48 protein-coding genes (2 of these 48 cut by a window edge) are annotated in these 57377 nt (G+C 67.6%); 13 read left to right on the forward strand and 35 right to left on the reverse strand.

What is annotated here, in order from left to right; all coding sequences use genetic code 11:
• From ACEN9Q_RS13870 to ACEN9Q_RS13900, 7 genes are all read right to left on the reverse strand, one after another.
• Positions 1–1177: the 5' portion of a multidrug effflux MFS transporter gene (locus ACEN9Q_RS13870; RefSeq protein WP_495628869.1), read on the reverse strand. The gene continues 20 nt to the left of window position 1, outside the view; the window shows 1177 of its 1197 coding nt (coding positions 1–1177); the start codon lies at positions 1175–1177; its stop codon lies beyond the left edge, outside the window.
• 184 nt (positions 1178–1361) lie between these two features.
• Entirely contained in the window at positions 1362–2048 is a 687-nt protein-coding gene (gene lepB / locus ACEN9Q_RS13875; RefSeq protein WP_495628870.1) for a signal peptidase I, read from the reverse strand.
• Between the two features lie 137 nt (positions 2049–2185).
• Positions 2186–2536, reverse strand: coding sequence for a hypothetical protein (locus tag ACEN9Q_RS13880; RefSeq protein ID WP_495628871.1), 351 nt, complete (start codon positions 2534–2536; stop codon positions 2186–2188).
• Positions 2537–2635: 99 nt separating this feature from the next.
• Entirely contained in the window at positions 2636–3559 is a 924-nt protein-coding gene (locus ACEN9Q_RS13885; RefSeq protein WP_056435518.1) for an SPFH domain-containing protein, read from the reverse strand.
• Positions 3560–3591: 32 nt separating this feature from the next.
• The gene (locus ACEN9Q_RS13890) at positions 3592–3963 is read right to left on the reverse strand and encodes a hypothetical protein (RefSeq protein WP_056435521.1); all 372 of its coding nucleotides are present in this window, start codon (positions 3961–3963) and stop codon (positions 3592–3594) included.
• Positions 3960–4382 (reverse strand): NfeD family protein, encoded by a 423-nt coding sequence (locus ACEN9Q_RS13895; RefSeq protein ID WP_056435524.1) that lies wholly within the window; start codon positions 4380–4382, stop codon positions 3960–3962. The genes ACEN9Q_RS13890 and ACEN9Q_RS13895 overlap by 4 nt, the downstream gene beginning before the upstream one ends.
• Before the next feature lie 124 nt (positions 4383–4506).
• Positions 4507–4881: a hypothetical protein gene (locus tag ACEN9Q_RS13900; RefSeq protein ID WP_495628872.1), complete on the reverse strand. Its 375-nt coding sequence runs from the start codon at positions 4879–4881 to the stop codon at positions 4507–4509.
• A 263-nt stretch (positions 4882–5144) separates the two neighbouring features.
• Between ACEN9Q_RS13900 and ACEN9Q_RS13905 the strand changes: the two genes are divergently transcribed.
• Positions 5145–6095 (forward strand): tetratricopeptide repeat protein, encoded by a 951-nt coding sequence (locus ACEN9Q_RS13905; RefSeq protein ID WP_495628873.1) that lies wholly within the window; start codon positions 5145–5147, stop codon positions 6093–6095.
• 746 nt (positions 6096–6841) lie between these two features.
• On the opposite strand, the gene ppsA is transcribed toward ACEN9Q_RS13905, so the two are convergent.
• Positions 6842–9196: a phosphoenolpyruvate synthase gene (ppsA, locus tag ACEN9Q_RS13910; protein WP_495628950.1), complete on the reverse strand. Its 2355-nt coding sequence runs from the start codon at positions 9194–9196 to the stop codon at positions 6842–6844.
• Positions 9197–9574: 378 nt separating this feature from the next.
• On the opposite strand from ppsA, the gene ppsR reads away from it, so the two are divergent.
• Positions 9575–10423, forward strand: coding sequence for a posphoenolpyruvate synthetase regulatory kinase/phosphorylase PpsR (gene ppsR / locus ACEN9Q_RS13915; protein WP_056435532.1), 849 nt, complete (start codon positions 9575–9577; stop codon positions 10421–10423).
• Between the two features lie 7 nt (positions 10424–10430).
• On the opposite strand, the gene ACEN9Q_RS13920 is transcribed toward ppsR, so the two are convergent.
• The 17 genes from ACEN9Q_RS13920 to rpsB form a co-directional block, all read right to left on the reverse strand.
• Positions 10431–11645: an EAL domain-containing response regulator gene (locus tag ACEN9Q_RS13920; protein ID WP_229412522.1), complete on the reverse strand. Its 1215-nt coding sequence runs from the start codon at positions 11643–11645 to the stop codon at positions 10431–10433.
• Between the two features lie 48 nt (positions 11646–11693).
• A complete protein-coding gene (locus ACEN9Q_RS13925) occupies positions 11694–12482 on the reverse strand; it encodes a TrmH family RNA methyltransferase (protein ID WP_495628951.1) in 789 nt (262 codons plus the stop codon).
• A gap of 8 nt (positions 12483–12490) precedes the next feature.
• Entirely contained in the window at positions 12491–13156 is a 666-nt protein-coding gene (gene rnhB / locus ACEN9Q_RS13930; protein WP_495628874.1) for a ribonuclease HII, read from the reverse strand.
• Positions 13153–14325 carry a lipid-A-disaccharide synthase gene (gene lpxB / locus ACEN9Q_RS13935; RefSeq protein ID WP_495628875.1) on the reverse strand — a complete coding sequence of 391 codons (1173 nt, stop codon included), beginning with the start codon at positions 14323–14325 and terminating at the stop codon, positions 13153–13155. Before lpxB ends, rnhB begins: the two co-directional genes overlap by 4 nt.
• Positions 14309–15097, reverse strand: coding sequence for an acyl-ACP--UDP-N-acetylglucosamine O-acyltransferase (lpxA, locus tag ACEN9Q_RS13940; protein ID WP_056435541.1), 789 nt, complete (start codon positions 15095–15097; stop codon positions 14309–14311). The genes lpxB and lpxA overlap by 17 nt, the downstream gene beginning before the upstream one ends.
• Entirely contained in the window at positions 15097–15573 is a 477-nt protein-coding gene (fabZ, locus tag ACEN9Q_RS13945) for a 3-hydroxyacyl-ACP dehydratase FabZ (protein ID WP_495628876.1), read from the reverse strand. Before fabZ ends, lpxA begins: the two co-directional genes overlap by 1 nt.
• Before the next feature lie 11 nt (positions 15574–15584).
• Positions 15585–16643 (reverse strand): UDP-3-O-(3-hydroxymyristoyl)glucosamine N-acyltransferase, encoded by a 1059-nt coding sequence (gene lpxD, locus ACEN9Q_RS13950; RefSeq protein WP_495628877.1) that lies wholly within the window; start codon positions 16641–16643, stop codon positions 15585–15587.
• Between the two features lie 77 nt (positions 16644–16720).
• Positions 16721–17248, reverse strand: a complete 528-nt coding sequence (locus ACEN9Q_RS13955; RefSeq protein WP_082547679.1) for an OmpH/Skp family outer membrane protein — start codon at positions 17246–17248, stop codon at positions 16721–16723.
• Between the two features lie 33 nt (positions 17249–17281).
• On the reverse strand, positions 17282–19642 hold the full coding sequence (gene bamA / locus ACEN9Q_RS13960) for an outer membrane protein assembly factor BamA (protein ID WP_495628878.1): 2361 nt from the start codon (positions 19640–19642) through the stop codon (positions 17282–17284).
• 123 nt (positions 19643–19765) lie between these two features.
• On the reverse strand, positions 19766–21115 hold the full coding sequence (gene rseP, locus ACEN9Q_RS13965; protein ID WP_495628879.1) for an RIP metalloprotease RseP: 1350 nt from the start codon (positions 21113–21115) through the stop codon (positions 19766–19768).
• Positions 21116–21149: 34 nt separating this feature from the next.
• Positions 21150–22319, reverse strand: a complete 1170-nt coding sequence (ispC, locus tag ACEN9Q_RS13970) for a 1-deoxy-D-xylulose-5-phosphate reductoisomerase (protein ID WP_495628880.1) — start codon at positions 22317–22319, stop codon at positions 21150–21152.
• A 130-nt stretch (positions 22320–22449) separates the two neighbouring features.
• Positions 22450–23277: a phosphatidate cytidylyltransferase gene (locus ACEN9Q_RS13975; protein ID WP_056435556.1), complete on the reverse strand. Its 828-nt coding sequence runs from the start codon at positions 23275–23277 to the stop codon at positions 22450–22452.
• Positions 23277–24035 (reverse strand): polyprenyl diphosphate synthase, encoded by a 759-nt coding sequence (gene uppS / locus ACEN9Q_RS13980; protein WP_056435560.1) that lies wholly within the window; start codon positions 24033–24035, stop codon positions 23277–23279. The genes ACEN9Q_RS13975 and uppS overlap by 1 nt, the downstream gene beginning before the upstream one ends.
• Before the next feature lie 137 nt (positions 24036–24172).
• The gene (gene frr / locus ACEN9Q_RS13985) at positions 24173–24733 is read right to left on the reverse strand and encodes a ribosome recycling factor (protein ID WP_036228560.1); all 561 of its coding nucleotides are present in this window, start codon (positions 24731–24733) and stop codon (positions 24173–24175) included.
• Positions 24734–24762: 29 nt separating this feature from the next.
• A complete protein-coding gene (gene pyrH, locus ACEN9Q_RS13990) occupies positions 24763–25479 on the reverse strand; it encodes a UMP kinase (RefSeq protein ID WP_056435563.1) in 717 nt (238 codons plus the stop codon).
• Positions 25480–25708: 229 nt separating this feature from the next.
• Positions 25709–26617 carry a translation elongation factor Ts gene (gene tsf, locus ACEN9Q_RS13995; protein WP_056435568.1) on the reverse strand — a complete coding sequence of 303 codons (909 nt, stop codon included), beginning with the start codon at positions 26615–26617 and terminating at the stop codon, positions 25709–25711.
• A gap of 143 nt (positions 26618–26760) precedes the next feature.
• Positions 26761–27507 carry a 30S ribosomal protein S2 gene (rpsB, locus tag ACEN9Q_RS14000; RefSeq protein WP_056435570.1) on the reverse strand — a complete coding sequence of 249 codons (747 nt, stop codon included), beginning with the start codon at positions 27505–27507 and terminating at the stop codon, positions 26761–26763.
• Between the two features lie 286 nt (positions 27508–27793).
• Between rpsB and map the strand changes: the two genes are divergently transcribed.
• The 3 genes from map (at position 27794) to ACEN9Q_RS14015 (ending at position 32107) form a co-directional block, all read left to right on the forward strand.
• Complete coding sequence (map, locus tag ACEN9Q_RS14005) at positions 27794–28618, forward strand: type I methionyl aminopeptidase (protein ID WP_056435573.1); 825 nt, start codon at positions 27794–27796, stop codon at positions 28616–28618.
• A gap of 25 nt (positions 28619–28643) precedes the next feature.
• A complete protein-coding gene (locus ACEN9Q_RS14010) occupies positions 28644–31235 on the forward strand; it encodes a [protein-PII] uridylyltransferase (RefSeq protein WP_495628881.1) in 2592 nt (863 codons plus the stop codon).
• 125 nt (positions 31236–31360) lie between these two features.
• Positions 31361–32107, forward strand: coding sequence for a pseudouridine synthase (locus tag ACEN9Q_RS14015; protein WP_495628882.1), 747 nt, complete (start codon positions 31361–31363; stop codon positions 32105–32107).
• Positions 32108–32110: 3 nt separating this feature from the next.
• Here ACEN9Q_RS14015 and ACEN9Q_RS14020 read toward each other — a convergent pair whose 3' ends face one another.
• The 4 genes from ACEN9Q_RS14020 to ACEN9Q_RS14035 form a co-directional block, all read right to left on the reverse strand.
• Positions 32111–32299, reverse strand: a complete 189-nt coding sequence (locus tag ACEN9Q_RS14020) for a hypothetical protein (RefSeq protein WP_495628883.1) — start codon at positions 32297–32299, stop codon at positions 32111–32113.
• Between the two features lie 282 nt (positions 32300–32581).
• On the reverse strand, positions 32582–35893 hold the full coding sequence (locus ACEN9Q_RS14025) for a PAS domain-containing hybrid sensor histidine kinase/response regulator (RefSeq protein WP_495628884.1): 3312 nt from the start codon (positions 35891–35893) through the stop codon (positions 32582–32584).
• A gap of 258 nt (positions 35894–36151) precedes the next feature.
• Complete coding sequence (locus ACEN9Q_RS14030; protein ID WP_495628952.1) at positions 36152–36466, reverse strand: response regulator; 315 nt, start codon at positions 36464–36466, stop codon at positions 36152–36154.
• Complete coding sequence (locus ACEN9Q_RS14035) at positions 36463–38304, reverse strand: sensor histidine kinase (RefSeq protein ID WP_495628885.1); 1842 nt, start codon at positions 38302–38304, stop codon at positions 36463–36465. Before ACEN9Q_RS14035 ends, ACEN9Q_RS14030 begins: the two co-directional genes overlap by 4 nt.
• Before the next feature lie 190 nt (positions 38305–38494).
• Between ACEN9Q_RS14035 and ACEN9Q_RS14040 the strand changes: the two genes are divergently transcribed.
• The 6 genes from ACEN9Q_RS14040 to ACEN9Q_RS14065 all read left to right on the forward strand — a co-directional run bounded on the left by ACEN9Q_RS14040 (position 38495) and on the right by ACEN9Q_RS14065 (position 47047).
• On the forward strand, positions 38495–39997 hold the full coding sequence (locus ACEN9Q_RS14040) for a peptide MFS transporter (protein WP_056435591.1): 1503 nt from the start codon (positions 38495–38497) through the stop codon (positions 39995–39997).
• Between the two features lie 12 nt (positions 39998–40009).
• A complete protein-coding gene (locus tag ACEN9Q_RS14045; protein WP_056435594.1) occupies positions 40010–40537 on the forward strand; it encodes a GNAT family N-acetyltransferase in 528 nt (175 codons plus the stop codon).
• Between the two features lie 120 nt (positions 40538–40657).
• On the forward strand, positions 40658–41812 hold the full coding sequence (locus tag ACEN9Q_RS14050; protein WP_056435597.1) for an HAF repeat-containing PEP-CTERM protein: 1155 nt from the start codon (positions 40658–40660) through the stop codon (positions 41810–41812).
• A 277-nt stretch (positions 41813–42089) separates the two neighbouring features.
• On the forward strand, positions 42090–42941 hold the full coding sequence (locus ACEN9Q_RS14055) for a phosphate/phosphite/phosphonate ABC transporter substrate-binding protein (protein WP_495628886.1): 852 nt from the start codon (positions 42090–42092) through the stop codon (positions 42939–42941).
• The gene (locus ACEN9Q_RS14060; protein ID WP_495628887.1) at positions 42938–45832 is read left to right on the forward strand and encodes an EAL domain-containing protein; all 2895 of its coding nucleotides are present in this window, start codon (positions 42938–42940) and stop codon (positions 45830–45832) included. Before ACEN9Q_RS14055 ends, ACEN9Q_RS14060 begins: the two co-directional genes overlap by 4 nt.
• 18 nt (positions 45833–45850) lie before the next feature.
• The gene (locus ACEN9Q_RS14065; protein ID WP_495628888.1) at positions 45851–47047 is read left to right on the forward strand and encodes a pyridoxal phosphate-dependent aminotransferase; all 1197 of its coding nucleotides are present in this window, start codon (positions 45851–45853) and stop codon (positions 47045–47047) included.
• On the opposite strand, the gene ACEN9Q_RS14070 is transcribed toward ACEN9Q_RS14065, so the two are convergent.
• From ACEN9Q_RS14070 to ACEN9Q_RS14080, 3 genes are all read right to left on the reverse strand, one after another.
• Positions 47037–48371 (reverse strand): hybrid sensor histidine kinase/response regulator, encoded by a 1335-nt coding sequence (locus ACEN9Q_RS14070; RefSeq protein ID WP_495628889.1) that lies wholly within the window; start codon positions 48369–48371, stop codon positions 47037–47039. The genes ACEN9Q_RS14065 and ACEN9Q_RS14070 overlap by 11 nt on opposite strands.
• A gap of 66 nt (positions 48372–48437) precedes the next feature.
• Positions 48438–49898, reverse strand: coding sequence for an ATPase domain-containing protein (locus ACEN9Q_RS14075; RefSeq protein ID WP_495628890.1), 1461 nt, complete (start codon positions 49896–49898; stop codon positions 48438–48440).
• Positions 49895–50329 carry a hypothetical protein gene (locus tag ACEN9Q_RS14080; protein WP_495628891.1) on the reverse strand — a complete coding sequence of 145 codons (435 nt, stop codon included), beginning with the start codon at positions 50327–50329 and terminating at the stop codon, positions 49895–49897. Before ACEN9Q_RS14080 ends, ACEN9Q_RS14075 begins: the two co-directional genes overlap by 4 nt.
• A gap of 217 nt (positions 50330–50546) precedes the next feature.
• Here ACEN9Q_RS14080 and ACEN9Q_RS14085 point away from each other — a divergent pair, with 217 nt between their 5' ends.
• Positions 50547–52187 carry a M28 family peptidase gene (locus ACEN9Q_RS14085; RefSeq protein ID WP_056435616.1) on the forward strand — a complete coding sequence of 547 codons (1641 nt, stop codon included), beginning with the start codon at positions 50547–50549 and terminating at the stop codon, positions 52185–52187.
• Positions 52188–52189: 2 nt separating this feature from the next.
• Here ACEN9Q_RS14085 and ACEN9Q_RS14090 read toward each other — a convergent pair whose 3' ends face one another.
• Positions 52190–53263, reverse strand: a complete 1074-nt coding sequence (locus tag ACEN9Q_RS14090) for a T6SS immunity protein Tli4 family protein (RefSeq protein ID WP_495628892.1) — start codon at positions 53261–53263, stop codon at positions 52190–52192.
• Complete coding sequence (locus ACEN9Q_RS14095) at positions 53260–54933, reverse strand: esterase/lipase family protein (RefSeq protein WP_495628893.1); 1674 nt, start codon at positions 54931–54933, stop codon at positions 53260–53262. Before ACEN9Q_RS14095 ends, ACEN9Q_RS14090 begins: the two co-directional genes overlap by 4 nt.
• Positions 54934–55120: 187 nt before the next feature.
• Here ACEN9Q_RS14095 and ACEN9Q_RS14100 point away from each other — a divergent pair, with 187 nt between their 5' ends.
• Positions 55121–56917, forward strand: a complete 1797-nt coding sequence (locus tag ACEN9Q_RS14100; protein WP_495628894.1) for a DUF885 domain-containing protein — start codon at positions 55121–55123, stop codon at positions 56915–56917.
• On the opposite strand, the gene ACEN9Q_RS14105 is transcribed toward ACEN9Q_RS14100, so the two are convergent.
• A protein-coding gene (locus ACEN9Q_RS14105; RefSeq protein WP_495628895.1) for a hypothetical protein crosses the window boundary here: on the reverse strand, positions 56909–57377 show its 3' portion. Its footprint extends 20 nt past the window's final position; only the last 469 of its 489 coding nucleotides appear in the window; the start codon falls outside the window, past its right edge — the gene reads right to left on this strand; its stop codon occupies positions 56909–56911. The genes ACEN9Q_RS14100 and ACEN9Q_RS14105 overlap by 9 nt on opposite strands.

A 57377-nucleotide genomic window follows, 5' to 3' on the forward strand; every position in this document is an offset into this window, starting at 1 on the left:
CCCGCGCCATCGCATTGCCCAGCTGGCATGCGACGAAGCTGGCGACGAGGCCGACCGCCACGCCGCACGCGAGCTTGAACGCGCTGCCGAACAGTTGCGGCGCCACGAGGCCGGAGACGAGTGCGAACGACATCATCTGGATGAACGCCAGCATCGACGACGCGAGGCCGCGGTTGTCCGGGAACAGGCCGAGCGCGGCCACCTGGATCGCGGGCATGGCCACCGCGAGGCCGAACGTGTAGACCATCAGCGGCAGCACCGCCCACGGCACGTCGACCGCATCGTCGGCCAGCGCCGTGTAGCCCACGTTCAGCACGCAGGCCGCCGCCATCGTCACGAAGCCGATGGCGCGCATGCGCGCGGGCGCCACGCGCGTCGCACGCTTGCCGCCCCAGGCCGAGCCGATCACCATGCCGCTGATCAGGGGGATGAACATCCACGCGAACGCCGTTTCCGGCAGGTGCAGGATCTCCATCACGAAGTTGGCGGCGGAGCCGATGTACAGCGACAGGCCGCCGAACGCGAGGCCCACGGACAGCGACAGCAGCAGGAATTGCGGATGTCCCAGCACCTTGAGGTAGTTGCGGGCGATGGCCACGCCGTGGAACGCGTGGCGCTTTTCGACCGGCAGGCTTTCCGGCAGCAGGCGCCAGGTCGCCAGCAGCATGACGGCGCCGAACAGCGCGAGGAACACGAACGTCGCACGCCATCCGAACGTCACGTGGAGCCAGCCGCCCAGCACCGGCGCGATGGCGGGCGCGAGGCCGAACACCATCATGATGTGCGACATGATGCGCTGGGCGTCCGCGCCGGTGAACCGGTCCTGCACGATGGCCTGGCCGATGACGGAGCCGGCGCCGGCCGACATGCCCTGCAGCGCGCGGAACAGCAGCAGAGCGCCGAACGTCGGCGCCAGCGCGGCACCGGCCGACGCGAGGGTGTAGACCGTCAGCGCGACCATGATCACGGGACGGCGGCCGAAGGAATCGGACAGCGTCCCGTAGAACAGCATCATGAACGCGAACATGAACAGGAACACCGACAGCGTCTGCTGCACGGCGACGGGCCCGACGTCGAACGCACGCCCGATGGCGGGGATCGACGGCAGGTAGGTATCGATCGCGAGGGCGCCCACCATGCCGAGGCAGGCCAGGATGACGGTCAGGAGTCTTTGCATATGCATGCCTTGATCAAAACATCGGCACTGCACCATGCGAGCGTCCGAGGGACGAAATTGTAGCGGGAAACGCCAACGCCGTCTCGACGTCTCGACGCCCCGCCGCGCCGCCGCGCCCGGATGGCGGCGGCGCTCGAACACCGAGGGCACGCAGGCGCAGCCAGTGCCGCCTGCGCGCACGCGATCAGTCGGGGCGGTACAGCGACATGCCGAAGCGCTCGGTGCGCGGCATCCAGTTGCCCTGGTAGTCGGCGGAGACGAGCACGCGCTCGGCGCGGCCCACGAGCAGCTTGCGCGGCACCAGGCCGATCACGCGCGAGTCGGCGCTGTTGTCGCGGTTATCGCCCAGCATCAGGTATTCGCCCTGCGGCACGGTGACGGGGCCGAAGGTGCGCGGCGCCATCACGTCCGGCATGATCTGGATGTGGCGGCGCGGCTGCGCCGTCTTGCCGTCCCACGATTCGGCCAGCTGCAGCGCCCGCATCGCCGTGCCGCCGACCGAATCGAGCGACTGTTCGACGACCCGGTAGTCGGCGCCGCGGCCGTTGATGAACAGGCGCTCGTTGCGCATCTCGACGACGTCGCCCGGCAGCGCCACGACGCGCTTGATCAACAGGGTGCGGTCGCGCGGCGAGCGGAACGTGACGATGTCGCCGCGCCGCGGCTCGCCGAGGTGCGCCAGCACGACGTCCGTGAGCGGGACCTTCAGGTCGAACGCAAGGCGGTTCACGAGCACGACGTCGCCTTCGAGCAGGTTCGGATGCATCGACGCCGACGGGATCGGATTCCAGTCCGCCACCGCCGTGCGGAACATGCCGAACAGGACGAGAAACGCCAGGAAACCCTTGTTGTTGCGCACCCAGTTCTTCATTCAGGACTCCTCGCCTGTGGTCATTCTGGCGATGTTATACGCGGCTTCGCCGGGTGCAGGCTTAACAGAGAATTAAAGCGCGGACGATGCGCCGGGACGCGATCGTCGGGGTCGGCCGGCGGATAGGCGGGTTGTGGCTAGGCCAGCCCGATGTGGATGGCCATGCCGACCCACACGGCAAACGCCGCCGCCGCGAGGTAGGCGGCGTACGTCATCAACGCAGCCCCGCGCTCGCCGTCGCGCCGGCTGCGCACGAGGTAGTACGGGATCGTCCCCACCGCGAACGCCACCACGGCCACGCTGAGCCAGCGCGACCTCCGGTAGCCGCGCGCGTCGCTGTCGCCGCGGTACCACAAGAAGCACAGGTAGCTGACGACGACGCCCACCAGCGGATGCAGCTGGGCGGCGTCGTCGGCATGGCCGGCGTCCAGCAGGCCCGTACCGGCCATCAAGGCCATGATCCACAACACGACACGCTGGTGACTCATCGCGGCTCCCGTGCGCCGCGGGGAGACCCCCTCAGCGCGGTTTGACGTCGACGAACAGCTTAAGGAACCCGCTGAAATTGCCGTTGATCATCGTCACACTCAGGTCTTCTGCGACTTCACGATCGTGAGCGCCGAGGCGATCAGGCCGCTCATATCGCCCATGTCGGCCGGGACGATGATCGAATTGTTCGTCTTGGCCAGCTTGCCGAAGGCGTCGACGTAGTGCTCGGCCACGCGCAGGTTGACGGCGTCGATGCCGCCCGGCGCGCGGATCGCCTCGCCCACCTGGCGCAGCGCGCTGGCGCTGGCGTCGGCCAGCGCGATGATCGCCGCGGCCTCGCCCTGGGCGCGGTTGATGGCGGCCTGCTTCTCGCCTTCGGAACGGGCGATGGCGGCCTCGCGCTCGCCGCTCGCGATGTTGATGGCTTCCTGGCGCCGCCCTTCCGACGCGGCGATCAGCGCGCGCTTCTCGCGCTCGGCCGTGATCTGGCGCTGCATCGAATGCAGGATCTCGGCCGGCGGCGTGAGGTCCTTGATCTCGTAGCGCAGTACCTTGACGCCCCAGTTGGCGGCCGATTCGTCGATCGCGTTGACGACGGTCGTGTTGATGTGGTCGCGCTCCTCGAAGGTCTTGTCCAGCTCCATGCGGCCGACCACGGAACGCAGCGTCGTCTGAGCCAGCTGCGTGATGGCCTGGATATAGTTGGACGAGCCGTACGACGCGCGCATCGGGTCCGTCACCTGGAAGTACAGGATGCCGTCCACCTGCAGCTGCGTGTTGTCCTTCGTGATGCAGACCTGCGGCGGCACGTCGAGCGGGATCTCCTTCAGGCTGTGCTTGTAGGCGATGCGGTCGATGAACGGCACGACGATGTTCAGGCCCGGCGCCAGCGTGGCGTGGAATTTGCCGAGCCGTTCGACCACCCACGCGTGCTGCTGCGGCACGACGTTGATGGTCTTGAAGACGAACACCAGGGCGACGATGAAGATCACCAGCGCGAGGGTTCCAAACGAGAATTCCATGGTCATCCTTTGGTTGACGGTTGAGCGATGAATCAGATGGGGGACGGGCCGAGCCATTCGTAGGCAATGCCGCCGAGCGCCCCCGCGACGCCGAGCAGCACGCAGAACGCCGCCAGCCGCAGCAGGGCGCGGCCCTTCTGCCCGGCCGGACGGCTGCGCGCGATGTAGTACGGTACGGCGACGATCGCGAGCATGACGATGCCGACGTTGAGCCAGCGCGAGCGCCGGTAGCGGCGCGCCTCGCTGTCGATGCGATACCAGCAGAAGCTCAGGAAGCTGAACAGCAGCGTGGACAGGACGGTCCAGCCGTTGGACTGGATGTGCAGCGCCATGGCGCGCGCATCGACGACGCCGGCCACCAGCGTCACCGCGACCAGCAGGACGAGGACGTGCGCCGTCTTCATGGATTCGCCACCACGAGCCGGCTGCCCTGCACCTCGACGATGCGGAACTCGCCCGCATGGGGCGCGACGCCCTGCCCGAGCTCGACGTCCCACAGCGCGCCGCGGTACATCACGCGCGCGCGGCCGTTGTCCCAGGCCGGGACGGTGACGCGCTGGCCGATGTCCAGGTTGACGTTGCGGTCGCGCCGGGCGTCCGTCTTCGCGGGGTGGCCGAAACGCGAACGATGCAGCAGCCCCGTCGCCAGCACGCCCACGACGGCGGCGCCGATCGCCTGCACGGGCGCCGCCGCGCCGGCCAGCGCGACGACGCCGCCCACCGCGAGGCCGCTGGCGATCATCAACAGGTAAAAGGTCCCGGTGAACAGCTCCAGGATCACGAGCACGCCGGCTGCCACCAGCCAGCCCATCCAGTCAGCCATGGTTTCCTCCATGTCGGAGCGAACAAACGAAAAACCCCCGCCGCCCGCTCCGGGTGACGAGGGTTGCATGGGCGATATCGCCAGTCTACTGCGTCTGCGCGCGGAGTCAACGGGCAGGCGCCGGTCAGATGCCGTCGCGCTGGCCGGACGCCGGCTTCACCACGGACGAAGCGCCCGGCGCGGCGCAGGCGCGGGTGCAGCGCAGGTAAGTCTCGTCGCACGCGCCGGCATGGCCGATCCTGCGCGCTTGCGTCCCCGCATTGTCGATCGCGCGCGACGATTCGGTAGGCACCTGCAGTTGCGCGGCGCGCGCCAGCGGGTTTTTCTCCGGCATCTCGAGCGGCGGCGAACCGTCGTCCGCGGCCAACTCGTGGGCATTCGCCCGGCATTCGCGCTTGTCGGCGTCGCACAGGGATTTGCACAGGCTGGGCTCGGCGGCCTGGCAGGCGCCCGCCCACATCGCGGTTGCCATGATCGACAACAAGGCCAAGCGTTTCATCAACGGTCTCCGTCAAAACAAGTTTGCCAAAGTGTAACGTTTTTGCGCCCCACGTCAACTATTTGTTGCTCTTGGCTCAACGACTTCCATGGCAGAGATATTTGCAGAACGTAACTGTTGTTGTACGGGCATTAAGTATTCCCGTTATCCGGCGCCGCCCCGATATTGACCCAGATCGGATCGCGATCTGGCCACCGGGGAAAATCAATTTCCAAGTGGAAATGAAATCGATAATGCGCTGTATTGCCCACCTGGAGAATGCCATGTTCCGACGCCTTGTTGCCGCTTTCCATCCCCGCAAACCCGCGCTGCCGGCCCCCGCCACGCACGACGCCATCACGGCCTACGACGAACACGGCCGCCAGGTGATGATGCCGCGGGCGGAATGGCGCGACAAGGTGCTGCACCCGCGACTCAGGCAGCACTGGAACAGCCCGGACGCGTTGTACGCCACGATCATGTCGGCCCTGTCGGACGGCTTCGCGCCCGAGTTGATGACGGCGGCGGCCCGCCTCGTCGAGATCGACGGCCTGCCGGAGCGCAGCCACGTCGCGCACGGCATCGTCCTGCTGGAAAGCGGACGGCTGGACGACGCCGAAGCCGCGCTGCGGGCCGGCATCCGGGCCGTCGGCGAAACGGCCGCGCTGCTGACCAATCTGGCGAAGGTGACGCATGACCGGGGCATTGCTGCGGCGACGTCCGACCTGCTGGGGCGCGCGGTCCGGCTCGATCCGAACTTCGACCACGCGTTGAACGGCTGGCTCGCCTTCGAGCGCGAGCGCGCGGGCGAGGCGGGCTTCCTGGCGGCCCTGCGGGATGCGTGCGGCTTGCCGGGCAGCTGGCGCGCGCAGCTCCTGCTGGCCCGGCACCACCTGGCGGCGGGCGACCTGCCGGCGGCGCGCGAACAGTACACGGCCGTGCTGGCCGCGGCCGAGGTGGACGGCGGCGCCCTGATGACGATGGCCGCCGACCTGGCCCGGCACGGCCACACGGGCCTGATCGTCACGCTCGTGGGGCCCGTCTACGAACCGGCCAAGCACGGTCCGCAGGCCGGCTTCAACCTGCTGCGCGCCTGCCTGGAGACGGAGCGCGTGGCCGAGGGCGAAGCGCTGCTCGCGCGCCTGCGCCCGCTCGCGCCGGCACCGTTCACGCGCCACCTCGACGAGTTCCAGCGGGCGTTCCGGCAACTGCACGGGACCGTGGCGCCCGTGTGATGCCGACTACGGTCCTGCCTCGGGTGCCAGGGTCGAGCTGACTGACTTCGTTCGCCAGCAGCGAGACCGTCGCCGCTGCGAAGGCAGGGGCCCAAGGCCGATGCGTCCCGCAGCATGCACGGTCCTGCCCCGGGCGCCAGGGTCGAGCTGACTGACTTCGTTCGCCAGCAGCGAGACCGTCGCCCCTGCGAAGGCAGGGGCCCAAGGCCGATGCGTCCCGCAGCATGCACGGTCCTGCCTCGGGTGCCAGGGTTGAGCTGACTGACTTCGTTCGCCAGCAGCGAGACCGTCGCCCCTGCGAAGGCAGGGGCCCAAGGCCGAGGCGTCCCGCAGCATGCACGGTCCTGCCCCGGGCGCCAGGGTCGAGCTGACCGACTTCGTTCGCCAGCAGCGAGACCGTCGCCCCTGCGAAGGCAGGGGCCCAAGGCCGATGCGTCCCGCAGCATGCACGGTCCTGCCTCGGGCGCCAGGGTCGAGCTGACTGACTTCGTTCGCCAGCAGCGAGACCGTCGCCCCTGCGAAGGCAGGGGCCCAAGGCCGATGCGTCCCGCAGCATGCACGGTCCTGCCCCGGGCGCCAGGGTCGAGCTGACTGACTTCGTTCGCCAGCAGCGAGACCGTCGCCCCTGCGAAGGCAGGGGCCCAAGGCCGAGGCGTCCCGGAGCATGCGAACGTATCGCGCGCGCATAAAAAAACCGCTGCGGGGCCATCGACCCCGCAGCGGTTTTTCATCGGGCGTTCAGCCGCTTACAGCGCCGCCAGCTTCTGCCACGTATCGATCACCGAGTCCGGATTCAGCGACATCGACTCGATGCCCTGCTCCACCAGCCACACGGCGAAGTCCGGATTGTCGGACGGCCCCTGGCCGCAGATGCCGATGTACTTGCCCTGCGCGCGGCAGGCCTTGATCGCCAGCGACAGCATCGCCTTCACGGCCGGGTCGCGCTCGTCGAAGTCCTTGGCCAGCAGCTCCATGCCGGAGTCGCGATCCAGGCCCAGCGTGAGCTGCGTGAGGTCGTTCGAACCGATCGAGAAGCCGTCGAAGTACTGCAGGAACTGCTCGGCCAGGATGGCGTTCGACGGGACCTCGCACATCATGATGACGCGCAGGCCGTTCTCGCCGCGCTTCAGGCCATACTTGCCCAGCAGCGCGATGACCTTCTCGGCCTGGCCCAGGGTGCGCACGAACGGGATCATGATCTCGACGTTCGTGAGGCCCATCTCTTCGCGCACGCGCTTCATGGCCATGCATTCCATCTCGAACGACTCGGCGAAGTCGTCGGCCAGGTAGCGCGCGGCGCCGCGGAAGCCCAGCATCGGGTTTTCCTCGTCCGGCTCGTAGCGCGAACCGCCGATCAGCTTCTTGTACTCGTTCGACTTGAAGTCGGACAGGCGCACGATGACCGGCTTCGGCCAGAACGCGGCGGCGATCGTCGCCACGCCTTCGGCCAGCTTGTCGACGTAGAACGCGCGCGGCGACGCGTGGCCGCGTGCGACCGATTCCACGGCCTTTTTCAGGTCGTTGTCGATGTTCGGGTACTCGAGGATCGCCTTCGGGTGCACGCCGATGTTGTTGTTGATGATGAACTCCAGGCGGGCCAGGCCCACGCCGTTGTTCGGGATCGCCTGGAAGTCGAACGCCAGTTGCGGGTTACCGACGTTCATCATGATCTTGGTCGGGATCTTCGGCAGCTCGCCGCGCACGGATTCCGTCACTTCCGTTTCCAGCAGGCCGTCGTAGATGCGGCCTTCGTCGCCTTCGGCGCAGGAGACCGTGACGAACGTGCCGTCCTTCAGGGTTTCGGTCGCGTCGCCGCAGCCGACGACCGCGGGCACGCCCAGTTCACGGGCGATGATCGCCGCGTGGCAGGTGCGGCCGCCGCGGTTCGTCACGATGGCGGAGGCGCGCTTCATGACCGGTTCCCAGTTCGGGTCCGTCATGTCGGCAACGAGGACGTCGCCCGGCTGCACGCGCTCCATTTCCGACGGATCGTGGATCACGCGGACCGGGCCGGCGCCGATCTTCTGGCCGATCGCTCGGCCCGACGTCAGCACGGTGCCCGTGCCCTTCAGCTTGAAGCGCTGCTGGGAGTCGGTCGCCTTCTGCTGCGACTTCACGGTTTCCGGGCGCGCCTGCAGGATGTACAGCTTGCCGTCGCGGCCGTCCTTGCCCCACTCGATGTCCATCGGACGGCCGTAGTGCTTCTCGATGATGACGGCGTACTTGGCCAGCTCGACGACTTCCTCGTCCAGCAGCGAGTAGCGGTTGCGCATTTCGATCGGCACGTCGACGGTCTGCACCGAGCGGCCCGCCTTGGCCTCGGCCGTGAATTCCATCTTGATCAGCTTCGAGCCGATGTTCTTGCGGATGACGGGCTTCTTGCCCTGCTCCAGCATCGGCTTGTGCACGTAGAACTCGTCCGGGTTCACGGCGCCCTGCACGACGGTCTCGCCCAGGCCGTAGCTCGACGTGACGAACACGACGTCCTTGAAGCCGGATTCCGTGTCGATGGTGAACATGACGCCGGCCGCGCCGGTGTCGGAACGGACCATGCGCTGCACGCCGGCCGACAGGGCCACTTCGGCGTGCGTGAAGCCCTTGTGCACGCGATAGGAGATGGCGCGGTCGTTGTACAGCGACGCGAACACGTGCTTCATCGCTTCCAGTACGTTGTCGATGCCGACCACGTTCAGGAACGTCTCCTGCTGGCCCGCGAACGAGGCGTCCGGCAGGTCTTCCGCCGTGGCGGACGAGCGCACGGCGAACGACACTTCGGTGCCGGAGTCGGCGACGAGGCGGTCGTAGAAGGCCTCGATTTCCTGCTGCAGGCGCGGCTGGAACGGGGTGTCGACGATCCACTGGCGGATCTCGGCACCGGCGGCGGCCAGCGAACGGACGTCGTCGATGTCCAGGCCTTCCAGGCGGGTCGCGATGCGGTCGCCCAGCGATGGGCCGCCGTCGATGCCGTGGTTCAGGAAGTCGCGGAAGGCTTGCGCCGTCGTGGCGAAGCCGCCCGGCACGCGCACGCCGGCTTCGGCCAGCTGGCTGATCATCTCGCCCAGGGACGCGTTCTTGCCGCCGACCGACTCGACGTCGGTCATGCGCAGGTTCTCGAACGACGCGACGTACACACTTTCCGCGGACGCTGTTGGGTCGGGCGCCTTCAGTACTGCATTCGACAGGTTAGTCATGGTAAAACACCTTTGTGATGATGGAAATCTGCACGGCGGATCGGCCGACGGCCGGATGACGGACGAGCCTGGCGAGGCAGCGGCGGCGGGCCGGGCACTGCGCATGAAACACACGCGTGCTCCTGGCCGGCTTCGCGCGGCAGGCTGGTCGGTTTCCGGGGGATTTCTTGTTATTCTTGGCGTCGTACAGCACAATCTCACAACCCGTTGCCCAACATTTTACCCCGTGCGACTGGGTTTCACAGCCCTGGGGCTGCAACTTTGTCATTATCTGTCCAAAAAAACATCATGTCCCTCCCGAGCACTCCAGCGAGTCCAGACGCCGCGCGCACCGTCTTCTTCGTGTCCGACGGCACCGGCATCACGGCGGAAACTTTCGGCCACGCGGTGCTGAGCCAGTTCGAAATGCGCTTCCGGCAGATCCGCCTGCCGTTCATCGATACGATCGAAAAAGCCTACGAGGCCGCGCGCCGCATCAACGACGTCGCCATCGCCGACAACCAGCGTCCGATCGTGTTCTCCACCCTCGTCAAGCACGACCTGTCCGCGGTGATCCGCGCCGCGCAGGGCATGCACATGGACCTGTTCCAGACCTTCGTCGCCCCGCTCGAGCAGGAATTGCGGGTGAAGTCGACGCACACGATCGGCCGCATCCACAACGTCGTCGATACCGAGGAGTACAAGAACCGCATCGAGGCCATCAACTTCTCGCTGGCGCACGACGACGGCCAGTCGCACAAGAACCTGGCGGACGCGGACGTGATCCTCGTGGGCGTGTCGCGCTCGGGCAAGACGCCCACGAGCCTGTACCTCGCCATGCAATACGGGATCAAGGCGGCGAACTACCCGCTGATCCCGGACGATTTCGAACGCAACAAGCTGCCGTCGGCGCTGCCGCCGTTCAAGCACAAGATCTTCGGCCTGACCATCACGCCGGAGCGGCTGTCCGAGATCCGCAACGAGCGGCGCGCGGGGAGCAAGTATGCGTCGCTGGAGAATTGCCGCTACGAGGTGAACGAGGCCGAGCAGCTGATGCGGCGCGAAGGAATCCGGTGGTTGTCGTCGACGACCAAGTCGATCGAGGAGATTTCGACGACGATCCTCCAGGAGATCAAGCCGGACCGGCGCGAGTATTGACCCATCCTCAAAAGAAATGCCGCCAGTCTTCCAGCCACCCCGGAAACTCGTCCGCCGCCATCGGATTGGCGATGTGGTAGCCCTGCGCATACGTGCACCCGAGGCCCTGCAGGAAATCCCAGTCCTGCCGGGTCTCCACCCCCACCGCGACTGACATGCGGTCCAGGCTGTGCGCGAGTCCCAGGCAGGATTTCAGCACGGTGCCCAGCGGGCGTTTCTTCGACGCGCCATCCACGAACGAGCGGTCGATCTTGAGTTCGGAGAACGGGATGCGGGCCAGGATCTGCAGGTTCGAGCGCCCCGTGCCGTAGTCGTCGATCGCGAGGCCGAAGCCCATCATGCGCAGGCGCACGAGGCGTTCGATGAAGTCGGCGTCGAAGCTGAGGATCGCCGATTCCGTCATCTCGAACGTCAGGTAGTCGGGCAGCACGCCGTGGCGCTTCATCGTCGACGCCACCTGGCGGATGAAGTTCGGATGCGCCAGCGTCTCGGGCGCCAGGTTCAGCGAGATCGAGATCGGGATGCCCTGGTCGTGGTAGCGGCGGCAGCGCTCCACCGACATCTCCAGCATCGTCCAGTCGAGGAAGTCGATGCGGTTGTTCTGCTCCAGCGCGCCGATGAAGGACGACGGTCCGAGCATGCCGTGCTCGGGATGGCGCCAGCGGGCGAAGGTCTCGAGGCCTTTCACCTGGCCCGTCGCGAGCTCGATCTTGGGCTGGAAGAAGGGTTCGAACTGGCGCTTCTGCAGGCCGACGCCCACCTCGGCGAACGAAAAGCTCGGCCCCGGCGTGGCGGCGCGCGCGGGCTTCGGCGGCTGGTAATTGTCCAGCAGGGCGCGCAGCTTGGTGCTCGTGACGGGCTTGGCGATCGTCCCGAGCAGGTCCACGCCGTGCGCCTGCGCGAGGCTCTCGACGGAAAACAGCACGCTGGACGGCTGGGCGCCGACGACGATCAGGCGCACGCTCGACTTCAGCGCCGCGATGGCGCGCAGCAGTTCCAGGCCGTCCATGCCGCCCAGGTCGAGGTCGATGACGGCGACGTCCACCCTGGGCGTGAAGCTGGCTTGCAGCGTGCGCAGGGCCATCGGGCCGTCCGGCACGTCGGTGACGCGCGTGGCGCCCACCTGCGCCAGCGCCTCGATCAGCGCGCGGCGCTGCACCGGGTCCGCTTCCGCCACCAGAAAGTGCAAAGACTGCAACTGCGATTGCCCCATGTCCATCATGACTCCGTCGTTACCTGCACGAAGCGTAACCGAACGGGCTTGTCGCGTCTATGCCTGGCGCTCTCGCTGTTGCTGGCGCAGCTGTTCGAAAAAGCACACGGCCGCGCAGGCGGCCACGTTCAGCGATTCCACCGCGCCCGCGTGCGGGATGGCGACGCGGTGCGTGGCCAGCTCCAGCAGCGCGGCCGACACGCCCTGCCCCTCGTGGCCCAGCAGCCAGGCGGCCGGGCGGGACAGGTCGACGTCGTAGATCCGTTCGCTCGCATAGCCGCTCGTCGCCAGCACGGGCACGCGCGCCGCGCGCACGAGTGCCGCCAGGTCGACGTTCTCGAAGATCTCCAGCACGAAATGGGCGCCCATCGCGGCGCGCAGCACCTTGGGCGACCACATCGACGCCGTGCCGGGGCTGCAATACACCTGCCGGATGCCGGCCGCGCCGGCGCTGCGCAGGATCGAGCCGGCATTGCCCGGGTCCTGCACGCCGTCCAGCAGCACGGCCGATCCGGCCAGTGCGGCGGGCCGCGCGGGCCGCGGCGTGTCGACCAGGAACAGCAGGTGGATGCCGTGTTCGACCTGGCTCAGCGCCCCGAACAGCGCATCCGGCAGCGCCGTGGCGGGCCCCTGCACGCGGTCGACGATGGCGGCCACTTCCGGGTTCGCCAGCGCGCCTTCGGACACGACGCAATGCACCGGCTGCCCCACGAGGTCGAGGTAGGCCTGGCACAGGTGGACGCCGTCCAGCAGCGAGCGCCCCGCCTTGCGCAGCGCCTGGCTGCTGCCCGCGAGGTGCTTGAGCTCCTTGTAGAACGGGTTGTCGCGCGACGTGACGCTCTTGATCGCGCTCGTCATGCGGGCTCCCCGAACAGGTCCGGCTCGATCAGCGCGCGCACGGGCGCGAAGCTGCGCCGGTGCACGGGGCTCGGACCGTGCTCGCGCAGGCGCGCGAGGTGCAGCGCCGTCGAATAGCCCTTGTGCTGGTCGAAGGCGTATTGCGGATACGTTGCGTGCAGCGCGACCAGGGCGGCGTCGCGCGCCGTCTTGGCAAGGATCGACGCGGCCGAAATCGCATGCACCTTGTCGTCGCCCTCCACCACGGCATGCGCGCGGATGTGCGGCGCGAACTGCGGGCAGCGGTTGCCGTCGATGAGCGCGATGGTCGGCACGGTCGCGAGCAGCTCGACCGCGCGGCGCATCGCCAGCATCGTCGCCTGCAGGATGTTCAGCGTGTCGATTTCCGTGTGCGAGCACTCGGCGATGGCCCAGGCCAGCGCATGTTCCTTGATGAGCGGGGCCAGCTCGTCGCGCCGCGCTTCCGTCAGTTTTTTCGAGTCGCGCAGGCCCTCGATCGGGCGCGCCGGATCGAGGATCACGGCCGCCGCGTACACCGGACCGGCCAGCGGGCCGCGCCCGGCCTCGTCCACGCCGCAGACGATGTCGTCCAGCGTGAACGGCCGGTTCTTCGGCGGCAGGCCGGGGTAGAAATCGACCGCCTTTTTTCTCGTGTTTCTCATGCTTTGCCTATCACCTGCAGCACGGCGCGGGCGCTTTCGCGCGCGCTGTCGCGCAGCAGGCTGTGATGCATTTCGGTGAAGCGCTCGCGCAGCCGCACCCGGTTGTTCTCGTCCGTCAGCTGGAACCAGACGGCATCCGCCAGCGCCTCGGGCGTCGCCGCGTGCTGCAGGAATTCCGGCACGACGGACTCGCGCGCCAGGATGTTCGGCAGCCCGATCCACGGCAGGTAGCCCATGTTCCGGATGAGCAGCCACTCGGCCTGCAAGACCTTGTACGCGATCACCATCGGCTTCTTGAACAGCGCCACTTCCAGGGTGGCCGTGCCGGATGCCGCCAGCACGGCGTCGGCCGCCGCGATGCACGCGTGCGACTCGCCGTCGACGAGCTGCAGCGGCACGTCCTGCAGACCGGCTTTCGCCATCAGCTCCATAAAATACGCCTTCTGGCGTTCTCCCGCCATCGGCGCGATGAAGCGGACGGACGGGTCGCGCGCGGCCAGCAGTTTCACCGTGCGGACGTACGGCTCCGTCAGGTATTTGATTTCCGACATCCGGCTGCCCGGCATGACGGTGACGACCCGCGCATCCTCCGGCAGCCCGAGGGTGCGCCGCGCGGCACGCACGTCCGGCACGAGCGGGATCGTCTCCGCCAGCGGATGGCCGATGTACGTGACGGGCACGCCGGCCTTTTGGTAAATCTCTTCCTCGAACGGGAAGATCACGAGCATGTGCGACACGGCGCGCTGGATCTTCTTGATGCGGCCGCCCCGCCACGCCCAGATCTGCGGGCCGACGAAGTGCACGGTCGGGATGCCGGCCGCGCGCAGCTGCTCTTCCAGGCCGAGGTTGAAGCCGGGGTAGTCGGCGCCGATGAACGCGGCCGGCTGCTGCGCCAGCAGGCGGTCGCGCAGGCGGTTCTGGATGCCCTTCAGTTCGCGGTAGCGCAGCAGCACGGGCAGCAGGCCGCGCACGGTGAGCGTGTCCATCGGCACGTCGGAAGCCAGGCCCTGCTCCAGCATGCGCGGACCGCCGATGCCGGAAAAGGCGACGCCCGGCAGGTGCGGCTTGAGGCCCGCCATCAGGCGCGCCGCCAGCAGGTCGCCCGACAGTTCGCCGGCCACGAGGGCGAGCGACACCGGGGCCGCCGTCGGATCAGCGGACGATGCCACGGCTCGTGGTGTCGAGGAAGTCGCGCATCGCGCGGATGTGCGGCGCCGCGTCGCCGGCGGCGCTTTCCTCTTCCGCCAGCTTGGCCTTGGCTTCTTCCAGCGTGAGGCCGGAGCGGTAGATGTGCTTGTACGCGGCGCGGATCGCGTTGATCTGCTCGCGCGTGAAGCCGCGGCGCTTGAGGCCCTCGATGTTCACGCCATGCGCCTCGGCCGGGTTGCCGGAGACGAGCACGAACGGCGGTACGTCCTGCGTGAGGCTCGTGTACATGCCGATGAAGGCGTGCGCGCCGATCTTGCAGAACTGGTGCACGCCGCAGTAGCCGGACAGGATCGCCCAGTCGCCCACGTGCACGTGGCCCGCGAGCTGCGCGTTGTTCGAGAAGATCGTGTTGCTGCCGACCTGGCAGTCGTGCGCCAGGTGCGTGTATGCCGACATCCAGTTGTCGCTGCCCAGGCGCGTCACGCCCGCGTCCTGCGCCGTGCCGAGGTTGAACGTGCAGAATTCGCGGATCGTGTTGCGGTCGCCGATTTCCAGGCGGGTCGGCTCGCCGGCCCACTTCTTGTCCTGCGGCGCGGCGCCCAGCGACGCGAACTGGAAGATGCGGTTGTCGCGGCCGATCGTCGTATGGCCCTCGATGACCACGTGCGGCCCCACCACGGTGCCGGCGCCGATACGCACATCGGGACCGATGATCGAATACGGGCCGACTTCGACGGTGGAGTCCAGCTCCGCCTTCGGGTCGACGATCGCGCTCGGGTGGACCTTGCTCATCACTCCCCCGCGCGCGGTTGCGTCGATTCGTTTGCCCTGATGGTGCACATCAGTTCCGCCTCGACGGCGACCTTGCCGTCGACGCTGGCGACAGCCTTGTACTTCCAGATGCCGCGCGACGTGCGCAGGATCTCGACGTCCATCTTGAGCTGGTCGCCCGGCTCGACGGGGCGCTTGAAGCGCGCGTTGTCGATGCCGACGAAGTACACGACCGAGTTCTCGTCCGGCTTGACGTTCATGGTCATGAACGACAGGATCGCGGCCGTCTGCGCCAACGCCTCGATCATCAGGACGCCCGGCATCACCGGCTTGTGCGGGAAGTGGCCGTTGAAGAATTCCTCGTTGACGGTCACGTTCTTGATGGCGGTGATGGTCTTGCCGATTTCGTAGTCGACCACGCGGTCCACCAGCAGCAGCGGATAGCGGTGCGGCAGGTATTCCTTGATCTCGTTGATCCCCAGGGTTTTATTCGTCATGGCTTCGGTCGTCATTTTTGTTCTGTAGGTCCGGTCAGTTGTTTGATCTGTTTTTCCAGGTTGCGCATCTTCTCGCGCAGCGCGGACAGGTTGCGCACGATGGCGGCGCTCTTTTCCCATTCGGCGTTCTTGGCCAGCGGATAAAAGCCCGTGTACTGCCCCGGCTCCAGCACGGAGCGCGACACCATGCTGCCGGAGGAGATATGGACGTTGTCCGCGATTTCCAGGTGCCCCAGCACCATGGCCGCGCCGCCGAACGTGCAATTCTTGCCGATCTTCGCGCTGCCGGCTACCCCCACGCAGCCGGCCATCGCCGTGTTCGCGCCGATGTGGCAGTTGTGGCCGATCTGGATCTGGTTGTCGAGCTTCACGCCGTCCTCGATCACGGTGTCGGCCAGCGCGCCGCGGTCGATGGTCGTGTTGGCGCCGACGTCGACGTCGTCGCCCAGCAGCACGCGGCCCGTCTGCGGGATCTTGATGTACACGCCGTTCTCGCGCGCGAAGCCGAATCCGTCGGTGCCGATCACGGCGCCCGAGTGCAGGATGCCGCGCTTGCCGACCTTGCAGCGCGCGTGGAACGTGACGTTCGCGAACAGGTGCGTCTCTTCCCCGATCTCGGCGTCGCGGCCGACGAAGCAGCCGGCGTCGACGCGGACGCCCCCTGCAATCACGGCGCCCGCTTCCACCGTCACGTTCGGGCCGATGTGCGCGGACGGGTCGATGCGCGCCGTCTCGTGCACGACGGCGCTGGGATGGATGCCGGCCGGCGGGACGATCTCGTCCAGCGCCACGAAATACTGGGCGGCGCGGGCGAAGTAGGCGTACGGGTTGGTGGTGATGATGCGTGCGCCGGCATACGTCGTGGCGACGGTGGCGTCGTCGAGCGGCGAGACGATGAGCGCCGCGGCGCCGCTCTGTGCGGCCAGCGCGCGCAATTTGCTGTTGCTGAGAAAGCTGATGTGCGAAGCGTCGGCGCTGTCGAGCGGTGCGATGCCCTGAACCTCGAGGTTCGGGTCACCCACCAGCTGCCCACCGAAGCGTTCGACCAAATCACCCAGTCGAGTGCCCATCGTGGTCGTTCCGTAAAAGAATTGAAAACTGCCGGCCGCTCATCAAGCCGGCCGGCATCCAGCAAGCCGTTGGCGGCTTACTTGTCGAGCAGTTTGAGGATGCGATCGGTGATGTCGATGCGCGGACTGGTCCAGATGGCTTCCTGCAGCACGACGTCGAGATGGTCCTGCTCGGCCACCTGTTCGATCAGTTTATAGGCTTTCTGCGCGATGGCGGCGCGCTCCTCGTTCTTGCGCTGGAACAGGTCCTCGTTGTACTCGCGCTGCATGCGCTGCACGTCCTTTTCCATGTCGAGCAGCTCGCGCGTGCGCTTGGTGCGGTCGACGTCGGACAGTTTCGGCGCTTCCTCGTCGAACTTCTCGCGGCTCTGCTTGTAGCGCGCCAGCATGTCGTCGACCTGTTTCTGGCGCTTGGAGAATTCCGCCTGCAGCTTCGCGTCCGCCGCCTTGGCCAGCTTGGACTCGGTCATCAGGCGTTCCGTGTAGACGAAGCCGATGCGGCTCGGCACCGCGGTCTGCGCGGACGCCTGCGCCATCGCACCGGCGCAGAGCAGCGCCAGCACCAGGCTACGCGGCAGCGAGGCTAACGATTTTTTCAACATCATTCTTCGCAATCCTTGTCTCGGCGATGGGCCGTATCAGAAACCGGTACCCATCTGGAACTGGAAGCGCTCCAGGCGATCGCCCGGCTTCGCGTTCAAGGGCTTAGCATAACTCAACTTCAGCGGCCCCACCGGGGAAATCCACGACAGGCCGATACCCGCCGAGTAGCGCAGCTGCGACGTGCGGATCGGCTCATGTTCCTGGTAGACCTGGCCGCCGTCGGCGAAGGTGAACCAGCGCAGCGAACGATCCTGGCCGCTGCCCGGGAACGGGAACTGCAGCTCGGCGTTGCCGATCACGCGCTTGGCGCCGCCCAGGGCGTCGTACGTGAACGGGTCGACGATGCCCAGCGACGAGCTCTCGTAGCCGCGCACCGAGCCGATGCCGCCGCCGTAGAAGTTCTTGAAGACCGGGTACGAGTGGCCGCCGAGGCCCGCGCCGTAGTCCAGCTCACCCTTGAGCGCCAGGGTCATCCAGCGCGTGATCGGACGATACCACTGGTGTTCGTAGATGATGCGGTAGTACTTGGCGTCGCCGACGGCATCGATCTCGAAGTTGGCGCGCTGGTAGCGGCCGCGGGTCGGGGTGATGGCGGAGTCGCGCGAATCGCGGCCCCATGCCACGGTCAGCGGGATCGCGTTGGTCGTCGCCGTGCCCACGCCGGTGCTCTTCGCGACCGCGTCCTTCGAGTTCTGCATCACGAACTGCTTGTACAGGGTCGGCGAGCTCTCGTCCGTCTCGAGCCTGGTGCGTTCCAGGCCGGCGCCGAAGTAGACGGTGTCGATTTCCGAGAACGGCACGCCGAACGTCAGGTTGCCGCCCTGCTGGCGCACGGTGTACGAACCGATGTTCAGCGCCGGCGGGCGCGACGTGCGCAAGTACAGCTGGAACGCGCGCGAGATGCCGTCGTCGGTGAAGTACGGGTTGGTCTGGGCGAACGAGATCGTGCGGTTGTAGCGGCTCGTGTTCAGTTCCACGCCGACCGTATTGCCGCTGCCGGCGAAGTTGGCCTGCGTGACCGACGCCGTGAAGGTGAATTTCTCCGCCTGCGAGAACGCGCCGCCGACCATGAAGTTGCCGGTCGGTTTTTCGACGACGGCGATGTTCACGTCCACGGCATCGTTGGTGCCCTGCGCTTCCGGCGTCTCGACCGTCACGTCCTTGAAGTAGCCGAGGCGGTCGACGCGGTCGCGCGACAGCTTGACCCGGTTCGGGTCGTACCACGAGCTTTCGAACTGGCGGAATTCGCGGCGGATCACTTCGTCGCGCGTGATCGTGTTGCCCGAGATGGTCATGTGGCGCACGTAGGCGCGCTTTCCCGGATCGACGAAGAACGTGAAGGCGACTTCGCGCTTCTCGCGGTTGATCTCGGGGTTCGCGGTAACGTTCGCGAACGCGTAGCCGAAGCTCGCGAGGCGGTCGGCGATGCGCTTGTTCGACGCTTCCTGCAGGTCGCCGGAATAGGTCTGGCCCGGCTTCAGCAGGATCAGGTTCTTGAGTTCCTGCTCGCGGCCGAACATCTCGCCGTCCATCTTGATGCCGGAGACGGTGTACTTCTCGCCTTCCGTGATGTTGATGGTGAGGTAGATGTCCTTCTTGTCCGGGGTGATCGAGACCTGCGTGGACTCGACGTTCACCTCCAGGTAGCCGTGATTCAGGTACCACGACTTGATCGATTCCAGGTCGCCCGTCAGCTTCTGCTTCGAGTACTGGTCGGCCTTCGAATACCAGGTGAACCAGCCGGACGTGTTCAGCTGCAGCAGCGCGCGCAGCTCCTTGTCCGAGAACGCCTTGTTGCCGACGATGTTGATCTGCTTGATCTTCGCGACGTCGCCCTCGTCCACGTTGAACATGATGTTCACGCGGTTACGCTCGATCGGGGTGACGGTGGTCGTGATCTTGACGCCGTACAGGCCGTGCGACAGGTACTGGCGCTTGAGCTCCTGCTCGGCGCGGTCGACGGATGCCTTGTCGAAGATCTTGGTCTCGCCGACGCCGATTTCCTTCAGCGCCTTGACGAGCATGTCCTTTTCGAATTCCTTCGTGCCGGTGAAGTCCACCGCGGCGATGGCAGGACGCTCCTCGACCAGCACCACGAGCACGCCGTTTTCCTCTTCCAGGCGGATGTCCTTGAAGAAGCCGGTGGCATACAGCGCCTTGATCGCCGCGGTGCCCTTTTCGTCGTCGAAGGTCTCGCCCACGCGCACCGGCAGGTAGCTGAACACCGTGCCTGCCTCGGTCCGCTGGATGCCTTCGACCCGGATGTCCTTCACGACGAAGGGAGTGACGGCGGCGGCGTGGCCCGCGCACAGGGCCAGCACGGCTGCGCCGATCATGCTGCGACGGGAGGGCAAGGCAAAACGCGATTGGGCAAAACGTTCGGGTTGTAGATTCATCGGTTAGATCAATGGGTCAGTCATAGGACAACGTTACGTATTCTTCGCCGGGGCTTGTACCGCTTGAGCGGGACACTCCGGCGCCCGCCGCAGGCGCAGCGTACGTATCGGAGTGCCGTGTGTTCAGAGCAGTCGCACCAGGTCGTTGAAGACGGCAAGCGCCATCAGCATGAACAGCAGGCCCACCCCGGCACGCTGCGCGATCTCGCCGATCCGCGCGGGCAAGGGTCGCCCGGTCAAAACTTCCAGCGAATAATACAGCAAATGGCCACCGTCCAGAACGGGAATTGGTAACAGATTCATTACACCCAGGCTGATCGAGATGAAGGCGATGAACTCGAGGAAGGGCTCGAGGCCCGAGCGCGCGGTCTGTCCGGCCACGTCGGCGATCGTGATCGGGCCCGTCACGTTTTTCAGCGAGACCTCGCCGACGATCATCTTGGCGATCATCTTGACGGTCAGCGCGCTCGTCTCCCACGTGCGCTGCGCGCCCTTCGCAAAGGCGGCCAGCGGGCCCGCCTGCACCGTCACCAACTCGGGCGCCTGGGCGATCATCAGCTTCACGAGGCCCCTGCCCGACTGCGGCTCGCGCTCCGGCGTGAGGGGCAGCACGAGCTGCTCCGCTCCCCGCTGCACGCCGACCTGCAGCGTCCTGCCGGCCGCGCCGCGCACGGCGTCGATGAAGGCGATGCCGTCGAGAATGGGCTTGCCGTCGATGGACGTCACGAGGTCGCCCTGGCGCAGGCCCGCGCGCGCGGCGGCGCCGCCCGGCAGGACCTTGTCGATGGTCGCCCGCGGGCGCCACATCTGCATGCCGAGCATGCCCAGCACGTCGCCGTCGACGTCCAGGCCGGCCATGCGGTCGGCCGGCAGCACGGCGCGGTAGGCGGCGCCGCTGGTCGCGCCGGGGCCGTGCAGCGTCAGCTCGGCCGCGCGCTTGTCGATGGCGGCGCGCACGATCTCCCAGCGCAGCTCCGTCCACGACTGCACCGGACGGCCGTTGACGGCCGTGACGACGTCGCCGCCGCGCACGCCGGCCACGTACACGGCGGACGTCGGCGCCATCGCGCGCAGGCGCGTGCCCGGCTCCTCTTTCCCGTGCATGAACAGGCCCGCCATCAGGACGATGGCGAGGATGAAGTTGGCGATCGGGCCGGCCGCGACGATGGCGATGCGCTTCCACACGTTCTGGCGCGTGAATTCGCGCGGCAGGTCGCGGTCGTCGGTGGGGGCCGTCGACGGATCGCGCGCGTCGAGCATCTTGACGTAGCCGCCGATGGGCAGCATGGAGATCGCCCATTCCGTCTGGTCCGGACCGAAGCGGCGCGACCACACGATGCGCCCCATGCCGATCGAGAAGCGCAGCACCTTCACGCCGCACAGGCGCGCGACGGCGTAGTGGCCCAGTTCGTGGAAGATGATCAGGGGGCCCAGCGCCAGGATGAACGCCAGCAGGGTGTGGATCAGGTTCATGACTTTCTCCCGTCAGGGCCCGCTCAAGATCGGATTACAGCGCATGCACGATGCGTTCGGCCGCGGCGCGGGCACGCGCGTCCTGGGCCATCACGGCCTCGATGCTGCTGGCCGCACCGTGCGGGTTCTCGTCCATCACGCGGCGGACAACGCGGTCGATGGCGCGGAACCCGATGCGGCGCTCCAGGAAGGCTTGGACCGCGATTTCGTTCGCCGCGTTCAGCAATGCGGGCGCCGTGCCGCCCGCGCGCAAGGCGTCGAACGCGAGCGCGAGGCACGGGAAGCGGTCGAAATCGGGCTTGTGGAATTGCAGCGCGGCCCACTGCGTCAGGTCGAGCTGCTCCACGCCGGACGCGATGCGCTCCGGGTAGGCGAGCGCGTGGGCGATGGGCGTGCGCATGTCCGGGTTCCCCAGCTGGGCCAGCACGGAGCCGTCGACGTACGACACCATCGAGTGGATCACGCTTTGCGGGTGGATCACGACTTCGATCCGGTCGGCCGGCGCGCCGAACAGCCAGTGTGCCTCGATCACTTCGAGGCCCTTGTTCATCATCGTGGCCGAGTCGACCGAGATCTTGCGGCCCATCGACCAGTTCGGATGCTTGCACGCCTCTTCCGGCGTGACGGCCTCCAGCGTCTCGACGGCGCGGTTGAGGAACGGGCCGCCCGATGCCGTCAGCAGGATCCTGGCCACGCCGGCCGCGTCGGGCGACCGGCCGTACGTGCCGGGCAGCGACTGGAAGATGGCGTTGTGTTCGCTGTCGATGGGCAGCAGGGTCGCCTTGTGCTCCTTGACGGCGTCCATGAACAGCTGGCCGGACATGACGAGCGCTTCCTTGTTGGCCAGCAGGACTTTCTTGCCCGCGCGCGCGGCCGCGAGCGTGGGCGCGAGGCCGGCGGCGCCGACGATGGCGGCCATCACCGTATCCGTCTCCGGGCTGGACGCGATCTCGCACAGCGCCGCTTCGCCGTGGGCGACGTCGATGGGCAGGCCGGCCAGCAGGTCGCGCAGGCGCGCGGCCGCTTCCGGCGTGCCGACGACGGCGCGCTGCGGCAGGAAGACGCGGCATTGCGCGGCGAGCGCGTCCACGCGTTCGTGCGCGCTCAGCGCATGGACACGGTATTGGCCGGGATGACGGGCGAGCACGTCGAGGGTCGAGACGCCGATCGAACCGGTGGCGCCCAGAATAGTGATGCGTTGCATGTTGCGTTCCATTGTCAAGGTCGTTCCAACATGGGCTGGCGCGGCGCTGGCCGCCGGCATGATGGCATTCTTGCACGGCGCGTGCCGCGACGGCGCCCGCCCGCGTCGAACGACCCGTTGTCCAGCTTTATCAGAGGCGCGAGCCGATCAGGGCCGCGAGGGGCAGCACGGGGACCAGCGCGTCGATCCGGTCCAGCACGCCGCCGTGGCCGGGCAGCAGGTTGCTGCTGTCCTTCATGCCGGCGCGGCGCTTGAGCTGGGATTCGAACAGGTCGCCGACGATGCTGGCGGCAACCATCAGCACGAGCACCACGACCAGCGCCGGCCAGCCGTAGTGGTGCTGGACGCGCGCGGCGAAGGTGTTCGCAAAGGCGTCGCCGCCGAACTGGACCGAGAGGCCGGCCAGCACGAGCACGGCGATGCCGCCGCCGATCGCGCCTTCCCACGATTTGCCCGGCGAGATGGACGGTGCCAGCTTGCGCTTGCCGAATGCCTTGCCGGAGAAATAGGCGCCGATGTCGGCCACCCAGACGATCGCGAGCACGGACAGCAGGAACAGCGGCGAGTGCGAGTACAGGTCGACGATGGCGGCAAAGCAGCCGACCACCGCGAACGCGTACACGAGCGACAGCAGCGTGTTGGCCGGCGTGCCCAGCGGCGGCAGGCCGGTCTTCAGCGACGGCGCGAACCGGGCGATCCACAGGGCCACGCTGAGCGCGGCCCAGAACGACAGGTTCGTGTGCCCCGTGAACACGGAGATGGCGAACACGCTGGCCCAGACGATGGCGATCACGTGGGCATTGTGCGTGTCCGGATTGAACAGCCGGAAGCATTCCCAGATGGCGGCGCCGAAGAACGCCGTCGCCACGACCGCGAACGCCGTGTAGTTGTTGAAGTAAAGGACTGGCAGCAACACTGCCAGCAGCACGACGGCGGTAATGACGCGGGTCTTGAGCATCAGTTTGTCTTGGCCTTGTTTGCGACCTGCTCGCCGGTGCGGCCGAAGCGGCGCTCGCGGCTCTGGTAGGACGCGATCGCCGTGTCGAGCGACTGGGGCGAAAAGTCCGGCCAGAAGGTGTCGGTGAAGTACAGCTCGGAATACGCGAGCTGCCACAGGAGGAAGTTGGAGATGCGTTCCTCGCCGCCGGTGCGGATGAACAGGTCCGGCTCGGGGGCATAGGCCATGGCCAGGTGCGGGGCCAGCATCTCTTCGGTGTAGTCGGTCGTGCCCGGGTTGGCGGCGACCATCTTGCCGGTCGCCTGCATGATGTCCCAGCGGCCGCCGTAGTTGGCGCACACGGTGACGGTCAGGCGCGTGTTGTTGGCGGTGCGGCGCTCGGCGTTGGCGATCATGTCGCGCAATTTCGCATCGAAGCGCGCCAGGTCGCCCACGACCTTCAGGCGGATGTTATTCGCGTGCATCTTCGACACTTCGCGCTCGAGCGCCGTGACGAACAGGCCCATCAGGTAGGACACTTCGTCGGCCGGACGGCGCCAGTTTTCCGACGAAAACGCGAACAGCGTCAGGTATTCAACGCCACGATCCACGCAGGCTTCGACGATCTTGCGCACGGCGTCCACGCCCTTGACGTGGCCGGCCACGCGGGGCAGCAGGCGCTTGGTCGCCCAGCGGCCATTGCCGTCCATGATGATGGCGATGTGACGCGGCACCTTGGGCGCTTCCGGGACTGCGGTGGTCGAACTTTTGAAAATCATAAATCTGGCCAAATGGCGGCGGTGGTCTAACGGACTGCAAATGAACTGCGACAAAAGGTGGAACGGACCGGTCAGGCCTTGCCTGCCGGTCCGACGTCCACAACGATACGCGGCCGCAACGGGCGCCGCAATACGGATCACACGGTCATGACTTCTTTTTCTTTTTCGGCAACCAGCTTGTCGATGTCGACGACGGCCTTGTCGGTCATCTTCTGGACATCGTCCTGGGCGCGGCGCTCGTCGTCTTCCGAGATCGCCTTGTCCTTGACCAGTTTCTTCAACTGTTCGTTGGCATCGCGGCGCACGTTACGCACGGCAATTTTCGCATCTTCCGCTTCCGACTTGCACAGCTTGACCATTTCCTTGCGGCGCTCTTCCGTCAGGGCCGGGGTCGGCACGCGGACCAGTTCGCCGAACGTCGACGGGTTCAGGCCCAGGTCGGATTCGCGGATCGCCTTTTCGATGACGTTCAGCATCTTCTTTTCGTAGGGCTGAACGCCGATGGTGCGGGCGTCGATGAGGGTCAGGTTGGCGACCATCGGCAGCGCGGTGGGCGAGCCATAGTAATCGACCATCACGTGGTCCAGGATGCCGGTGTGGGCGCGGCCGGTGCGAACCTTGGCCAGGTTGCCTCTCAGGGTTTCGATGGACTTCGCCATCTTGTCCTGGGCACTTTTTTTAACGTCAGCGACGGACATGCTGCTCTCCTGTGTTTCTGAATATTGAGTTAAACGTGTACCAGTGTACCCTCGTCCTCGCCCATGATCACGCGCATGAGCGCGCCCGGCTTGACGATCGAGAACACCTTGATCGGCAGCTTCTGGTCGCGGCACAGGGCGAACGCGGTGGCGTCCATCACCTGCAGGTGCTTGGCGATCGCTTCGTCGAACGAGATCGACTCGTAGCGGGTCGCGTGCGGGTCCTTCTTGGGATCGGCAGTATATACGCCATCGACCTTGGTTGCCTTCAACACGATCTGCGCCGAGATTTCCGAACCGCGCAGCGCGGCGGCCGTGTCGGTGGTAAAGAACGGGTTGCCCGTGCCCGCGGCGAACACGACGACCTTGCCCTCTTCCAGGTATTGCAGCGCCTTGGGACGCACGTACGGCTCGACCACCTGCTCGATGCCGATGGCCGACATCACGCGCGCGGTGATGCCCTGCTGGCGCATGGCGTCGGCCAGCGCGAGCGCATTCATCACGGTGGCCAGCATGCCCATGTAGTCGGCCGTCGCGCGGTCCATGCCCTGCGCACCAGGCGCCACGCCGCGGAAGATGTTGCCGCCGCCAATCACCACTGCCAGTTCCACACCCAGCTTCGACACCTCCGCGACGTCGGCGACCATGCGTTCGATGGTGGCGCGGTTGATGCCGAACGGATCGTCGCCCATCAGCGCTTCGCCAGACAGTTTGAGAAGGACTCGTTGGTAGGCTGGTTTTGTCATGAATGGGGCTCCTGAGGTCATTGGATGTTTCGAATTCGGTACTACGCCGAGGGGTTGCCTTCGGGTAGGGTGGGCACGCCGTGCCCACGCGGAACGTTGCGTCTCGCCTGCTCTTCGCCGGCCACCGCAACGCCGGCGTCACGCGTGGGCACAGGTGCCCACCCTACGGAACAGCAGGCCACCGGCGCGCTGTTCCTGCAAAAACGGGCCTTGCGGCCCGTTCTCTTTATTACTGCTTGACAGCAGCCATCTGTGCTGCCACTTCCGCTGCGAAGTCGTCGACCTTCTTCTCGATGCCTTCGCCGACCACGTACATCGTGAATGCCTTCACGGTGGTGTTGGCGGCCTTCAGCATCTGCTCGATGCTCTGCTTGTCGTTCTTCACGAACGCCTGGTTCAGCAGCGACACTTCTTTCAGGTACTTCTGCACCGAACCGTCGATACGCTTGGCGACGATCTCGGCCGATTGCGGCTGCTTGCCTTCGGCGACGGCCTTGTCGGCGTCTTCCTGGGCTTTCAGCTGAGCAACCGAACGCTCTTTCTCGATCAGCTCGGCCGGCACTTGCTCGGACGACAGGGCGACCGGCTTCATCGCGGCGATGTGCATGGCCACGTCTTTACCGACCTGCTCGTCGGCGCCGTCGTAGTCGACGATCACGCCGATGCGGGTGCCGTGCAGGTACGACGCCAGCTTGCCGGTGGTTTCGAAGCGCTGGAAACGACGCACGGTCATATTCTCGCCGATTTTACCGATCAGCGCCGTACGCACGTCGTCGAAGGTCTTGCCGTCGACCGGCAGGGCGGCCAGGGCGGCGACGTCGGCCGGGTTGTTCTCGGCGACCAGCTTGGCGGCCAGGTTGCACATGGCCAGGAAGTCGTCGTTCTTGGCGACGAAGTCGGTTTCGCTGTTGACTTCGACCAGCGCGCCGATGTTGCCGGCGACGTAAGCGGACACCACGCCTTCGGCGGTGATGCGCGACGCGGCTTTCGAGGCCTTGCCGCCCAGCTTGACGCGCAGGATCTCTTCGGCACGTGCCATGTCGCCTTCGGCTTCGTTCAGTGCCTTCTTGCATTCCATCATCGGGGCGTCGGTCTTGGCGCGCAGTTCGCCAACCATCGCTGCAGTAATCGCTGCCATGTCATTTCTCCTAAAAGCGGAACAAGCCGTCGGTTGCGACGTCTTGCATATTGTTAATCTATCCAGGAATTGCTTGCAAAAAGGGGCGCTCGACTTAGGCTCGGCGCCCCTTTGCTGCTCGGCGGGCCAGCGCCCGCCGGAACTTAAGCTTGCTCGGAAACTTCGACGAAGTCGTCGGCCGACTTGACCATCTCGACGATTTCGTTGGTGGCGTTCGCACGGCCTTCCAGGATCGCATCGGCGACGCCGCGTGCGTACAGGGTGATGGCTTTCGACGAGTCGTCGTTACCCGGGATGACGTGGGTCACGCCTTCCGGCGAGTGGTTGGTGTCGACCACGCCGATGACCGGGATGCCCAGCTTGCCGGCTTCGGTGATGGCGCCCTTGTGGTAGCCGACGTCGACGACGAAGATCGCGTCCGGCACGCCCTGCAGGTCCTTGATGCCGCCGATCGACTTCTGCAGCTTTTCCAGTTCGCGCGAGAACATCAGCGCTTCTTTCTTGCTCATCTTCTCGACTTCACCCGATTCGATCTGCGCTTCCATGTCCTTCAGGCGCTTGATCGAGGTCTTGATGGTCTTGAAGTTGGTCAGCATGCCGCCCAGCCAGCGCTGGTCGACGTACGGCACGCCGGCGCGCTGCGCTTCGGCGGCGATGATGTCGCGGGCCTGGCGCTTGGTGCCCACCAGCAGGATCGTGCCGCGGTTGGCGGCGATCTGCTTGATGGTCTTCATCGCATCCTGATACATCGCCATGGTCTTTTCCAGGTTGATGATGTGGATCTTGTTGCGATGACCGAAGATGAACGGGGCCATTTTCGGGTTCCAGAAACGGGTCTGGTGGCCGAAGTGAACACCGGCTTCCAGCATTTCGCGCATAGTGACAGACATTGTAATTCTCCAGGGTTGGTTCTTGAACGACGGCCAGCCACCCTTCCGGGCACCCTTGTCGGCCGCATTCGCGATTTAAAAAAAGCGTGATTTCACAAGCTTGCCCGATACGAACACGAGCAACCCGAGATTCTAGCGGGATTCGACGCGGATTTCAAGCTTGCGCACGCGTGCGCTTCGCCGGCCGCACGCCGTGGGGCGGCCACGGCCCGGCCGCCCCACGGCCCGACCGGCTTCCGAATCACATATAATGGCCGATACAGAACATATTGCAGAACGGATCACCATGACCATCTCCATCAAGACCCAGGAAGACATCGAAGGCATGCGCATCGCCGGCCGCCTCGGTGCCGAGGTGCTCGACTACATCACCCCCTTCGTCAAACCGGGCGTCACGACGGGCGAGCTGGATCGCCTTTGCCATGAATACATGGTCAACGTGCAAGGCACCGTCCCCGCCCCGCTGAACTACGCGCCGCCGGGCTACCCGCCGTTCCCGAAAGCCGTCTGCACCTCCGTCAACGACGTGATCTGCCACGGCATTCCGGGCGACAAGGTCCTCAAGAACGGCGACGTGGTCAACATCGACGTCACCGTCATCACGAAGGATGGTTATCACGGCGACAACAGCCGGATGTTCTTCATCGGCGAACCGTCGAAGCTGGCGCGCCGCCTGGCCGACATCACCTACGAATGCATGTGGCTGGGTATTTCGAAAGTGAAACCGGGCGCGCACCTGGGCGACATCGGCCACGTGATCCAGCAGCATGCGGAAAACGCGGGTTATTCGGTCGTGCGCGAATTCTGCGGCCACGGCATCGGCAAGGTCTTCCACGAAGAGCCGCAGGTCCTGCACTACGGCCGCCCCGGCACCGGCGAGGAGCTGAAGGCCGGCATGATCTTCACGATCGAGCCGATGATCAACGCCGGCCGCCGCGAGATCCGCGAAATGCCGGACGGCTGGACCATCAAGACGAAGGACCGCAGCCTGTCGGCCCAGTGGGAACACATGATCCTGGTGACGGAGACCGGCTATGAAGTGCTGACGACGTCGGCCGGGACCCCGCCGCCGCCGGCCATCGTGCGGCCGAAAGACACCGTCGCGGCCTGACCGCGAACCGCCCGCCCGCGCCGCCATGTCGACCGCCACCATCGCCCCGCCCCAGCCCCTGCAGCCGCTGCAACTCAAGCAGCGCCTGAAGGCCGAGCGCCAGCTCGTCATCGCCGAGTTCCGCGAGAACGGCAAGCCGGAAAAACTGTTGCGCGGCCTGCGCCACAGCGTGGACGGCGTGCTGACGGATGCCTGGCACGCGGCCGGGCTGCCGCAGAACGCCGCCCTCGTGGGCGTGGGCGGCTACGGCCGCGGCGAACTGTTCCCCCATTCCGACGTCGACCTGCTGATCCTGCTGGGCAGCGCGCCGGACGCGATCGTGCAGGCGAAGCTGGAAAACTTCGTGCAGCTCCTGTGGGACCTGGGCCTGGAAATCGGCCACAGCATCCGCACGGTGGACGAGTGCATGACGGAGTCCGCCGCCGACATCACGGTCCAGACGAGCCTGCTGGAAGCGCGCCTCGTGACGGGCAGCGAGGCGGCGTTCAACGCGCTGCTGCACCGCTACGACGCCGCGATGGATGCGCAGGCGTTCTTCCACGCCAAGACGGCCGAGATGCGGCTGCGCCACGCCAAGTACGAATTCACGCCGTTCTCGCTGGAGCCGAACGTCAAGGAAAGCCCGGGCGCGCTGCGCGACCTGCAGGTGATCCTGTGGGTGGCCAAGGCGGCGGGCCTCGCGAATTCGTGGAGCCAGCTCGCGATCCGCGGCCTGATCACGCGCGAGGAAGCGCGCCAGCTGATGGAAAAGGAGCGCGCCTTCAAGGACATCCGCATCCGCCTGCACCTGCAGACGAACCGGCGCGAAGACCGCCTCGTGTTCGACGTCCAGACCGCGATCGCGGAAACGTTCGGCCTCACGTCGACGGGCGAAGGCCTGGAAGCGCGCCGCGCCAGCGAATTCCTGATGCAGCGCTATTACTGGGCCGCGAAGACGGTCACCCAGCTGAACACGATCCTGCTGCAGAACATCGAGGCCCAGCTGTTCCCCACGCCGTCGCAGCCGGTCGCGATCAACCCGCGCTTCAACGAGGTGGGCGGCTTCATCGACATCGCCGCCGACGACACGTTCGAGGCTCTGCCTTCCGCCGTGCTGGAAATCTTCGTGCTGATGACGGAACGCCCCGACATCAAGGGCATGACGGCCCGCACGATGCGCGCGCTGTGGCATGCGCGCACCCTCATCGACGACGCCTTCCGCACCGACCCGCGGCACCGCGCCCTGTTCCTGCGCGTGCTGCAGGCGCCCGCCGGCCTCGTGCACGCGCTGCGCCGCATGAACGACATGGGGATCCTCGGCCGCTACCTGCCGAACTTCCGCCGCATCATCGGCCAGATGCAGCACGACCTGTTCCACGTCTACACGGTCGACCAGCACATCATGATGGTGGTGCGGAACATGCGGCGCTTCACGATGACGGAGCATGCGCACGAATACCCGTTCTGCAGCCAGCTGATCGCCAATTTCCGCGACCGCTGGCTGCTGTACGTGGCCGCGCTGTTCCACGACATCGCCAAGGGCCGCGGCGGCGACCACTCGGCACTGGGCAAGACGGACGCGCGCGAATTCTGCCGCGACCACGCCCTGTCCGAGGAAGACACGGAACTGGTCGTGTTCCTCGTCGAGCACCACCTGACGATGTCGGTGGTCGCGCAGAAGCAGGACCTGTCGGACCCGGACGTGATCCAGGCCTTCGCGCGCCTCGTGCGCGACGAGCGCCACCTGACCGCGCTGTACCTGCTGACCGTGGCCGACATCCGCGGCACGAGCCCGAAGGTATGGAACGCGTGGAAGGCGAAGCTGCTGGAAGACCTGTACAAGATGACCCTGCGCGTGCTCGGCGGCGAGCCGCCGTCGGCCGACCGCGAACTGCGCGCGCGCCAGCAGGAAGCGCTGGCGACCTTGCGCCTGTTCGGCCTCCCGGCCGATGCGCACGAGGCCTTGTGGAAGCAGCTCGACATGGCGTATTTCCTGCGCCACGACGCCTCCGACATCGCCTGGCAGACCCGCTGCCTGGTCGACAAGCTGGGGCGCGACAAACCCGTCGTGAAATCGCGCCTGGCGCCGATCGGCGAAGGCCTGCAGGTGACGGTGTACGTGAAGGACCAGCCCGACCTGTTCGCGCGCATCTGCAGCTATTTCGACCGCAAGAACTTTTCCATCCTCGACGCCAAGATCCACACGACGAAGGACGGCTATGCGCTCGACACCTTCCTCATCACGGACGAGCATTTCGCCAACAGCTACCGCGACATCATCAACCTGATCGAGCACGAGCTGTGCGAAGTGCTCGTGCACCAGGAGCCGCTGTCGCCGCCGCTGCGGGGCCGGCTGTCGCGCATGTCGCGCCACTTTCCCATCACGCCGACGGTCGACATGCGCCCGGACGAGCGCGGCCAGTTCTGGGTGCTGTCCATCGGCGCGAACGACCGCAACGGCCTGCTGTACACAATCGCGAGCGTGCTCGCGCGCTACCGCATCAACCTGCACACCGCGAAGATCATGACCCTCGGCGAGCGCGTCGAGGACGTGTTCCTCATCGACGGCCAGGCGCTGAACAACCAGCGCGTGCAGGTGCAGCTGGAGACCGAGCTGCTGGATGCCGTGAAAATCTGAGTTAGCCCGTCGTCCCCGCGAAGGCGGGGGCCCAAGTTTTTCATGCGCCGCGATAACGCTCGCAAAATTGGGTTCCCGCCTGCGCGGGAACGACGTGTCTTGTTTTCGTAATTTTTTGAATGACCATGACTGAACCAGTACGCCTCTCCAAACGCATGTCCGAACTTGGCCTCTCGTCCCGCCGCGAGGCCGACGAATGGATCGCGAAAGGCTGGGTGCGCGTCGACGGCCAGGTGGTGTCCGAACTCGGCAGCAAAGTCTTGCCGCACCAAAAGATCACGGTCGAGCGCCAGGCCGCCGCCCAGCAGGCGAAGCGCGTGACGGTGCTGCTGAACAAGCCGGTCGGCTTCGTCAGCGGCCAGGCCGAGGATGGCTACAAGCCGGCCGTGGTGCTCGTGAAGCCGGAAAACCGCTGGGCCGACGATCCGTCGCCCGAACAGTTCCACCCGACCCAGTTGAAATCGCTCGTGCCGGCCGGCCGCCTGGACATCGATTCCGTCGGCCTGCTGGTGCTGACGCAGGACGGCCGCATCGCCAAGCAGCTGATCGGCGAGGCCACGTCCATCGAGAAGGAATACCTCGTGCGCGTGCAGTACACGAAGCCGGGCCGCCTGCCGGACGCCGACCTCAGGAAACTGAACCACGGCCTGTGGATGGACGGCAAGCCGCTGCTGCCCGCGAAGGTGCGCTGGCAGAACGACGACCAGCTCAGCTTCACCCTGAAGGAAGGCCGCAAGCGCCAGATTCGCCGCATGTGCGACATGGTGGGCCTCAAGGTCATCGGCCTCAAGCGCGTGCGCATCGGGCGCGTGAAGCTCGGTGAATTGCCCCCGGGACAGTGGCGCTACCTCGGGGCGGACGAGCAGTTCTGACCGTCAATGCGCGTGCCGCATCTGCGTCCACGGATCGAGCACCCGCAACCCATCCAGCACGGCGCGCGGCCCTTCGACGGTGCCGCCGCTGTCCTGGTCCCACTCCAGCCTCAGCTTCGATCGGCCCCTGCGCAAGTCCACCCGCGCGTAGTCGACCCAGGCATCGTCCGCATCGTATTCGAACGTCTTCATCCAGCCGGTACGCAATAACGCCTCGAGTGTCTGGCGCAACGCGAATGGTGGGAGGTCCGAAATCGTTTCCGGGTGTGACTGTGGGTCGCCAAAGACGCCCAGGTATCTGACAAATTGTGAAATCCACGCCATCGCTGCCTCCCAACATCGGTTGACGTTGAGTTCAGTCTACTCAGGCGATGTTGGTATTGACGTTCGCTAACGCACAGAGCGGAACAAAATGCAGGGCGCATATGTCACAAATTTGTAACCGATTGTTTCGGCAATCTCATGCCAACAGTTTCAGACAAGAATATTGTGCAGCTCCTCGATGCTGACGGGTTTGGTGAGATGGTGCGAAAAACCCCGGTTGCGGGTCTGGCGCCGGTCCGCGTCCTGGCCCCAGCCCGTCAGCGCCGCAATGCGCAGGCCGGAAAAGCGCTCGTCCTGGCGCAGCCGGCGGGCAACCTCGTAGCCATCCATGCCCGGCATGCCGATATCGAGCAGGACACTGGTCGGCAGGAAATTTTCCGCCATCGCCAGCGCGGCGCGGCCGTCGTACACGACCCGCACCTCGGCCCCGTCCGCTTCCAGCAGCAGCCCGAGCGTATCCGCGGCATCGCGGTTATCGTCCACGACGAGGATGCGCTGGCCGTGGAACGGCGCGGCCGGGCGCGCCTGGCCCAGTTGCGGCACGTCGTTCCCGATGTCATGGTCGGACGCGAGCGGCAGCCGCACGATGAATTCGCTGCCCTGGCCCGCCCCGGCGCTGTGCGCCTCGACGGTGCCGTGATGCATCTCGACGAGGCTGCGCACCATCGTCAGGCCGATACCGAGCCCGCCCTGCCCGCGCCCGGCGGAGCGGTGCGCCTGGGTGAACATGTCGAACACGCCCGGCAGCGCGTCAGCCGGAATGCCGATGCCCGTGTCGCGCACGGTGGCCACGACCTGGCCGTCGTCGCGCCGCACGTCGAACCAGATGCGGCCGCCCGTGTCCGTGTACTTGGCGGCGTTGTTGAGCAGGTTGGAGAACACCTGCGTCAGGCGCACGCGGTCGGCGTCGAGGAACAGGGGCTGCTCCGGCAGGGCCACGGCGAGCTGGTGGCCGGCCCGGTCGATCATCGGCTGGCTCGTCTCGATGGCGCTGGCCACGATCTCGGCGAACGGCACGCGCTCCAGCTTGAGGTCGATCTTGCCCCGCGTGATGCGCGACACCTCCATCAGGTCGTCGACGAGGCGCGCCATCTGGCGCACCTGGCGCCCCACCATCTCGACGACGCGGTCGGACTGGCGCCGCCCGTCCGGACGGCGCATCAGCTGCACCGCGTTGCTGATCGGGGCCAGGGGATTGCGCAGTTCGTGGGCCAGCGTCGCAAGGAACTCGTCCTTGCGACGATCGGCCTCCTTTAGGGCCTCCTCGGCCTGCACGGCCCCCGTGATGTCGAGCGAAATGCCGACGTAGCCACGGTGTTCGCCGTCGCCCGAATGCCAGGGCGACGCATGGGATTCGAACCAGTGCCAGCTGCCGTCCCTGACCATCGTGTGGAGCCGCTGGGTAAAGGCGCCGCGCGCACGGATGCCGTCGTACACGTCGCGCAGATACGCATCCATGTCGTCCGGGCGGGCGATGTCCTTCCAGCCGCCCTTGTCTTCCCCGGCCGCCGTCTCGTGCGTCACGCAGCGCTGGTTCAGGTAGATGACGTTGCCGTCCACGTCGAACTGGTACACGAGGGCGGGCGACGCGTCGGCCAGCGCGCGGAACCGGCCTTCGCTCTCGCGCAGGGCATCCTCGGCACGCTTGCGCACGGTGATGTCGTGGAACAGGATCGCCACCCGCGGCACCTGGCGCCCGCCGACCGGGTAGACGAAGAAGTCGTACCAGCTGGCCAGCGGCTGCGAGAAGCATTGCGAGCGGCTGGACACGCCCGTGCGCACGACCTGCGCGCAGGCGTCCAGCCAGCACGGCTCGTGCTCGGGACGCATGCGCAACTGGCCCGGGCCCACGTAGGCGATGTTGGCCATGCGCACGGCGGCCGGATTCGCTTCGGCGTAATCGAGGCCGACGGGCTTGCCCGCGTCGTCGAAGCGCACCGTCGCCAGCAGGAAGCCCTCGTCCATCGCCTCGAACAGCATGCGGTAGCGCCGTTCGCTCTCGGCCAGCGCGGCCTGGGTGCGGCGGCGCTCGTCGACGTCGATGTGCATGCCGACCCATTTGCGCACGCTGCCGTCGGGGTTGAACAGCGGCGCCGCGCGCGCATTGCTCCAGCGCCAGCCGCCGGACGCCGCCTGCACGCGGAACTCGGCGTTGAATATGCGCCGCGTGCCGACGGCCGCGCGCCATTCGCGCAGCACGTAGGCGCGGTCGTCCGGGTGCACGGCGTCGATCCAGCCAACGCCCAGCGACGCCGGCTCCGACTGCCCCGTGTAGGTCGTCCAGCTGGGCGAGCCCATGTTGAGGCGGCCGTGCGCATCCGTCTCCCACACGGTCTGCGCGAAGCCCTCGACCATCGCGCGAAAGCGCTCCTCGCTCTCGGCCAGGCGCGCCTCGGTCTCCTTGTTGGCCGTGACGTCGATCACGAACAGCACGCAGCGCCCCTGCGCGCCCTCGCCCGAGATGCGCGCGGGCGCGAACAGGCCCCACCAGCGGCTGCCGTCCTTGCGCGTCATCTGCTTGGTGTACGGCAGCGTGACGCCGTGCTCGATGAGGTCGCGCAGCGCACGCGCCGACGCGTCCCGGAATTCGGGCGGCGTCATGTCGCGCCAGTTCGGCATCGTGCGCAGCTCGGCGCAGGTGTAGCCGGTCATCCGTTCGAACGCGGCGTTGACGTCGCGGACGGTGCCGTCGATGTCGAAGTACAGCACGCCGACGGTGCTGATGCTGAGGGTGGCGTCGATGAGGGCCTTGTGCTCGCGCAGCAGCCGCTCGGCCGCGCGGTGCTCCTCGACCTCGCGCTCCAGGTGTTCCTTGCTTTCGAGGACGGGGCGCAGGCGCTCCTCCACCTTGCGTTCGATCTCGACGCCGTCGACGGCCTTGCTGCCGCCGGCCTGGTGGGCGGCCGCGGCGAAGGCGGCGCAGGCCCGCAGCAGGCGCAGGTCGTCGGCGTCGAAATGCGCGCCGCCGTCCTCGCCCAGCACGACGCCCAGCGCGCCCACGACGTCCCCGTGGACGCGCCACGGCACGCCGAGGAATTCGCCCGGCACCGGGCCGGCGGCGCGCAGCGAGGGGAACCGGTCGGCCGGGTGCGCGAACAGGACGGCGCCGTCGGCCAGGATGGCCGCGCCGCAGGCGCAGACATCCAGCGGCCAGCGTTCGCCCTGGCGCCCGGCGAGCGCGCCGGACACGACGCACCAGCGCACCGTGTCCGCCCCGTCCGGCGCCGCATCGCGCACCGCGACGACGACGGCATCGGCGCCGCACAGCGCGCGCACGGCATCGGCCAGGCGCTGCATGGCGTGCGCGGGGTCGTCGGCCAGCGCCTGGGCCAACCCGGCCAGCGCACCGGCTTCCTCCGCCCCGTCGTGCGCGGGCAGGTGTGCGGTGCGTTCGCGCAGGACGGCGTCCACGATCCCGTCGTCGCGGGCTCCGGTCGGTGCGTCGGGTGTCGAGTCGGCCATGGTTGTCGATTATTGGTTGCCTGCGCTCTGCAACCCCAGATTACTTGACAATCCGATCACCGCCAATCGAATTTCAATCGTGTTCGCCATGTTTAACAAAATTTAAAGAATTCGGCGCCGGCGCCCGCCGGAATTGTGGCGAAGCCGCCAAATAGCCCTGGCCGCGTGACCAGCATTCCATTTCACCGTTACAAAACAGATAGCGATAACAACCACGTCGCGCGATCACATGGCGGTCATAATCAAAAGAGCCGGCGTTCAGCGCACGGGATCGGCCTCGCCCAGCGCGCGCTCCAGCTCGTCCAGGCGCACGGGTTTTTTCAGGTGCAGGTCGAACCCGGCGTCCAGCGCGCGCCGCACGTCGTCGGGCTGGCCGTAGCCGGTCACGGCCACGAGCCGGATGCCGCCCTGGCGCGCCAGCGTGCGCGCGACGTCATAGCCGGAGATGTCCGGCAGGTCGATGTCGACGAACGCCACGTCGGGCCGGTGGCGCGCGGCCAGAGCGAGCGCGGCCTTGCCGCCGGCCGCCGTCAGCACCGTGCAGCCGCGCGCCTGCAGCAGGGCGCAGGTCATGTCGCGCAAGTCGTCGTTGTCCTCCACCAGCAGCACGCGCCGGCCCGGCGGCGGCGCGGGAACGGCCGTGCGGCGCCGGCCAGCGGCAGGCGGATCGTGAACGTGCTGCCCTGCTGCGCCCCGCCGCTGGCGACGGCCACGCTGCCGTCGTGCTGCTCGACGAGCGACTTGACGACGGCCAGGCCGATCCCGAGGCCGCCCTTCGCGCGGCTGAGCACCTTGCCCTGCACGAACACGTCCCAGATGCGCGGCAGCAGGTCGGCGTCGATGCCCTTGCCGTCGTCGGCCACCGCCAGCTCCGCCATGCCGCCCGCGCCGCGGACCGACACGCGGATCCGGCCGCCGGCCTGCGTGTACTTGGCCGCGTTCTCGATCAGGTTGCCGATCACCTGCTGCAGCCGCGTCGGATCGCAGTGGACCCACACCGGCTCCAGGTCCAGTTCGACCGTGTGCTCGGCCGTCGTGCCCTGCGTCTGCAACGTCGAGGCCACGTCGCGCACCGCCGCGGCCAGGTCGAGCGGCACCGGCGCCAGGGTCACCCGGCCGCTCAGCACGCGGTTCGCGTCCAGCAGTTCGTCGACGAGGTGGCCCAGGTGCCGGCTCTGGCGCCCGATGATCTGATGCGCCCGCTCGGCCGCCTGGCCGCTGGCGCCCATCTGGATCAGCGCGATCGCGGAACTGATCGCGCCCAGCGGATTGCGCAGCTCGTGGCCCAGCATGGCGAGGAATTCGTCCTTCGCGCGGTTCTGCGCCTCGGCGAGGCTGCGCGCCGCCTGCGCCTCCGCCAGGTGGCGCTGGCGCGCGCTCTCGAGCCGGATCAGGCGGGTGGACACGGCGTGCAATACCTTCTGCAGGGCGTTCAGCTCCGTGATGCGCAGGTCGGCCGGCGGCGGCAGCCGGCCGTCGACCATGCCCTCCGTCGCCGCGCCCAGGTATTCCGTGGCGGCCAGCAGGCGCCGCGCGAACAGCAGCGCGCCCAGGCACGCCAGCGCCACCGCGCACAACAGCGTGCCGGCCGTGAGCGAGACGGCGTGCGCGGCGGTCGCCTCCAGTTCCGCGACCGGCACGCCGACGGCGGCCGTCCAGCCGGACAAGGGCGAGCGGACCAGCGCCGCGTACATCGGCGTGCCTTCGCGGCTTTCGCTGCGCACGATCGCCGTGCCGGCGCGCAGGGCCGCCAGCACCGCGGGACGCGGCTGCTCCGCCACGTACGCCTCCCAGCCGCGGTTGCGCGCGATGGTGCGGCCCACACGGTCGAATACCGTGATCAGCCACGAGCCCGGCACGTCGCGGGGCAGCATGGCGTTCAGGCGGCGCGCGTCGATCCGCTGGCCGAGCACCATGGCGCGGCCGTCGCCCAGCGTCACGGGGATCTGGGCCGCCACGGCGAAGCGGCGCGCCGTGCTGCCGACGATCAGGTCCGACACGACCGGCACGCCGCCCTCGAGCACCGTGCGCACCCGCAGGCGCGTGGCGGCCGACGGTGCGGCGGACGGCGCGCCGTACGGACGGGCGGTGTTGAACACCTGCTCGCCGTCCGCGCGCAGCAGGGCCGTATCGCGGCCGGTGCCCGCGTTGGCGCTCCTGGCCTGGCTGTAGAACGTCGCGAAATCGCCGCGGAACAAGGTCAGCGACGTCGTCAACGCCTGGCCGCTGGCCAGCGCGGCCGTGAGCTCCCGGTCCATCGTCAACGCGGTGGCGCGCGCCAGTTCCTGCATGCTGCGCAACACCGCCTGGCGTTCCGCATCGAGCAGCAGCCGGATGGCGATCGCCGACCCGAGGATCACGGGCAGGAAGACGGCGGCGGCCAGCAGGGCCAGATGCGTACGCACTCTCATGGTGTCCGATGTCGGAAATCCGAATCTTCCGATTGTATATTCAGCAAGATCTGATTGGATCATGGGAATTGAAATAATTGCATACGCCCTGTCAGTACAGGCTTTTCCCTTGTTGCACGATCCCTTTCTCTGGCGTAGCATCCACGCTTTGCCGGGCTCACGAGGCCGTCGGCAGCCCCTCAGGAAAGTCATGAAACCCGAAATCCCACCCCTCCCCACCCAATCCCGTTCGTTCCTCACCATCGCTCTGATCGAGATGTGGGAACGCTTCGGCTACTACGGCATGCAGGCGCTGATCGTGTATTTCATGGTCCAGCGCCTCGGCTTCGACGACAGCCGCGCCAACCTCGTCTGGAGCGCCGCGGCGGCGCTGATCTACGTGTCGCCCGCGATCGGCGGCTGGATCGGCGACAAGGTCCTGGGCACCAAGCGCTCGATGGTGCTGGGCGCCCTCGTGCTGACGGTCGGCTACGCGCTGATGGCCGTGCCTACAGAAAACACGTGGTTCCTGTTCTGCGCCCTGGGCGTGGTCGTCGTCGGCAACGGCCTGTTCAAGCCGAACACGGCGAACCTCGTGCGCCGGATCTACGAGGGCGACGATTCCAAGATCGACAGCGCCTTCACCCTGTACTACATGGCCGTCAACGTCGGCTCGACGATCTCGATGCTGGCCACGCCCTGGATCAAGGACTACGTGAACGCCACCTACGGCGGCGAGCTCGGCTGGCACATCGCGTTCGGCGCCTGCAGCGTGGGCCTCGTCGTCGGCCTGTTCAACGTCTTCATCATGCGCGCCACCATTTCCCACGTGGGCTCGCTGCCGGACGAGCGTCCGCTCGACGTCGGCAAGCTCGGCGCCGTGCTGGCGGGCGGCGTGGTCATGGTCGGCATGTCGGCCGTGATCCTGGAGTACCAGACCCTGGCCCGCATCTTCGTCTACCTGGCTGGCTTCGTCGTGCTGGGCATCTTCATCCACCTGATCCGCAAGAGCGCGCCGAACGAACGCGCCGGCCTCACGGCGGCCCTCGTGCTGACCTTGCAGTCCGTGTTCTTCTTCATCTTCTACCAGCAGATGTCGACGTCGCTGTCGCTGTTCGCGCTGCGCAACGTCGACCTCGAATTCTCGCTGTTCGGCGCGCACCTGTTCGACTGGGCGCCGGCCCAGTTCCAGGCGCTGAACGCCATCTGGATCATGGTGCTGTCGCCCGTGCTCGCGTGGGCGTATTCGGCCGCCGGCCGCAGCGGCAAGGACCTGTCGATCGCCGGCAAGTTCGCGCTCGGCTTCTTCGCCGTGGCGCTGGGCTTCTTCGCCTACGGCGTGGCCGGCCTGTTCGCCGTCGACGGCAAGACCTCGTCGTGGGTGATGGTCGCGGGCTACGGCCTGTATTCGCTGGGCGAACTGCTCGTGTCGGGCCTCGGCCTGGCGATGGTAGCGCGCTACGTGCCCGTGCGCATGAGCGGCTTCATGATGGGCGCCTACTACGTCGCCACCGGCATCTCGCAATACCTGGGCGGCGTCGTCGCCAACCTGGCCAGCGTGCCGAGCGACGTGACGAACCCGGTGCAGACCTTGCCGATCTACACGAGCCTGTTCAACCACCTGGGCGTCGGCGCGCTGGTATGCACCGGCATCGCGCTGGCCGTCCTGCCGCTGATGCGCCGCCTGTCGGCGACGCACCACGCGCACAACTGAGCGCCGGCCGCCATGACGATCCTCACGAGCGGCCGCCTGCGCTACGAGCCCATCGCCGACCGGCACTTCGACGGGCTGCATGCAATGAACCGCGATGCCGACGTGATGCGCTATCTCCTCGGCCGGCCGGAGACGCCCGACGAGACGCGCGCCATGATCGCCCGCGTGCGCACGCGCTGGGCCGAGTGGGGCTATTCGTGGTGGGCGCTGATCGACGGCGCAAGCGGCGAGCTGGTCGGCGCCGGCGGCATCCAGCACCTGGGCCGCGACCGCGCCAACCCGCACGAGATCGGCTGGCGCCTGCGCCGTGCGAGCTGGGGGCTGGGCCTGGCGACGGAAGCGGCGCGCACGCTGGCCGATTACGCCTTCACGGTGCTGGACGCTCCCCGCCTATGCGCCGTGCGCCACCCGGACAACACGGCCTCGCTGCGTGTGATGGACAAGCTGGGCATGCGTTTTACCGGCATCGAAGAATGGGATGGCGCACTGGTCCCCGTGCACGAACTGGCGCGCGCGGACTGGCGCGCGGCGTGCGTTTGACGCATCCTGTGGGGCACACGCCACATACCCATCACGCATACCTCTGATTCTCATCAGGGCGCGATGCGGCGACTCCCCTAAGCTGGCCTCGGAATCCAACAACCCATCCCGGAGGCTAGCATGCGCACGTCATCAAAAATTTCCCGGCTGATCCTGTCCGCGGCCCTGGCTCTGCCCGGCGCGGCGGCCCTGGCGGACCCGCTGTACGCCCTGACCCTGCTGGGCGGCACGGGCAGTTCCGCCAGCGACATCAACCGCTGGGGCGACGTCGTCGGCAGCATCACCAGTGCCGGCGTCACCCACGGCTTCGTCAACGCCGGCGGCACGTACACCGATCTCGGCACGCTGGGCGGCACCAACAGCAGCGCGAACGCCATCAACGACTACGGCCAGATCGTCGGCGGGTCCGACAACGGCGCGGGCCAGTTCCACGCGTTCTCCTACGCCGTCGGCAAGATGAGCGACCTCGGCACGCTGGGCGGCGACCGCAGCGAGGCATTCGGCATCAACAACCACGGCGTGATCGTCGGCGACGCCCTGAACGGCGACCCGGCGACGATGGGCTTCGCGCAGGCCTTCCGCTACTCGGGCGGCACGATGACCGACCTGGGCACCCTGCCCGGCGGACTGGGCAGCACCGCCTATGCCATCAACAACAAGGGCATGATCGGCGGCTCGTCGTTCGAGGGGCCGTTCACCGTGCCGGAATATCCGTTTCACGCCGTCACGTTCAGCGGCGGCACCGCCCACTCGATCGGCGCGTCGGACCTGGGCGACAGCGCGATCTACGGCCTGAACGACGACGGTCTGGCCGTCGGCGGCATCCCGATGTCCACGATGATCCACGCCTCCCACGCCTTCCTGTACGACCACGGCACGATCACCGACCTCGGCATCCTCGATCCGGCGCAGGACGACAGCATCGCCTGGGACATCAACAACCTCAAGCAGATCGTGGGCAGCGCCGCCGTGACGATCGACCCCGACCATTACGGCTACCACGGCTTCCTGTGGACGGGCGCCGGCCTCGTCGACCTGAACACGCTGATCGATCCGGCGTCGGGCTGGGTCATCACGAGCGCCAACGGCATCAACGACGCCCAGCAGATCGCGGCGACGGCCTGCTACGGCGGCGTCTTCGGCGACTGCCGCGCCGTGCGCCTCGATCTCATCTCGGCCGTGCCGGAGCCCGGCAGCTGGGCCATGCTTGCCCTCGGCCTGGGCCTGGTGGGCGTGCTGAAGCGCGCCCGCCCGGTGTGCCGCATGCCGGCCTGAACGGCGCGGCAAGCCGCCGCGGGAGGCCGGGTGGCGCCGGCCGTTCCGGATGGGGCATCCCGGCGCGGCGGCGTCCGGCCGATACCCGGCACGCGATTGCGCCTTCGGCACGACAGCACAGCCCGCTTACACGGCATTACCGGATTTTCATGCCATGCGCGTCGTACGGACAGTGCAGCAATAACATTGGCAAAAAGTTTCGTATTATTGCAAACTAGTAATATGTTATAGTCCACCCGTCCGGCCGGACGTCCCGCCGGCGCTACGTCAACGACCCATGCACCGACTTTTTTCCATACGTCCCGTTCTGGCCGTCGTCGCCGCCCTGCTCGCGGCCGGCGCCGCGCGCGCGGACGCGCCGGCCTATAACTTTTCGCCCGTAAATCAGTACAACCTGCAGGTGTCGGCCCGCTTCTGGAATCCGGTCATCCGCTACGTGTCGCAGAAAAGCGGCGTGCACCTGAACCTCAAGCTGGGACGCACGTCGGCCGACACGACGAGCTACGTGCTGGCGCGCGAGGTCGACTTCGCGTTCACGAACCACTTGTTCAGCCCGGAACGCACGAGGATGGGCTGGACCGTGTTCGGCCGCCGCAACGCGCCGCCCGTGCAGGCGCAGATCGTCGTGCCCGCCGATTCGCCCATCAGGCGCCTGGACGAGCTGGCCCGCACCACCGTCGTCTTTCCGGGTCCGGAAGCGCTGCTCGCGTACCGGGTGTCGTACGCCCAGCTGCTGCGCCGGAACATCGCCGTCGACGTCGTCTTCGCCGGCAATATGGACGCCGCCTTCGCCCAGCTGGTCGCCGGCAAGACACAGGCCGCCGGCGCGAATTCCCAGCTCGTGCAGAATTACTACGGCCGCGAGCACAAATCGTTCCGCGTGCTGTGGAGTTCCGAGCCGTTCAACGACCTGGCGCTGATGGCCTCGCCACGGGTGCCGGCCGGCCAGGTACGCGCCGTCGCCCAGGCCTTTTTCGGCATGGACAAGGATCCGGAAGGCCGTCGCATCCTCGCCGCCGCGACCGAGCTCGTGCACTCGCAGACACCCCTCTCGTTCGTCGCCGCCAGCGACGCCGACTACGCGGCCTACCGCGCGTTCTACACGAACGCGCCGCTCGACGTACGATGAACCTGCCCCGTCCATCCCCGCTCCCGCGCCGGCTGCGTCCGGTCCAGGAACTGCTGGCGCGCCTGCTGCCGCGCTCCCTCGTCGGCCGCGTGTTCACCGTCTTCAGCCTCACCCTGCTGCTGTCGATGGGCACGGGCCTGGGCCTGTTCTACCGCTACCAGTTCCTGCAGCACGTCGAAGAAACGCAGGACACCGCGCTGACCCTGGTCGAGGTGGCCACGCAGACGATCGAGGACAGCGTCGTGATCGGCGACTACGACACGGTCAAGCGCACGCTCGGCAAGATGCTGTTCCAGTCGCCGTTCAAGCGCGCCGAATTCATCGACGTGGCCGGCAGCACGATCCGCGTCGACGCGCCGCGCGTGACGCGCGCCCTGGCCCCGCGCTGGCTGACGGCCCTCATCGCCGACAAGCTGTACGACGTCAACCGGATCGCCAACGTGGGCGGCAAGGATTACGGGGTCGTGCGCCTGCAGTTCGACGAGGAGAAGCTCGCGGCCCAGCTGTGGAGCCTCGTGCTCGACACGGCGGGCGTGGCGCTCGTCGTGTTCATGGCCAGCCTCGCGCTGATGCGCACGCTCGTGCGCAGCTGGCTCGACAGCCTGGGCCGCCTGCGCTCGTTCGAGAACGACGTGGCGGCCGGCCGGGTCACCGCCGAAGCCGCGCTGCTGGCCGACGCGCCGACGGAAATCCAGGAAGCGATCCGCGCCGTCAACCGCGGCGCCGCCAGCCTGCGCGACCAGTTCGGCCAGCGCATCGACTCGCTGATGAACTCGCTCATGCAGCACAAGAGCGCGATGGACCAGGCCGCGATCGTGTGCGAGGCCGACGCGGCCGGCGTCATCGACGGCGTGAACGACCTGTTCGTGACGAGCAGCGGCTTCACCCGCCCCGAGGTCGTGGGCCAGCGCCTGGCCGACGTCGGCCGCCCGGCCGGCGCGCGCCTGCCGTGGCAGCCGTCGGACCGCGTCTGGAACGGCGAAGTCGTGATCGCCGGGCGCCATGGCCGGCGCCACTGGTATCGCACCATCGTGCCGATGTTCGACGCGGCCGGCGGCGTCGAGCGCTACATCTGCATCGACATCGACATCACGGAGCGCAAGGAATTCGAGCGCACGATCGTCGAGAACGCGCAGCGCCAGACCCTGATCGCGGAACTCGGGCGCAAGGCGCTGGCGGCCAACGGCCTCGAGGAACTGTTCGCGGACGCCGCCGCCGCCGCCGCGCGCGGCCTGTGCGCGCCCTGCGCCGGCCTGTTCGAGATCACGGCGAACGGGATGCTGCTGCGCGCCGGCGCCGGCTGGCTGGCGCCGGCCGCGGGCCTGCAGCTGGGCGACGTGCCGGGCGAACCGCTCGCCGCGGGCGAGCGCGCCGCGCGCCGCAAGTGGTTCGCGCCGCTGGCGGCCGTGCACAACATCGCGGCCGGCATCGACACCGCGATCGTGTGCGGCGAGCGGATGTTCGGCGTGCTCGGCGTCTATGCCGACGGCACGCGCCGCTTCAGCACCGACGACGCCAACTTCCTGCACGGCGTCGCGAACATCCTGGCGACGGCCGTGGAACGCCACGAGGCGCGCAACCGCCTGACCTGGCTGGCCCAGTACGATCCCCTGACGAACCTGCCGAATCGGCGCCGCCTCGCCCACTGCCTCGAGGAAGCCATCGCCCGGGCCGGGAACGACGGCGGCCGCGCGGCCGTCATGTTCATCGACCTGGACCGCTTCAAGAACGTCAACGACATGCTGGGGCACGGCGTGGGCGACCAGTTGCTCGTGCAGGCCGCGAAGCGCCTCCTGGGCTGCGCGCGCGACGCCGACGTCGTGGCGCGGCTGGGCGGCGACGAGTTCGCGCTCGTGCTGCCCGCGCTGGCCAGCGACGGCGACGCCGCGGCCGTCGCCGCGCGCGTCATCGAGGCGCTGGCGCAGCCCTTCTATCTCGAGGGCCAGCCGCTGTTCGTGTCGGCCAGCGTGGGCATCGCCACGTATCCCGAGAACGGCCGCGACGCCGAGTGCCTGCTCAAGAACGCCGACACGGCCATGTACGGCGCCAAGAACGGCGGCCGCAACAACTACCAGTTCTACGTCGCCGAGATGCACGAGAATGCCACGCAGCGCCTGCAGACCGAAGCCCAGCTGCGCCAGGCGCTCGAGCGCGGCGAATTCCTGCTGCACTACCAGCCCAAGCTCGACCTGGCCACCGGCATCATCAGCGGTTTCGAGGCGCTGCTGCGCTGGAACCATCCGCAGCGCGGCCTCGTGCCGCCGCTGGAATTCATCGCCATCCTCGAAGACACGGGCCTGATCCTGCCCGTCGGCGAATGGGTGATCGGCGAGGCCTGCCGCCAGCTCAAGGCGTGGCAGGCGCAGGGCATGGCGGTGCGGCCGGTGGCGATCAACCTGTCCGCGCGCCAGTTGCAGCAGGCCGACCTGGCCGGGGCCGTCGAGCGCATCGTCGTCCGCGCCGGCGTCGACCCCGCGCTGCTGGAATTCGAACTGACCGAGTCGATGCTGATGGCGAACCCGGAAGCGGCCGTCGAGATCCTCACCCGCATCAAGACGCTCGGCATACGCCTGTCGGTGGACGATTTCGGCACCGGCTATTCGAGCCTGGCCTACCTGAAGCGCTTCCCGCTGGACGCGCTCAAGATCGACCGCACCTTCGTGCGCGACCTGCCGGACGATGCGGACGATGCGGCGATCACGAATGCGGTGATCCGGCTGGCGCACACCCTGAGCCTGAAGGTCGTGGCCGAGGGCGTCGAGAACGTGGCGCAGCTGCGCGCACTGGAGCAATACGGTTGCGACGAGATCCAGGGCTACTACGTCAGCCGCCCGCTGCCGGCCCAGGGGTGCGCGGCGCTGCTGACCGGGGCGGCGGTGGCGGCGGCGTGAATCGGCTAAGATAGCGGTATGCCAGAAAATCGAATCCAGGTGGCGCGCCGCGTCGACGCCATCGAACCCTTCCGCGTGATGGAAATGGTCAAGGCCGCGGCCGCGATGGCGCGCGCCGGCCAGGACGTCATCAGCATGAGCGTCGGCGAACCCGACTTCACGGCGCCCGACATCGTCGCGCGCGCCGCCGTGGACGCCATCCAGCGCGGCGCCACGCAATACACGGAATCGCTCGGCCTCCCGGCCCTGCGCGACGCCATCTCCGCCCACTACGCCCGCGCCCATGGCCTGGACGTGGCGCCGCAGCGCATCGTCGTGACGGCCGGCGCGTCGGCCGGCCTGCTGCTGGCCTGCGCGGCGCTCGTGGCCGAAGGCGACGAGGTCTTGATGCCGGACCCGAGCTACCCGTGCAACCGCCATTTCGTCAGCGCGTTCGGCGGCCGGGCCGTGCTCGTGCCGTCCGGTCCGGCCGAGCGCTACCAGCTGACGGCCGCCCAGGTGGCCGGGCGCTGGACCGAACGCACGCGCGGCGTGATCGTCGCGTCGCCTTCGAACCCGACCGGCACCTCGATGACACCGGACCAGACGCGCGACCTCGTCGCGGCCGTGCGTGCGCGCGGCGGCTTTTCCATCGTCGACGAGATCTACCAGGGCCTCTACTATGGCGCGCAGCCGGGCGACCGCGCGACCAGCGCCCTGTCGTTCGGCGACGACGTCATCACCGTCAACAGCTTCTCGAAGTACTTCAGCATGACCGGCTGGCGCCTGGGCTGGCTCGTGCTGCCGGAAGCGCTCGTGCCGGCCGTCGAAAAGCTGGCGCAGAACCTGTTCATCTGCGCGCCCGCGATCGCCCAGCATGCGGCGCTGGCCGCGTTCGACCCCGAGGCCATCGGCGTGTTCGAGGAACGGCGCCAGGAATTCCGGCGCCGCCGCGATTTCCTCGTGCCCGCGCTGCGCGAGCTCGGCTTCCAGGTGCCCGTGCTGCCGGACGGCGCGTTCTACGTGTATGCCGACATCGCGCAGGTCGCCCACCGCGACGCGCACGACAGCAGCGCGTTCGGCATGGCCGTGCTGCGCGATGCGCTGGTGGCGATCGTGCCGGGCGACGACTTCGGCTTCGCCGCCCCGAAGCGGCACGTGCGCTTTTCCTACGCCACGAAATACGAACGGATCGAACAGGCGGTCGACCGCCTGGCGCGCCTGCTCAGGCGTTGATGGTTGCGTCCGGCGCGGGCGCGTCGGCGACGACGGCCAGCAGCGCGCTGGCGCCGACCGGCTTGACGAGATAGCGGTCGAAGCCGGCCGCCAGTCCGCGCGCCGCGTCGGCCGGCTGGCCGTAGCCCGTCAGCGCGATGGCGTACGGACGCGCGCCGTCCTGCTGTGCGCGCAGCGCCTGCATCAGCGCGAGGCCGTCGAGTTCGGGCAGGCCGATGTCGCACACGATCACGTCCCAGCGCTCGCCGAGCGCGTGCGCCAGGCCCGCGCGGCCGTCCGCCGCGCACACCACGTCATGCCCTTCGACGGCCAGGATGTCGGCCAGGGTGGCGCAGGCGTCCGCATTGTCTTCCACGAGCAGGATACGGCGGCGGCGCGTGGCCTGGGCCGGCTCGGACCGGACGGGCGCGGCGGGCAGGCCGGCGGCGCGCGGCAGGCGCACCGTGAAGCGGCTGCCGCATCCGGGACCGTCGCTGTGCGCCTCCACGACGCCGCGGTGCATGCCGACGAGGTTGCGCACGACGTTCAGGCCCACGCCGAGCCCGCCCTCCGAGCGCGCCAGCGAGCGCGGCCCCTGCGTGAACAGGTCGAAGATGTACGGCAGCACGTCGGGCGCGATGCCGGTGCCGTTGTCGGCGATCGTCACCACGACGTCGTCGGGCCCGGCCTGCGCCGCGAGCCGCAGGCGCCCGCCGTCGCCCGTGTACTTCGAGGCGTTGCCGAGCAAATTCGTGAACACCTGGGCAAGGCGGACCTTGTCGCCGGCCACGGCGACGTCCGCGGACGGCAGTGCGACGTCGAGTGCCTGGCCGCGCTCCGCGATGCGCGGCTGCACCGTCTCGACGGCGTGGCGCAGCACGTCGGCCAGCGCCAGCGATTCGACGTCCAGCGTGATCTTGCCGCTGCTGATGCGGGCCGCGTCGAGCAGGTCGTCGAGCAGGCGCGCCATGTGGTCGACCTGGCGGCCGATCACGCGCGCCAGCTTGAGCTGCTGCGGCGCGGCGCCCGGGTCGCGCTCCAGCAGCGACGCCGCCATCGCCAGCGGCGACAGCGGGTTGCGCAGTTCGTGCGCCAGCATGGCGAGGAATTCGTTCTGGCGCCGGTTGACGGCTTCGGCATCCTCGCGCTGGTATTCGGCGTTGACGGTGGCGAGGACCAGGTGTTCGTTGGCCTCGCGCAGCCGCGCCAGTGCGTCTTCCAGCGCCAGCCGCTCCTCGGCCTCGCGCCGCGCGAGCAGCTGCGCGGCGTCCACCTCGGCCTCCAGCGCGCGGATGCGGCGCAGCAGGTGTGCGTCGGACCGCGCGTCGTCCAGGCCGTCGCGCACGACATCCTCCCGGGAACGTGGTGCCGCGGCGGGCGGCTCTTGTCGGTACGTTCCCATCGTCGTCCTTTACTTGTGCGGCTCGCGCCGCGTGGGGTAGCCCGTCATCAGGGCATCGAGGTTCGTCACGTGCGGCGAAACCTCGATGCCGTCATCGGTGATGCGGTATTCGCGCAGCTCGTTGCTGTGGCCGGTGCCGCGCACCTTAATGACGGTCATGAACTTGCAGACATGCCCTTCCACTTCGGCGAAGCGCATCGACAGCACGGCGTCCGCCAGGAAGCACAGGTTGTCGATCGAGAAGCGCCAGTTCGGCGCGTTGTCTTCGAAGCCGACCGTGACGAGGGCGGTCACGCCGCGCCGCGACAGCAGCGACAGCGTGCGGAACACGGCCAGGCGCAGGTCGTAGCGGAATTCCGGCGCGAGGTACAGGCCGATCTCGGACAGCGAGTCGATCACGACGCGCGTCGCGCCGGTGCGTTCGATCGCTTCCGTCAACTGGTCGAGCAGTTCCTCGACGGTGAGCGACAGCGACAGTGATTCCAGCACCGTCACCTGGCCGTCCTGCACCAGCTCGATGAGGGCCGCGTTGTGCAGGCGCGCCGTATGCTTTTCGAAGAACACGGCGACGCCCTTCTCGCCCTGGGCCGCGCCGGCCTGCAGGAAGCGCGTGCCGAGGATCGTCTTGCCGATCCCGGTGGGCCCGGACACGAGCATCGTGTGGCCCTGCGGCAGGCCGCCGTGGAGCATGTCGTCCAGCCCCGCCACGCCGGTGGGGACAGGGCGCGCCGAGGTGGCGACGGTCCGGTAGGCGTCGCCCGCGGGCGTCAGCTGGCGCGGATAGACGCGGATGCCGTCGTCCGTGATGCGCAGCGTGTGCGCGCCGGACATGTGGGCCTGCCCGCGCATCTTGATGATGCGGATCTTGCGCACCACCGAATCCTCGTCCAGGTTGTGCGACAGCGCGATCATGCCGTCGGCGACGGTGATGATCGGGTTGGCCTCGACGTCGGCCTGGGTGTATTCGCCGATCAGGAACGTCGTCGCCTGCCACGTCGCCATGCGCGAACCGAGTTCCTGCACGAAGTGCTGCAGGTCCCACAGGCCTTCGTTGCCGCTGCGGGCAGTCTGCACGACGGAGCGGAACGAATCAACGAACACGAGGCTCGGCGCGAAATCCTCCACTTCGCGCATGATGCGTTCCAGCACCCCGCTGAAATCGCCCGCGCGCAGGTCGTCGGCCAGGTTGACGTAGCGGATGGCGGGGCCGACCTTGTCCATGTCGAAGAACGAGAACTGCTGCTGGTAGCGCAGCATCTTCAGCGGCGGCTCGCCCAGCACGGTGAAGAACAGGGCGCGCCGCTCCGGGGTCGCGAGCGAAAACATGATCTGGTGCGCGAGCGTCGTCTTGCCGCTGCCGGGTGCGCCGGCGATCAGCGTGAACGAAAACTCGGTCAGGCCGCCGCCGAGAAGAACATCGAGCCCTGGCACACCTGTGCACAATTTCTCCAGGGTTACTTTTCCGCTCATTGCTTCTGCTCCTCTTGATTCTTCTGCGGCGTACCGCCCGCCCCGGTTTCGGTCAGCAACCGTGTCGTCAATGCCGGGCCGATGAGGGCCCCCAGCTGCCGCACGAAAATGCCCATCAATTCCTCGTGTGTCGCGGCCGCCTCGGCAGGGTCGGCGCCCGCCAGGTCGTTCTCGAGGGCGGTCAGCAGCAGCGTGCTCGTCCGGCGCCCGAGGTCGACGCTGAGCCACGGCCGGGGCGGCGCCAGCAGCCGCGCCGAGCGGGTGAACAACGCGACGAACCCGCCTTCGCCGATCAGCGGCACCAGTTGCCGGCCCAGCCTCGACCAGGGTCGGATGAGCGCCTGGGCATGGCCGGGACGCGCGATGTCGGCCTTCCTGCCGGACGTCGTATCGGCGGCAACCGGCTGCGCTCTGTTTTCGTCTTTATCCATGCAGGGTGATGTCGGGGTTCTCATGCCATGCGGCGTGGCCTCGGCTGGCACGCGCGTCACCGGGATTATAGTCACCGGGATTATAACGTGAGACGCAACGTTAAATTCTTTAAATTGTTGTCAATACTGCCAGCACATCCCGTCGTCGCGCCCACTTTCCGCCGCGTGGTGGGCGGTGCTACCATCGCACCCTCGTACCACTCAGGAGCCGTCCACGATGCCCGCTTCCCTCTTCCGTACCTGCGCCGCCCCCCTTGCCGCCGCGCTCCTGCTGGGCGCCGCGAGCGCGGGCGCCCGGGCGCAATCCGCGCCGCCCGTGGCCGAGGCCCCGCTGCGTGCCCACCTGTCCTTCCTCGCCGACGACCTGCTGGAAGGCCGCGGCACGGGCCAGCGCGGCGGCGCGCTCACCGTGCGCTACCTCGAGACCCAGGCCGCCGTGCTGGGCCTGCGCCCGCTGGCCGACGGCGGCTACCGCCAGAAGGTCGAACTGGTCGGCCAGAAGACCCTGCCCGCCAGCACGCTGCGCTTCGAGGCCGGCGGCAAGACCCTGCCCGCGACGTTCGGCAAGGACGTCGTGTACGCCAACGCCGCCGGCACCACGGCCACGCACGTGACGGTGCCCCTCGTCTTCGTCGGCTACGGCATCGACGCCCCCGGCGAGCACTGGAACGATTTCGACGGCGCCGACGTGAAGGGCAAGCTGCTCGTCGCGATGGTCAACGATCCGCAGCCCACGGCCGCGGAGCCCGACCGCTTCGGCGGCAAGTCGCTCACGTGGTACGGGCGCTGGGCGTATAAATTCGAGGAAGCCGTGCGCCAGGGCGCGGCGGGCATCCTGCTGATCCACACGACCGCATCCGCTTCCTACCCGTGGAGCGTGCCCGTGAACAGCTTCTCGCACGAGCAATTCCACCTGGCGGGCCCCGGCAACGCGCTGCAGGGCTGGATCAGCGAAGACATGGCGCGCACGCTGTTCGCGCAGGCCGGCCAGGACCTCGACACGCTGCGTGCCCGCGCCGAGGTGCGCGGCTTCAGGCCGGTGCCGCTCGACGCCCGCATCGACGCCGACGTACAGAGCGCCGTGCGCACGATCGTCGAGTACAACGTGGCCGGCATCGTGCCCGGCAGCGATCCGAAACTGCGCGACCAGGCCGTCATCTATTCCGCGCACTGGGACCACCTGGGCATCGACCCGGACAACGGCAAGCCGGATCACATCTGGAACGGCGCCATCGACAACGCCTCCGGCACGGCCGCCCTGCTCGCGATGGCCCAGGCCGCCGTCAGGCATCCGGCGAAGCGCACCCAGATCTTCCTGTGGCCCTGCGCGGAAGAGCAAGGCCTGCTGGGCAGCCTCGCCTACGTCCGCAATCCGGTGTGGGCCCTGGCCAGGACAGCCGCCGACCTGAACCTGGACAGCATGAACTTCGTCGGCCGCACGCGCGACATGGGCGTGGCCGGCGCCGAGCGCAGCTCGCTGTATGCGACGTCGGAACGGGTGGCCAGGGCGATGGGCCTGCACCTGGCCGCGCCTGTGCCGGACCTCGGCGGCGCCTATTTCCGTGCCGACCACTTCAGCTTCGCCAAGGCCGGCGTCCCCGCCTTCAACGTCGGCTCCGCCGTGTTTTCCGGCGACGGCCGTTTCGAGTTCGAGCACGACCAGGCGGCGGGAGGCGCGAAGATGCGCGCCTTCACGAAGGACTACCACCAGGTCAGCGACCAGTACGACCCGGCGTGGGACTTGTCGGGCATGGTGCAGCAGGCGCAATTCACGCTGAACCTCGGCTATGCGGTGGCCAATGCGCCGTCGATGCCGGCGTGGAAGGCAGGCGAGGCGTACGGCAAGGTCAAACGCTGACGTCAGTGCGGCCGTGCCGCCGGCCGCACGCGCAGGCTGGACGCGATCCGGTCCCACAACGCCATCGCGGCGGGCGCCGACAGCGACGACGGGGCCGGCCCGCCGTCGCCCCGCCCCGTCACCATCGCCAGCCTGATGTCCGGCACGAGCACGTTGTCGTCGGTGCCGTTCAGCTCCCATTCGAAGCCATAGACGAACACGCCGTTCGACTCGATCACCTGCCGCACGAGCTCGTCGCCGGCGAAACCGCCGATGGTGCGCGGCGCGGCGCGCAGTTCCGTGGCGAGCAGGGTCAACGCGGCCGGGCGCCGCGCGCGCGATACGGCATTACGTTCGAGCAGCGTACGGGGATCGGGCCTGGTGCCGGCGATGGTGTCGACGTTGATCCCGATGTCCGGGTGGCCGGGCAGGCCGACGGCCATCGTGATGCGCTCGCCCTGCTTCGCGGTGAGGGGTTCCCGGACGTAGGCGCGGTCGAGGCAGAAGCCGGGGTCGGTGGGGATACGGTTGGCGGGGTTGGGGACGAGCTGGGCGACGAGCCTGGGCAGGTTCGCCGCGAGATCGGGATCGTAGTCCTTTGCCGTGAGGTCGATGCTGACGCCGTTGCCGTGGACGTGGGCTTCGAGGGCGACGCCTTCGTAGTGGTAGCGTCTCAAGGTCTCGCGGCTATATCCTTCCATGCCTTCAGTGACATTCCGGCTGTGCACGAAAATTTTTCCGGTCAAGCCGCTTTCCGTTCGGACTGCCCTGACCGCTTCCATGTTCTTGTTCCCGCCCAGCCGGTCGGGCTTGGCGCGAATTTCCGCTTCGCGCGCTGCCACCCGCTTGGTGAACGCTTCCTCGCTTTCGGCAAACGCATCGATGTCGAAGCCCTCGATCCATTGCCCGTACAGTTCCACCTGCGCTTCTTTCGGCAAATCGATCAACATCCTGCCGACGCACACCGTTTTCATCTCTCCGGTCATTTTCATCACCTTGTACGTATCCCACACGGCGCCGGTGGCCCACGTGGCTGCCAGGGCTGCAACCACGGCGGCGACGGCCCGAATCCATTTCCGTTTGAAATCTCTGTTCATGGCATTCCCTGGACGATCCTGACGACCAGCCGAAGCGTCAGCATCAGCATGTCGTCGTTGTTGTACGAGCCTTGGTGGTCATAGCCGCGCGTCTCGAACAGGTGCTCGACCTTGCCCGCCGGCCCGGCGCCGGACTGGTGCGGCACCGTGCGATCACCGCTGGCCTCAGGCGGCTCGGGATGGAAACAGATCGTGCAGCCGGGTTCGATGTCGACGCGCCGTCCGCCTGCATCAGCGTTATGTGCGAACCTCGCCTTGCTGACATTTGCCGTGGTAAGAACCGTGTGCGATCCAGACTCCTTCCGTCCGACCCAGCGTACGTGACCAAAGGCGAGCTGATTCGGATCGGCACCATAAAATGCGTAGGTGTTGGGATGGTAATAATCGCCGAGACAGTTCCGGTGAAATTGTCCCGCGACGCCGATCGCTTCTTTAATGGCCTTTTCAACCCCCCCCTTTCTTTGCGCAAATTTACCGGCCGGATCAGCCAGCGCTGGATCGACCAGGCGAAACCAAGGCTGCATATCCTGATACATGACATAGGGATCGGGCTGCTCCTCATTCGGCAAATGCAGGAAATCATGCACGGTCTCACCCCCATCCCCACGCCCCGACGGCTGCGCCACGCCCACATGCAGCCACGGCCCCGGATACGAATGAGTCGGCAGCAATTCCAGCGCGCCCGGCGACGTGGCCAGCACCGGCGTGGTGTCGTACGTGGTCTTCCCGAGGATCATGGCCGTGAACTTGCCCACGATGTCCTGGGCCTCCGTGCCGCACGTCATGCGGCGGTAGGCGGCGGGCGCGCCCAGCGCGGGCATCACGCCGTGGATCACGCCGGCGATCCGGTCTGGAATGCGCTTCGCGCACGCGCGTGCGACCAGCCCGCCCATCGAGTGCGTAACGAGGATGACCCGGTCGCATTGGCGCTGCATGCCGCGCCATGCCTCGATGATCTCGACGATGCGCCGCTCCAGCCGGCGCGCCGCCTTGTCGCAGCACTCGAGCCAGTTGTAGCCCACCGCATAGACCGGGTAATGGTGGCGCGCGTGCTTGTCGAGGTCGGCCTCGGTCAGCGGCTTCATGCGCGGCATGCCCCACTTCTTGGGATCACACGCCATCACGGCCTGCCAATGTGGCCGTATCCGGCGCTCGCTCTCGGGCTCGTTGTACCAGAAAGTTTGATTCAGCTGCGTTTGCAGCGCGCACAGCAGGCCGATGTAGGAATCGGCGTGCACTTCGCCCCAGCCGCGCTGACGGGCCAAAGTCGGATGGATATGCAGCCAACCGTCGCCGTGCGGAATATGTGGTGGACCGTCGTCGTCCACTTCCAACGTGTCCCCATCGAGCAGATGCTGGCGCCGCGCGGGCGTAAAGCGGTCCCAGACGAGTGCGTCCCACAGCCCGCTTGGCATCGTATTAGGTGGCCGCCACGCTGGCTCGCCGGGACCAACTTCCAGGTTCCGCTCGTCCCTGGAACGCGGCTGCGCCTTCGCCCTGAGATTCGTGCCCATGATCCCCGGAACCACGATGACGGGGATAACACTGCTCGGCGGCATCAACGCCAGGCCGCGTGTCGTGAACGAGACGGGCGTCAGGACAGTGGTGGTCCGCCAGCCGCCATCGGGCGTGGGGATCAAAGGGGGCAAGGGCCTGGTCGGTTCGCGCATGGCGACGGCGGCGATCGTTCGGACGCGGATTGGGACGCGCCATCTTGGCATGCGGTGCGCGGGCCGCGGTTGAGCGGCCGCAGTGCGCCAAACGATGAGCAAGACTGGCGGCGGCCGGGCCGGCCGGGTAATATCGTGTGATGAGGCAATACCATGCCTCGCACACGACCTCGACCACAGGACATCCATGAAGCAGACCTTGCTTGCCGCCACCCTTTTGCTCGCCCTCTCGCCCCCGATCGCGGCGCGGGCACTCGCCGCGCCGGCGCCCGCTTCCGCGAAAGCGGCGACCCGGGCCGACAAGCAGTTCCAGGCCATCTACCGGGCCGAGTGGCAATGGCGCGTCAAGCAGCGGCTCGCGTGGGACGAGGACGAGCCGCGCGACGCCGGCGCCGAACTGCCCCGGGTCGACGCGCGCACGCAGGCCGCGCGCCTCGCGCAGTGGCAAGGCGTGCTGCGGCGGCTGGACGGCGTCCGCGCGGCCGACCTGTCGCCGCTTGAACGCATCAACTACGCCGTGTACCGCGCGCAGATCGCCGCGTTCGTGGAGGCCCAGCGCTTCCGCGAATTCGAACAGCCCGTGAACGCGGACAGCGCGTTCTGGTCCGACATCGCCTACATCGCGCGCCGCCCGCTCAAGACCGCGGAGGAATACCGCGCCTATCTGGGCCAGTTGGGCGACCTGCCCCGCTACTTCGGCGAGGAACTGGACAATATGCGGGCCGGCCTCGCGCGCGGCTTCACGCCGCCGCAGGTCACCTTGGCCGGCCGCGACGCACCGCTGCTGAACATCGTGAACGCGAAGAACCCGGAGGACACGGTGTGGTACACGCCATTCACGGCGATGCCGGCGACGATCCCCGGGGACGAACAGGCGCGCCTGCGCGCGCAGGGCGTCGCGCTGATCGAGAGCGCCGTCAAACCGGCCTATGCGCAGGCCCTCGCATTCTTCCGCGACGAGTACGTCCCCAGGGCCCGCACGACCCTCGCGGCCGAGAGCCTGCCGGACGGGAAAGCGTATTACCAGTCGAAGATCGTCGAGTACACGACGACGTCGCTGAGCGCGCAGCAGATCCACGCCATCGGCCTGAGCGAGATGGCGAAGATCCGCGCCGAGATGCAGCACACGATGGAGCAAGCCGGCTTCAAGGGCGACCTGCCCGCGTTCCTCGCCTTCCTGCGCAGCGACCCGCAGTTCTACGCGAAGACGCCGCAGGAATTGCTGATGCGCGCCGCCTGGATCGCCAAGAAATTCGACGGCAAGGCCGACCAGTACTTCGGCTACCTGCCGCGCCGCCGCTTTTCCATCGTGCCCGTGCCGCCGGACCAGGCGCCCTATTACACGTCGGCGCGCGGCGGGCCGGGCATCTACCTCGTCAACACGTACGACCTGCCGGCGCGCGCGCTGTACAGCCTTCCCGCGCTGACCCTGCACGAATCGGCGCCGGGCCACGCGTTCCAGATGCCGGTGGCGCTGGAACAGCACGGCGTGCCGCCGTTCCGCCGCGCATACATCTCGGCGTACGGCGAAGGCTGGGCCCTGTACTGCGAGCGCCTGGGCAGCGAGATGGGGATGTACGAAACGCCGTACGAAACGTTCGGCATGCTGAGCTACCAGGCCTGGCGCGCTGCCCGCCTCGTCGTCGACACGGGCATCCACGCGATGGGCTGGACGCGCGCGCAGGCGCAGGCATATTTGCACGACAATACGGCGCTGTCCGACCACGAGATCGAGACGGAGGTGGACCGCTACATCTCCTGGCCGGGACAGGCGCTGTCGTACTACCTGGGGGAGATGGCGATCATGGAAGCGCGCAGGAAAGCCGAGGCGGCGCTGGGCGGGAAATTCGACATCCGCGCCTTCCACGACACGGTGCTGCAGCTGGGCTCCGTGCCGTTGCCGGTGTTGCAGGCGCGGATCGATACGTTCATCGCGGAAGGCGGCAAGTCGCCGTATCCAGCCGACACGCGATCGTCAGAATAACCTGACCTTCAACTGCACGGAAATCCCGCCGTACAGGCGGTCCTTGTAGCTGGGGATCACGCCCACGTTGACACCCACGCGCCGGTACTCGTACGTGAACGTCGGCACGACGGCCGGAAACCAGCCGCGGTCGCGCATCTTCGGATAGCCATCGAATGCCGCGATGGCCGCGCCCAGGCGCACGGGGCCCAGCGCGTACGGCTGCCACAACACGCCCGCGTAATTCGAATAAAAGCGGTCGCTGTTGACGAAGCGCCCGGCGGCGGCCGCCATCGTGCCGGAAAACCGGTATTCGACGCCGATGCCGCGATTGCCGCCGTTGAGGTTCTTGTCCCGGTCGAAGTGATACGTGGCGAAGCCGCTGTCGACCCACAGCTCGCGCTGCGGGTCGGCCGGGATCTTCGTGAACAGGTCGTCGGCGTGCGCGCCCGCGCCGGCGCAAGCCAGTGTCAGCACGGCG

It is taken from the genome of Massilia sp. Masssp93 (genome assembly GCF_059491295.1).

What these genes read in the sequence shown, in the direction of transcription:
- lepB (WP_495628870.1), bottom strand. Translation starts at nt 2,048, where the DNA reads ATGAAGAACTGGGTGCGCAACAACAAGGGTTTCCTGGCGTTTCTCGTC.
- ACEN9Q_RS13880 (WP_495628871.1), bottom strand. Translation starts at nt 2,536, where the DNA reads ATGAGTCACCAGCGTGTCGTGTTGTGGATCATGGCCTTGATGGCCGGT.
- ACEN9Q_RS13885 (WP_056435518.1), bottom strand. Translation starts at nt 3,559, where the DNA reads ATGGAATTCTCGTTTGGAACCCTCGCGCTGGTGATCTTCATCGTCGCC.
- ACEN9Q_RS13890 (WP_056435521.1), bottom strand. Translation starts at nt 3,963, where the DNA reads ATGAAGACGGCGCACGTCCTCGTCCTGCTGGTCGCGGTGACGCTGGTG.
- ACEN9Q_RS13895 (WP_056435524.1), bottom strand. Translation starts at nt 4,382, where the DNA reads ATGGCTGACTGGATGGGCTGGCTGGTGGCAGCCGGCGTGCTCGTGATC.
- ACEN9Q_RS13900 (WP_495628872.1), bottom strand. Translation starts at nt 4,881, where the DNA reads ATGAAACGCTTGGCCTTGTTGTCGATCATGGCAACCGCGATGTGGGCG.
- ACEN9Q_RS13905 (WP_495628873.1), top strand. Translation starts at nt 5,145, where the DNA reads ATGTTCCGACGCCTTGTTGCCGCTTTCCATCCCCGCAAACCCGCGCTG.
- ppsA (WP_495628950.1), bottom strand. Translation starts at nt 9,196, where the DNA reads ATGACCGACGTCGAGTCGGTCGGCGGCAAGAACGCGTCCCTGGGCGAG.
- ppsR (WP_056435532.1), top strand. Translation starts at nt 9,575, where the DNA reads ATGTCCCTCCCGAGCACTCCAGCGAGTCCAGACGCCGCGCGCACCGTC.
- ACEN9Q_RS13920 (WP_229412522.1), bottom strand. Translation starts at nt 11,645, where the DNA reads ATGATGGACATGGGGCAATCGCAGTTGCAGTCTTTGCACTTTCTGGTG.
- rnhB (WP_495628874.1), bottom strand. Translation starts at nt 13,156, where the DNA reads ATGAGAAACACGAGAAAAAAGGCGGTCGATTTCTACCCCGGCCTGCCG.
- lpxA (WP_056435541.1), bottom strand. Translation starts at nt 15,097, where the DNA reads ATGAGCAAGGTCCACCCGAGCGCGATCGTCGACCCGAAGGCGGAGCTG.
- fabZ (WP_495628876.1), bottom strand. Translation starts at nt 15,573, where the DNA reads ATGACGAATAAAACCCTGGGGATCAACGAGATCAAGGAATACCTGCCG.
- lpxD (WP_495628877.1), bottom strand. Translation starts at nt 16,643, where the DNA reads ATGGGCACTCGACTGGGTGATTTGGTCGAACGCTTCGGTGGGCAGCTG.
- ACEN9Q_RS13955 (WP_082547679.1), bottom strand. Translation starts at nt 17,248, where the DNA reads ATGATGTTGAAAAAATCGTTAGCCTCGCTGCCGCGTAGCCTGGTGCTG.
- bamA (WP_495628878.1), bottom strand. Translation starts at nt 19,642, where the DNA reads ATGAATCTACAACCCGAACGTTTTGCCCAATCGCGTTTTGCCTTGCCC.
- rseP (WP_495628879.1), bottom strand. Translation starts at nt 21,115, where the DNA reads ATGAACCTGATCCACACCCTGCTGGCGTTCATCCTGGCGCTGGGCCCC.
- ispC (WP_495628880.1), bottom strand. Translation starts at nt 22,319, where the DNA reads ATGCAACGCATCACTATTCTGGGCGCCACCGGTTCGATCGGCGTCTCG.
- ACEN9Q_RS13975 (WP_056435556.1), bottom strand. Translation starts at nt 23,277, where the DNA reads ATGCTCAAGACCCGCGTCATTACCGCCGTCGTGCTGCTGGCAGTGTTG.
- uppS (WP_056435560.1), bottom strand. Translation starts at nt 24,035, where the DNA reads ATGATTTTCAAAAGTTCGACCACCGCAGTCCCGGAAGCGCCCAAGGTG.
- frr (WP_036228560.1), bottom strand. Translation starts at nt 24,733, where the DNA reads ATGTCCGTCGCTGACGTTAAAAAAAGTGCCCAGGACAAGATGGCGAAG.
- pyrH (WP_056435563.1), bottom strand. Translation starts at nt 25,479, where the DNA reads ATGACAAAACCAGCCTACCAACGAGTCCTTCTCAAACTGTCTGGCGAA.
- tsf (WP_056435568.1), bottom strand. Translation starts at nt 26,617, where the DNA reads ATGGCAGCGATTACTGCAGCGATGGTTGGCGAACTGCGCGCCAAGACC.
- rpsB (WP_056435570.1), bottom strand. Translation starts at nt 27,507, where the DNA reads ATGTCTGTCACTATGCGCGAAATGCTGGAAGCCGGTGTTCACTTCGGC.
- map (WP_056435573.1), top strand. Translation starts at nt 27,794, where the DNA reads ATGACCATCTCCATCAAGACCCAGGAAGACATCGAAGGCATGCGCATC.
- ACEN9Q_RS14010 (WP_495628881.1), top strand. Translation starts at nt 28,644, where the DNA reads ATGTCGACCGCCACCATCGCCCCGCCCCAGCCCCTGCAGCCGCTGCAA.
- ACEN9Q_RS14015 (WP_495628882.1), top strand. Translation starts at nt 31,361, where the DNA reads ATGACTGAACCAGTACGCCTCTCCAAACGCATGTCCGAACTTGGCCTC.
- ACEN9Q_RS14020 (WP_495628883.1), bottom strand. Translation starts at nt 32,299, where the DNA reads ATGAAGACGTTCGAATACGATGCGGACGATGCCTGGGTCGACTACGCG.
- ACEN9Q_RS14025 (WP_495628884.1), bottom strand. Translation starts at nt 35,893, where the DNA reads ATGGCCGACTCGACACCCGACGCACCGACCGGAGCCCGCGACGACGGG.
- ACEN9Q_RS14030 (WP_495628952.1), bottom strand. Translation starts at nt 36,466, where the DNA reads ATGACCTGCGCCCTGCTGCAGGCGCGCGGCTGCACGGTGCTGACGGCG.
- ACEN9Q_RS14035 (WP_495628885.1), bottom strand. Translation starts at nt 38,304, where the DNA reads ATGAGAGTGCGTACGCATCTGGCCCTGCTGGCCGCCGCCGTCTTCCTG.
- ACEN9Q_RS14040 (WP_056435591.1), top strand. Translation starts at nt 38,495, where the DNA reads ATGAAACCCGAAATCCCACCCCTCCCCACCCAATCCCGTTCGTTCCTC.
- ACEN9Q_RS14045 (WP_056435594.1), top strand. Translation starts at nt 40,010, where the DNA reads ATGACGATCCTCACGAGCGGCCGCCTGCGCTACGAGCCCATCGCCGAC.
- ACEN9Q_RS14050 (WP_056435597.1), top strand. Translation starts at nt 40,658, where the DNA reads ATGCGCACGTCATCAAAAATTTCCCGGCTGATCCTGTCCGCGGCCCTG.
- ACEN9Q_RS14055 (WP_495628886.1), top strand. Translation starts at nt 42,090, where the DNA reads ATGCACCGACTTTTTTCCATACGTCCCGTTCTGGCCGTCGTCGCCGCC.
- ACEN9Q_RS14060 (WP_495628887.1), top strand. Translation starts at nt 42,938, where the DNA reads ATGAACCTGCCCCGTCCATCCCCGCTCCCGCGCCGGCTGCGTCCGGTC.
- ACEN9Q_RS14065 (WP_495628888.1), top strand. Translation starts at nt 45,851, where the DNA reads ATGCCAGAAAATCGAATCCAGGTGGCGCGCCGCGTCGACGCCATCGAA.
- ACEN9Q_RS14075 (WP_495628890.1), bottom strand. Translation starts at nt 49,898, where the DNA reads ATGAGCGGAAAAGTAACCCTGGAGAAATTGTGCACAGGTGTGCCAGGG.
- ACEN9Q_RS14080 (WP_495628891.1), bottom strand. Translation starts at nt 50,329, where the DNA reads ATGGATAAAGACGAAAACAGAGCGCAGCCGGTTGCCGCCGATACGACG.
- ACEN9Q_RS14085 (WP_056435616.1), top strand. Translation starts at nt 50,547, where the DNA reads ATGCCCGCTTCCCTCTTCCGTACCTGCGCCGCCCCCCTTGCCGCCGCG.
- ACEN9Q_RS14090 (WP_495628892.1), bottom strand. Translation starts at nt 53,263, where the DNA reads ATGAACAGAGATTTCAAACGGAAATGGATTCGGGCCGTCGCCGCCGTG.
- ACEN9Q_RS14095 (WP_495628893.1), bottom strand. Translation starts at nt 54,933, where the DNA reads ATGCGCGAACCGACCAGGCCCTTGCCCCCTTTGATCCCCACGCCCGAT.
- ACEN9Q_RS14100 (WP_495628894.1), top strand. Translation starts at nt 55,121, where the DNA reads ATGAAGCAGACCTTGCTTGCCGCCACCCTTTTGCTCGCCCTCTCGCCC.